Source organism: Robertmurraya dakarensis (genome assembly GCF_900156875.1).
GTDB lineage: Bacteria > Bacillota > Bacilli > Bacillales > Cytobacillaceae > Robertmurraya > Robertmurraya dakarensis.
In genome coordinates this window covers 1,570,495-1,618,398 of the sequence record NZ_LT707408.1, presented here as the reverse complement: position 1 = coordinate 1,618,398, position 47,904 = coordinate 1,570,495, and the positions used below count along the sequence as shown (strand labels likewise).

General features: G+C 38.6%; 40 protein-coding genes and 3 pseudogenes (1 of these 43 only partly in view). 6 read left to right on the top strand and 37 right to left on the bottom strand.

Features of this window, described 5'->3' with window-relative positions; genetic code table 11:
* Window positions 1-608: 608 nt before the first annotated feature.
* On the top strand, window positions 609-1,844 hold the full coding sequence (locus tag CZ487_RS08945) for an IS110 family RNA-guided transposase (RefSeq protein WP_077210804.1): 1,236 nt from the start codon (window positions 609-611) through the stop codon (window positions 1,842-1,844).
* Window positions 1,845-2,347: 503 nt separating this feature from the next.
* On the opposite strand, the gene CZ487_RS08940 is transcribed toward CZ487_RS08945, so the two are convergent.
* The 3 genes from CZ487_RS08940 to CZ487_RS08930 form a co-directional block, all read right to left on the bottom strand.
* Entirely contained in the window at window positions 2,348-3,427 is a 1,080-nt protein-coding gene (locus CZ487_RS08940; RefSeq protein WP_077211763.1) for a TRAP transporter substrate-binding protein, read from the bottom strand.
* A gap of 131 nt (window positions 3,428-3,558) precedes the next feature.
* Window positions 3,559-4,635, bottom strand: coding sequence for a TRAP transporter substrate-binding protein (locus CZ487_RS08935; protein WP_077211762.1), 1,077 nt, complete (start codon window positions 4,633-4,635; stop codon window positions 3,559-3,561).
* 270 nt (window positions 4,636-4,905) lie between these two features.
* Window positions 4,906-5,907: an LLM class flavin-dependent oxidoreductase gene (locus tag CZ487_RS08930; protein WP_077211761.1), complete on the bottom strand. Its 1,002-nt coding sequence runs from the start codon at window positions 5,905-5,907 to the stop codon at window positions 4,906-4,908.
* A 216-nt stretch (window positions 5,908-6,123) separates the two neighbouring features.
* On the opposite strand from CZ487_RS08930, the gene yppF reads away from it, so the two are divergent.
* Together yppF and CZ487_RS08920 are read left to right on the top strand one after the other, a co-directional pair.
* The gene (yppF, locus tag CZ487_RS08925) at window positions 6,124-6,351 is read left to right on the top strand and encodes a YppF family protein (RefSeq protein ID WP_077211760.1); all 228 of its coding nucleotides are present in this window, start codon (window positions 6,124-6,126) and stop codon (window positions 6,349-6,351) included.
* Window positions 6,352-6,632: 281 nt separating this feature from the next.
* Window positions 6,633-8,057, top strand: a complete 1,425-nt coding sequence (locus tag CZ487_RS08920; RefSeq protein ID WP_084783164.1) for a Na+/H+ antiporter NhaC family protein — start codon at window positions 6,633-6,635, stop codon at window positions 8,055-8,057.
* Window positions 8,058-8,139: 82 nt separating this feature from the next.
* On the opposite strand, the gene CZ487_RS08915 is transcribed toward CZ487_RS08920, so the two are convergent.
* The 16 genes from CZ487_RS08915 to CZ487_RS08840 all read right to left on the bottom strand — a co-directional run bounded on the left by CZ487_RS08915 (window position 8,140) and on the right by CZ487_RS08840 (window position 25,167).
* The gene (locus CZ487_RS08915; protein WP_272914193.1) at window positions 8,140-8,532 is read right to left on the bottom strand and encodes an acyl-CoA thioesterase; all 393 of its coding nucleotides are present in this window, start codon (window positions 8,530-8,532) and stop codon (window positions 8,140-8,142) included.
* A gap of 126 nt (window positions 8,533-8,658) precedes the next feature.
* Entirely contained in the window at window positions 8,659-9,849 is a 1,191-nt protein-coding gene (locus tag CZ487_RS08910; protein ID WP_077211758.1) for a thiolase family protein, read from the bottom strand.
* A 203-nt stretch (window positions 9,850-10,052) separates the two neighbouring features.
* On the bottom strand, window positions 10,053-11,159 hold the full coding sequence (locus CZ487_RS08905) for a 5-methyltetrahydropteroyltriglutamate--homocysteine S-methyltransferase (RefSeq protein ID WP_077211757.1): 1,107 nt from the start codon (window positions 11,157-11,159) through the stop codon (window positions 10,053-10,055).
* A 171-nt stretch (window positions 11,160-11,330) separates the two neighbouring features.
* Window positions 11,331-11,726 carry a secondary thiamine-phosphate synthase enzyme YjbQ gene (locus CZ487_RS08900; RefSeq protein ID WP_077211756.1) on the bottom strand — a complete coding sequence of 132 codons (396 nt, stop codon included), beginning with the start codon at window positions 11,724-11,726 and terminating at the stop codon, window positions 11,331-11,333.
* Between the two features lie 220 nt (window positions 11,727-11,946).
* Window positions 11,947-12,699, bottom strand: coding sequence for an SDR family NAD(P)-dependent oxidoreductase (locus tag CZ487_RS08895; RefSeq protein WP_077211755.1), 753 nt, complete (start codon window positions 12,697-12,699; stop codon window positions 11,947-11,949).
* A 75-nt stretch (window positions 12,700-12,774) separates the two neighbouring features.
* A complete protein-coding gene (locus tag CZ487_RS08890; RefSeq protein ID WP_077211754.1) occupies window positions 12,775-13,548 on the bottom strand; it encodes an SDR family oxidoreductase in 774 nt (257 codons plus the stop codon).
* Between the two features lie 155 nt (window positions 13,549-13,703).
* Window positions 13,704-15,701, bottom strand: coding sequence for an acetoacetate--CoA ligase (locus tag CZ487_RS08885; RefSeq protein WP_077211753.1), 1,998 nt, complete (start codon window positions 15,699-15,701; stop codon window positions 13,704-13,706).
* Between the two features lie 58 nt (window positions 15,702-15,759).
* Complete coding sequence (locus tag CZ487_RS08880) at window positions 15,760-16,785, bottom strand: tripartite tricarboxylate transporter substrate binding protein (RefSeq protein WP_077211752.1); 1,026 nt, start codon at window positions 16,783-16,785, stop codon at window positions 15,760-15,762.
* 288 nt (window positions 16,786-17,073) lie between these two features.
* Window positions 17,074-18,093, bottom strand: a complete 1,020-nt coding sequence (locus tag CZ487_RS08875) for a tripartite tricarboxylate transporter substrate binding protein (RefSeq protein WP_077211751.1) — start codon at window positions 18,091-18,093, stop codon at window positions 17,074-17,076.
* 359 nt (window positions 18,094-18,452) lie between these two features.
* Complete coding sequence (fabG, locus tag CZ487_RS08870; RefSeq protein ID WP_077211750.1) at window positions 18,453-19,217, bottom strand: 3-oxoacyl-ACP reductase FabG; 765 nt, start codon at window positions 19,215-19,217, stop codon at window positions 18,453-18,455.
* Between the two features lie 43 nt (window positions 19,218-19,260).
* Window positions 19,261-20,874, bottom strand: coding sequence for a long-chain-fatty-acid--CoA ligase (locus CZ487_RS08865; protein ID WP_077211914.1), 1,614 nt, complete (start codon window positions 20,872-20,874; stop codon window positions 19,261-19,263).
* A 115-nt stretch (window positions 20,875-20,989) separates the two neighbouring features.
* Window positions 20,990-22,165 (bottom strand): thiolase family protein, encoded by a 1,176-nt coding sequence (locus CZ487_RS08860; protein ID WP_077211749.1) that lies wholly within the window; start codon window positions 22,163-22,165, stop codon window positions 20,990-20,992.
* Window positions 22,166-22,210: 45 nt separating this feature from the next.
* Window positions 22,211-22,615 carry a MaoC/PaaZ C-terminal domain-containing protein gene (locus CZ487_RS08855; protein ID WP_077211748.1) on the bottom strand — a complete coding sequence of 135 codons (405 nt, stop codon included), beginning with the start codon at window positions 22,613-22,615 and terminating at the stop codon, window positions 22,211-22,213.
* Entirely contained in the window at window positions 22,612-23,061 is a 450-nt protein-coding gene (locus CZ487_RS08850; RefSeq protein WP_077211913.1) for a MaoC family dehydratase N-terminal domain-containing protein, read from the bottom strand. Before CZ487_RS08850 ends, CZ487_RS08855 begins: the two co-directional genes overlap by 4 nt.
* Window positions 23,062-23,138: 77 nt before the next feature.
* The gene (locus CZ487_RS08845; RefSeq protein WP_077211747.1) at window positions 23,139-24,683 is read right to left on the bottom strand and encodes a tripartite tricarboxylate transporter permease; all 1,545 of its coding nucleotides are present in this window, start codon (window positions 24,681-24,683) and stop codon (window positions 23,139-23,141) included.
* Window positions 24,684-24,717: 34 nt separating this feature from the next.
* A complete protein-coding gene (locus tag CZ487_RS08840; RefSeq protein ID WP_077211746.1) occupies window positions 24,718-25,167 on the bottom strand; it encodes a tripartite tricarboxylate transporter TctB family protein in 450 nt (149 codons plus the stop codon).
* A gap of 265 nt (window positions 25,168-25,432) precedes the next feature.
* Between CZ487_RS08840 and CZ487_RS27950 the strand changes: the two are divergent.
* Both CZ487_RS27950 and CZ487_RS08835 read left to right on the top strand, forming a co-directional pair.
* Window positions 25,433-25,579 (top strand): annotated as a pseudogene (locus tag CZ487_RS27950) (LysR family transcriptional regulator); the annotation flags it as partial.
* A 66-nt stretch (window positions 25,580-25,645) separates the two neighbouring features.
* Window positions 25,646-26,341 carry a LysR family substrate-binding domain-containing protein gene (locus tag CZ487_RS08835; protein ID WP_161949606.1) on the top strand — a complete coding sequence of 232 codons (696 nt, stop codon included), beginning with the start codon at window positions 25,646-25,648 and terminating at the stop codon, window positions 26,339-26,341.
* 97 nt (window positions 26,342-26,438) lie between these two features.
* Here the strand turns inward: CZ487_RS08835 and CZ487_RS08830 are convergent, their stop codons facing one another.
* The 14 genes and pseudogenes from CZ487_RS08830 to CZ487_RS08760 all read right to left on the bottom strand — a co-directional run bounded on the left by CZ487_RS08830 (window position 26,439) and on the right by CZ487_RS08760 (window position 41,396).
* The gene (locus CZ487_RS08830; protein WP_077211744.1) at window positions 26,439-28,190 is read right to left on the bottom strand and encodes an acetolactate synthase catalytic subunit; all 1,752 of its coding nucleotides are present in this window, start codon (window positions 28,188-28,190) and stop codon (window positions 26,439-26,441) included.
* A 95-nt stretch (window positions 28,191-28,285) separates the two neighbouring features.
* Window positions 28,286-29,719, bottom strand: coding sequence for an aldehyde dehydrogenase family protein (locus CZ487_RS08825; protein ID WP_337189735.1), 1,434 nt, complete (start codon window positions 29,717-29,719; stop codon window positions 28,286-28,288).
* A gap of 50 nt (window positions 29,720-29,769) precedes the next feature.
* Complete coding sequence (locus CZ487_RS08820; protein ID WP_084783160.1) at window positions 29,770-30,531, bottom strand: SDR family NAD(P)-dependent oxidoreductase; 762 nt, start codon at window positions 30,529-30,531, stop codon at window positions 29,770-29,772.
* A 70-nt stretch (window positions 30,532-30,601) separates the two neighbouring features.
* Window positions 30,602-31,651: a zinc-dependent alcohol dehydrogenase gene (locus CZ487_RS08815; protein WP_077211741.1), complete on the bottom strand. Its 1,050-nt coding sequence runs from the start codon at window positions 31,649-31,651 to the stop codon at window positions 30,602-30,604.
* Between the two features lie 255 nt (window positions 31,652-31,906).
* On the bottom strand, window positions 31,907-32,665 hold the full coding sequence (locus tag CZ487_RS08810; protein WP_077211740.1) for an IclR family transcriptional regulator: 759 nt from the start codon (window positions 32,663-32,665) through the stop codon (window positions 31,907-31,909).
* A 213-nt stretch (window positions 32,666-32,878) separates the two neighbouring features.
* Window positions 32,879-33,511, bottom strand: coding sequence for a histidine phosphatase family protein (locus CZ487_RS08805; protein WP_077211739.1), 633 nt, complete (start codon window positions 33,509-33,511; stop codon window positions 32,879-32,881).
* A gap of 201 nt (window positions 33,512-33,712) precedes the next feature.
* Window positions 33,713-34,348: a histidine phosphatase family protein gene (locus tag CZ487_RS08800; RefSeq protein ID WP_077211738.1), complete on the bottom strand. Its 636-nt coding sequence runs from the start codon at window positions 34,346-34,348 to the stop codon at window positions 33,713-33,715.
* A gap of 34 nt (window positions 34,349-34,382) precedes the next feature.
* Entirely contained in the window at window positions 34,383-35,327 is a 945-nt protein-coding gene (locus CZ487_RS08795) for a phosphotriesterase family protein (protein ID WP_077211737.1), read from the bottom strand.
* 223 nt (window positions 35,328-35,550) lie between these two features.
* Entirely contained in the window at window positions 35,551-36,495 is a 945-nt protein-coding gene (locus CZ487_RS08790; RefSeq protein ID WP_077211736.1) for a phosphotriesterase family protein, read from the bottom strand.
* A 331-nt stretch (window positions 36,496-36,826) separates the two neighbouring features.
* Window positions 36,827-37,999: a 3-hydroxyacyl-CoA dehydrogenase gene (locus tag CZ487_RS08785; protein WP_077211735.1), complete on the bottom strand. Its 1,173-nt coding sequence runs from the start codon at window positions 37,997-37,999 to the stop codon at window positions 36,827-36,829.
* A gap of 217 nt (window positions 38,000-38,216) precedes the next feature.
* Entirely contained in the window at window positions 38,217-38,483 is a 267-nt protein-coding gene (locus tag CZ487_RS08780; protein WP_077211734.1) for a 3-hydroxyacyl-CoA dehydrogenase family protein, read from the bottom strand.
* Between the two features lie 84 nt (window positions 38,484-38,567).
* Window positions 38,568-39,361 (bottom strand): annotated as a pseudogene (locus CZ487_RS08770) (3-hydroxyacyl-CoA dehydrogenase family protein); the annotation flags it as partial.
* A gap of 54 nt (window positions 39,362-39,415) precedes the next feature.
* Window positions 39,416-40,573 carry a CaiB/BaiF CoA transferase family protein gene (locus tag CZ487_RS08765; RefSeq protein ID WP_202617801.1) on the bottom strand — a complete coding sequence of 386 codons (1,158 nt, stop codon included), beginning with the start codon at window positions 40,571-40,573 and terminating at the stop codon, window positions 39,416-39,418.
* Between the two features lie 61 nt (window positions 40,574-40,634).
* Window positions 40,635-41,396 (bottom strand): SDR family NAD(P)-dependent oxidoreductase, encoded by a 762-nt coding sequence (locus tag CZ487_RS08760; protein ID WP_077211731.1) that lies wholly within the window; start codon window positions 41,394-41,396, stop codon window positions 40,635-40,637.
* A 271-nt stretch (window positions 41,397-41,667) separates the two neighbouring features.
* On the opposite strand from CZ487_RS08760, the gene CZ487_RS08755 reads away from it, so the two are divergent.
* Window positions 41,668-42,573: a LysR family transcriptional regulator gene (locus tag CZ487_RS08755; RefSeq protein WP_077211730.1), complete on the top strand. Its 906-nt coding sequence runs from the start codon at window positions 41,668-41,670 to the stop codon at window positions 42,571-42,573.
* 77 nt (window positions 42,574-42,650) lie between these two features.
* Here CZ487_RS08755 and CZ487_RS08750 read toward each other — a convergent pair whose 3' ends face one another.
* The 4 genes and pseudogenes from CZ487_RS08750 to CZ487_RS08735 form a co-directional block, all read right to left on the bottom strand.
* The gene (locus CZ487_RS08750) at window positions 42,651-42,839 is read right to left on the bottom strand and encodes a histidine kinase (RefSeq protein WP_237562822.1); all 189 of its coding nucleotides are present in this window, start codon (window positions 42,837-42,839) and stop codon (window positions 42,651-42,653) included.
* A 123-nt stretch (window positions 42,840-42,962) separates the two neighbouring features.
* Window positions 42,963-46,361, bottom strand: a complete 3,399-nt coding sequence (locus CZ487_RS08745; protein ID WP_077211728.1) for a hypothetical protein — start codon at window positions 46,359-46,361, stop codon at window positions 42,963-42,965.
* A 200-nt stretch (window positions 46,362-46,561) separates the two neighbouring features.
* Window positions 46,562-47,710 (bottom strand): annotated as a pseudogene (locus CZ487_RS08740) (glycosyltransferase family 4 protein); the annotation flags it as partial.
* Between the two features lie 7 nt (window positions 47,711-47,717).
* Window positions 47,718-47,904, bottom strand: partial view of a CotS family spore coat protein gene (locus tag CZ487_RS08735; protein WP_077211727.1) — the 3' portion only. It continues 893 nt past the right edge of the window; the window shows 187 of its 1,080 coding nt (coding positions 894-1,080); the start codon falls outside the window, past its right edge; the stop codon is at window positions 47,718-47,720.

Below are 47,904 nucleotides of genomic sequence, written 5' to 3'. Positions count from 1 at the left end.
TCCCCCTCGTATAGTACTAGTAAGAGCTCTTTCTAGAAGAATTTCCAGTTGATCCGGATCCTCTAAAATTCACTCTAGATTCCTATAGGTTATCAAGGTTAGCCTTTCGGCTTCCCCATCTTAAATATTTTAGTTTTACCCTTGTTTCACCCACCTGATGGGGAAGCCGAGGTAAAGTTCAAACTATCAATAATAGATTAATGTGTTGTTCTTATTTCGCAGGGGGATAGTTTCCCTACTGCTTCTTTGAAATGCCTTTAACTGAATATCGAGAAATGGCGGAGAATGGAGGAAGCTCCAGCGTTTTACTCCGTCATTTTTTTATAGCGTTCATAGACCTGCTCATGGGACAATGGAACCGACAGGATCGTATCAGGATATTGCTTCTCCCCCTTGCGGACACTTTGGTGTACTGCTTCATAAGCCTGCTACCCATGGTTCATTATTGAAGGTCTAACCACTGGTTGCGCCGCCGTAAAAGAAGTGAGTGTAGCGCTCATGATGGACTTCTTTTCTTTGAGTGCTGATGACGAGGAAGACATCGATGATTCCCGTGGGCACCCAGGTCTGAACGTTCTTGATTAACTTACATACTGGAGGTGATTGGTATGTCACAAATGCTTGTTGGTGTAGATGTAAGCTTGAAGTCCCATCATGTCCATTTCATGAAGGAGGACGGGTCCACACTCGCCGACTTTTCTGTTTCTAATGATCAAACCGGGGCCGAAACCCTGATCAAACGAATGCTAGAAACTGCGGAAAAAAGTCAGGCCAACCAATTGAAGATTGGGATGGAAGCCACTGATCTTTACAGTTGGCACCTTGCCCATTATCTACAAGACCAAATGAAAGGCTATGAACCTAAGTTTCAAGCCTCTATCTACGTACTAAATGCGAGAAAAGTCGCTCGTTTCAAAAAAGGGTATGATTCTCTTGTAAAAAACGATCGCATAGATGCCTGGGTCATCGCTGACCACTTGCGCTTTGGCCGACTGCCAGCCCAAATGAAAGATGCCATACAATATGAAGCTCTTCAGCGCTTAACGCGAACAAGGTTTCATTTTATGCGGGAGATTGCCCGAAATAAAACGTATTTCCTTAACCAGCTCTTTTTAAAGTTCAGTGGACTGAGACAGGATAATCCATTTTCAGATAAATTCGGAGCTACGAGTATGGCTGTCATGGAGGAACTAGAGCCCGAAACGATCGCTGAAATGAGCCTCGAGGAACTCGTCGAGTTCCTGCAAGATAAAGGAAAAAACCGATTTGAAAAGCCAGAGGAAATCGCAAAATACCTTCAAAAGTTGGCTAGATCATCTTACCGGCTGAATAAGGCTATGCAGGACCCCGTAAATATTTCGATGTCTGTTACTTTAAGTACCATTCAACATATCGAGTCACAGGTAAAGCGTCTGGATAAAGAAATTGCCAAGTTAATGAAAGGCATACCGCAAACCCTAACGTCTGTAAAAGGAATTGGAGACGTTTATGCGGCAGGGTTGATAGCTGAAATTAGCGATATAAAGCGATTTAAAGATCATCATGCCTTAGCGAAATATGCAGGTTTGGTATGGAACCAGAACCAATCAGGCGAATTCGAATCCCAGGAAACGGCTAGAATGAGGACAGGTAATAAATACCTGCGTTACTACCTTATTCAAGCTGCCGATAAGATCCGAAAGTACGACTCTGAATATAAAGCTTTTTACACAAAGAAGTACGATGAAGTTCCAAAACATAAACACAAACGCGCTCTCGTCTTAACCGCAAGAAAACTGGTACGATTGGTGTTTTCGCTACTACGCACCAATCAGTTGTACACACCACCCGAAAGGAGAGATTAAAACTTCTCATTCACACCCTTTCAAACACCCAGCTTCACACTTGAAAGTATTGGTAAAAAATTGAAAATAGTGTGAGGTTTATTAGGTATACTCTTTTTTAAACACTTTTCAATGAAAGACAATATTAATTTCCAATTCATTGAATTTTAGTGCTTGACATATTACCACTGGGCTTAAATAGATAATTTGAAATCTTTTACGTACTTCGCAATAATAAAAACCAGAAATTGATTGAATCCCTTCCAACACCTCCTCTTCTTTTCTTAATATTAAAAAGAAATATCGTTTTTTTACAATAATTAATTTACTATTCAAAATTTACTGAATATTTACTATAATAAAATATAACAAACGATTTCAACCTTGTCAACCAACTAGTAGTTTGTTATTTAATCTTTAAACCAATGTCTAGTAATTCTTTAATAATGCTCTCAAGTTGTGAGTAACATAAAAATACCCTGCTAAAGTAACAGGGCATCACAGCATGACCATACATATAAAAATTATTCTTTACTAGCTTCTAAAATTTCCATCATTTTCTTCGTTCGATCATTCGTTTCTGCGAAACCTTTCCAATAGGTTTCTTTGGCAATTTCTCTAAATTCATTATAATCTTCTTGGGACATTTCAACGATTTCCAAGCCAATCTCCTTAGCAAAATCTAAACCATCTTGTGAATATTCTTTTGAAGCTGGAATCGTTTGCTGCTCGATTTCTAATGCCACTTCCATCATAATGTCTTGCAAATCGCTTGGTAGATTATCCCAAGTTTTTTGGCTAATGGCTATAATCCCAATAGCTGGATCTACTTCCCCTGGAACGGTTACATATTTGATTACTTCACCGAGATTCATAGATTCCATCGCATAGTATGGAAAACTTACAGCATCAACAGTTCCACGCAATAATCCTTCATAATAATCAGCAAATGGAATACTAGCAGTTCCAGCCCCCATGCTCTTATAAAACTCCCCTTTTAGAGTACCAACTGCATTTACGACTAACCCTTTCATGTCCGCCGGTTTGGTAATCGGAGAATTAGACAGATAGCCAGAGGAAGAGGTATGATAATAATGCAATGGTTTAACCCCGTATTCGAGCAATGCTTCCTCATACAATGGCCCAAATTCTGTTTCGCGCATCAGATGATTTAACTGTTCTTCACCTTTCCAAGCATAAGGCAGTGATGACCAGTTACCTTCAGGAATTTTATCAGCCCACGCTGCCGGTGTACCAACATGCAAATCAATTGTTCCACGTGCCAGAGCGTCTAGAGATTCGGACTGTCCTGCCAGTTGGTTGCTATAATAAACTTCAATTTCAATCCGGCCATTTGTTTTCTCCTTCACCATATCAGCGAAACCCGATGTCGCGATTTCAGCTGGTGTTGGCGCCCCATCAGGTGATGGAGGATTTTGTGAATTCATTTTTAAATGATAAACTTTATCTTTGTCAGCTTTTTCCCCTTCAGGCTGTGATGTTCCGGTTGAAGTGGTGTCAGCACCGCCACATGCCGCTAAAAAAAGCGTAGTTACAGCAGCTAAGACCAGCAAACCTGTAAACCTCCAAATTGCCTTATACATCCATTATCCCCCTTGATAAATACGAGTTAAAAACCTAAGGTATGCTTGATCTTGTTAGCAGCATGCTGATATTAGATAGAAAATATAATGATGCTATATTAATAATAATCAGTTTTTTTGCTGAAAACTTATTATTTTTTACTAGCTTCCAATATTTCAATCATTTTCTTTGTTCGATCATTTGTTTCTGCAAAACCTTTCCAATAGGTTTTCTTGGCGGTATCTAAGAATTCGTTATAACCTTCATCAGTCATTTCAACAATTTCAACCCCAATTTCTTTGGCATATTCGAAGCCTCTTGCTGAATATTCTTGGGAAGCTTTAATCGTTCTCTCTTCGATATCCATAGCCGTCTCCCAAATTATTTCTTGAAGATCAGTTGGCAATTTATCCCATGTCGATTGACTAATGACGATTAAAGATAGGGAAGGATCAATCTCCCCCGGAACCGTAATATAATCAACGACTTCCCCGAGTTTCATGACCTCAAGCGCATAGTAGGGAAAACTAACCGCATCAAACGTTCCGCGAAGCAAACCTTCATAGTAGTCTGCAAATGGGACACTTGAAATACCAGCACCCATCTCTTTATAGAAATTCCCCTTCAATGTACCAACTGCGTTCACGACTAAACCTTTCATATCCGATGGATTAGTAATCGGGGTATTGGATAAATAGCCAGCGGAACCTGTATAGTGATAGTGCAATGGTTTTACCCCATAATTCAATAATGCTTCTTCATATAATTTCCCGAATTCTGTTTCACGAAGTAGATGACTGAGTTCTTCTTCACTTTTCCAAGCAAAAGGCAATGAAGCAAAATTTCCTTCAGGAATTTTATCAGACCATGCCGCTGGCGTGATGACCTGCAAGTCAATCGTTCCCCTGGCTAGTGCATCAAGCGACTCTGACTGTCCTGCCAATTGATTGCTGTAAAAAACTTCAATATCCACTCGACCGTTTGTTTTTTCCCGTACCTCGTCAGCAAAAATATCTGTAGCGATCGTAGATGGTGTTGGTGGTCCACCAGCTGCTGGAGGATTAATTGTGTTCATTCTGAGATGAAATACTTTTTCTGCGTCAGCCTCACTTTCATCTGTTGAAGCATTATCAGTGCCTCCACCACATGATGAAAGGACTAACAGAATGCTTACTAAAAAGAAATATAAAACTATTAATTTAGCCTTTTGATACGATTGGCTATTCACTCTTCTTCCCCCTTAAAACTCTAATATTTTACTCGGAAATGTTATCCGAAATTACCACCTCTCCACACTATTATACTAAATATTCCAAATTTACAGAATTTTTAGTATAATCAAAAATATATCAAACCACCTATGCTATTGTCAATATAATAAATAAAAGTAAAACTGCTGAATTTTAACTATAAACTAAGGCCGCTGCAGCCCTTTTCCAAGCATGCTCTTGCTTGTAAACAAAAAACCCCTGTCGTCTAGACAAGGGCTGGTATTATATTAATTTCCGTCGACTACTTCCTTTAATATTTCATACGAACGTTTTTGTTTTTCTTGATCGTATATATAAGAAACGGCCATGATCTCATCTACATTAAACTTCTCTTGAAAACTCGTCAGTTGTTGTCGGATTGAATCCTTGCCACCCATCAACGTTACACTTGTCATGGATTCCGCTACTTGCTCTTCTTGAAGATTCCAAATCCCATCCATCGTATCCACCGGCGGTTTTAAAAAGGACTGTGTACCTCTTACTACATTCAAGAAAAATTGCTGCATCGTCGTTGATTCTTTTCTTGCCTCTTCATCACTTTCAGCGGCAATTACATTTAAACACACTGTCATATAAGGAGAATCCAAATACTTAGAAGGCTTGAATCTGTTACGGTAAATAGAAATAGCTTGCTCCATATAAGTTGGCGCAAAATGAGATGCAAATACATAAGGCAAACCTAACTCCGCGGCTAAATAAGCAGAATCTGTTGATGATCCAAGGACATAAATTGGAATATTTGTACCAACACCCGGATATGCTTTAACATAGCTTTGTTGCTCTTCAGGCCCAAAATATGTTAGCAGCGCTTTTACGTCATCAGGAAATGTATAAACAGAATCATTTTTCGATCTTCTTAGTGCACTCGCTGTCATCATATCTGTGCCCGGTGCACGTCCAAGCCCTAAATCCAATCGATTAGGATAAATGGTCGCCATTGTTCCAAACTGCTCGGCAACCACCAATGGAGAATGGTTAGGCAGCATCACACCGCCAGATCCTACACGAATATGATTTGTATGTTCCAGCGTATGTTTAATTAATATAGAAGTAGCTGAACTAACAAGAGTCTTTGTATTATGATGTTCTGCAATCCAATAGCGTTTATAACCCAGTTTCTCAGTATATTGAGCTAAATCAACCATAGAGGCAATTGCTTCCTTCGCTCCTTGACCTTCGCGAATAGGAACTAGATTTAATACTGAAACTGGTATATTTATATTTGTCATTACATGTATCCTTTCTCTTAAAGATTCATTATCTATAGTAGCAATCGAAACACAGAAAATATATTTTTCTGCTTACGCTTTGCAAACCTATTATCTGTTTTTAAAAAAATGTAGAAACTTGTCGTAAATTTTATTTCTTTTTTTATTACTTCCACCATACATAACGTGTTATACTTCTTATGCAAGCGTTTTCAAATTTTAAAGTGGAGTGATTATATGTTGTTTGAAGAATTAATCCATCGTTTTCAATTGGAAAAAAATCAACCTCCTCTTCATGCCAATGAACTATTAGACTTCGTTCAAAAATGCTATATTCAGAGAAAAATTACTGTCGGTGAATATAAGAAACTTTACCAAGAACTCAACAAAAGAAACGCTGAAAAACCGCATTCCTATATTATGAAAATAGACCAGCCACACACTCGTATTAATATCCCTGGATGAACAACATGTAATCTTTTGACAGAGTGATAAAGGAGTTCTATCATTCTTAGACTCCTTTTTGGTTATTTTATTTTCTCCTATCCAGTCAACCTCAAATTTTTAATAACTCCTTTGTTTTGTGCTATTAAACAAGTCTTTTTACACTATAAGTACCAATTGTTGCAAAAGAATCGGCACCTCTTGCAATTTTCCTTTTCCATTAATATTAATCATTCTCTTGTGGCACTACTAAGATGATTAATAGTTGAAAGGAATAGTTGTTTTTGTAGGAGGAAAAGACTTTGGAACACACATGGCTATCTTTGCTGCCCTTTTTAATTGTTATTTCCATGTCGATTTGGCTGAAGAACATCCTGCCTGGGCTAGTCGTTGGACTGCTAGTTGGTTCTTTGATTGTTAAGGCCAGTATCATTGAAGGAACATATCAGTCTGTTGACTATATTGTCACAACCTTATCAGATGGAACAAATATTACTATCATTGGATTTCTTTATTTATTTGGCGGCCTAGTGGGAATGATGAACATCTCTGGGGGCATTAAAGGCTTCTCTGAGTGGGTAGGAACAAAAATTAAAACTGAACGCGGGCTGCTCGGACTCATTTGGTTGACTCTCCCTTTTACGTTTATGATGCCAATGTTCCGCATTATGATGATTGGACCTGTAGTGAAGTCATTGATTAAGAAAATGAACCTGTCAAAGCGTAAAGTCGGATTGACCATGGATATTTCCACAGAGTCTGTTATTGTCCTCTTACCCGTTGCCACCGCTTTTGTTGGTTTCATGGTCTCACTAGTTGAAGGCGGAATTCGGGAACTCAATTTAGATATGGCTCCCTATGAAGTTTTTTTGCTTAGTATTTTATTCAATTTCTTTGCGATCGTTATGCTGGTGATTGGCATTATACAAACTTTCTGGACCCCTAAAAAATCAAAAGCCAACATCAAAACAGAACAAGAAATAGAAGAAGAGGAGGAACATGAATTTCATCGAATTGGGATTAAAAGAGAATTATCCCTGGTTAAAGCTCAACCATGGAATCTAATAGTCCCTGTCTTTTTACTGCTGGGGCTCTCCTTATATTTATTATGGAAAGACGGAATGGAAAGAGGAGCGCAATCGGTCTTTGAAGCTTTTTCAACAGCTGATGCCACATTTGTCATGCTTTTAGCTGTTTTTATCACTCTTATTGCAGCGTTTATTTTTTACATAATCAGAAAGCAGCCATTAAACGAAATTCTTTTCCATTTCTATGATGGGGGCAATCAGATGATGGAAGCAATCAGCTTGCTCATCCTCATCTGGGCACTGACACTGTCAGCCGATGACCTTGGGTTCTCCACATTTATTAGTTCTACACTGGGAGCATTCTTGCCAGCTTTCTTAACCCCAGCTGTAATTTTCCTGCTTGGGTCAGTGGTTGGTTATTTTATCGGATCTTCATGGGGAACATGGGGACTATTCATGCCTTTAGGGATGACATTGGCGGTTTCCACCGGGGCATCTATTCCATTAACCGTCGGTGCTGTGTTTGCCAGCGGGGCTTTTGGAGCATTGACCTCGCCTCTGGGTGATACAACTATTACAACAGCAGCTATTCTCGACTTGCCGATTGTTGATTATGCCCGCTATAAGTTAAAGATCTCCTCAATCGGTGCCATCATCGCGACACTTATCTATCTTGCAAGTGGATATATATTAACTTAGGAAAAACCCCCGTAAATAAGGCTCCATTCTATTCTATAATGTCCAGTAGAAAAGAATGGAGTGGTTTTCTTCATATTGAGAATCAAGCTAAATACTGTTCTAAAATCTCACGAAGCGCATGCGGAATTTCCACAGATTGCTCTGTTTCAAAATTAAAGCAAACCATTACAGCACCGCCACTAGCAATGATCTCTCCTGTTTCTGCATTCTTAATATCACTTTCCAAAATAAAGCTTTTGGTGCCGATTTTGGTAATTTTAGTCGAAACCTTGAGATACTGTTTAGCATAGGCTTGTCTTAGGTAATTACAATGAGAGGAAGCCACTACAAAACGAAGATTCGGGTAAGCATCTCTTTTAATTTGTTCAATTTGAATGAAATCAAAAAATTTTGTACGTGCCTCCTCCAAGTAGATATAATAACTTACATTATTCACATGCCCTGCTGCATCTGTTTCGCTGAACCTAACATAAATATCAATTTCAGGAATCCTTTTTATAAGAAACGCCTCCTGCTCAAATGAACTTTTAAAAACAACCAGGTCCTCTTTATGGAGGACCTAATTAGAAAAACGTATCAACTTTTGGAAAGTGAGACTCTATTAAGCTAAGTTCTCTATTAAAATAGCCATTCCCTGACCGCCGCCTACACAAAGGGTAGCAATGCCATACTTTTGATTGCGTCTTTTTAGCTCGTGCATCAATGTTACTACAAGACGAGTACCTGTAGCTCCAACAGGGTGTCCAAGAGCAATAGCCCCCCCATTTACGTTCACTTTCTCTTGATCGATGCCAAGTTCTCTAACAACAGCAACTGCCTGGGAAGCGAATGCTTCGTTTAATTCGAACAAATCTATTTCATCAATCGTTTTGCCTGTACGTTCTAAAAGTTTTTGTACAGCAGGAACAGGACCAATTCCCATAATTTCTGGTGACACGCCTACTGCAGCCCAATCAACAACGCGCGCCATTGGAGTAAGGTTTAACTCATTCGCTTTCTGTGCAGTCATAACCAAAACAGCCGCTGCTCCGTCATTGCGTCCGCAAGCATTCCCTGCCGTTACTGTCCCATCTTTCTTAAAAACTGGCTTTAAAGCAGCCAATTTTTCTAATGTCGTATCAGGGCGCGGGAATTCATCCTGTTCAAACAATACTGACTTCTTTTTCATCTTAACTTCTATAGGTGTAATTTCCTCTTTAAACTTACCCTCTTTGATTGCTACATCTGCTTTTCTTTGACTTTCAACAGAAAAAACATCTTGATCTTCTCTAGAGATATTGTATTTTTCAGCCACATTTTCAGCCGTGATTCCCATTCCAAGATCTGAACCATAAATCTCCTTTGGCTGTTGACCAGCTTCTGTATTGGAATCAACAAGGTGAGGAGTACCGCCGCCAAAACGGGATTCTCTTAAATAAATCGGAGAAAGGCTCATGCTTTCTGCTCCGCCCGCCACTACGATTTCTGCTTGGTTGGATTGTATTTGCTGTACAGCAGATGCAATCGCTTGCATACCAGAGGCACAAAGGCGGTTGATCGTGAATGCAGGTCTGGAATCCGGAATACCTGCTCTTAATGCAGCAACTCTTGCAACGTTTGAAGATTCTGTTGATTGTCTAACTTCTCCCAAAATCACTTCGTCTACCTGTTCTGGACTGATATTTGCCCGGTTCATTACTTCCTTGATTACATGACTTGCCAAAAAACCGGAATTGATATCTTTTAAAGTTCCTCCATATCTAGCAATCGGGGTACGTGCCCCGCTGACAATTACTACGTCTTGATTGTTCATTTTACAATCCCCCATTTATTCTTAAAATTTATAATTTTCGACTTTATTAGTATTCGCTGTTCATCCAAGCACTTCCTTCACGAAATGTATATTCGCAATTTTCCGACATTATTATCCAACAAAAAATAACAAAGAAATTAACATAAAAACCAGCCTACACAGGATTTCGTCATCTAGTGTGGGCTGGCTTTTCTTCTTTTTATTTATTTCCAAACATTATTTGCAATCTCAACAACATGCCTTAATTTTGCCCATTGCTGTTCTTCTGTCAACAAGTTCCCTTCTTCTGTAGATGCAAATCCGCACTGCGGGCTCAAACAAAGCTGATTTAAATCAACATATTGGGACGCTTCTTCAATTCTTCGTTTAATGTCATCCGGATTTTCTAATTCTCCAAACTTAGAGGTAATTAAGCCTAGAACAATTTGCAAGTCAGGACGGTTGACGAATCGAAGAGGTTCGAACCCTCCAGCACGGTCACTATCATATTCTAAGAAGAATCCGTCAATATTTAATCCGCCAAATAAGATTTCTGCAACAGGTTCATACCCCCCAGAAGAAATCCACGTTGAACGGAAGTTTCCTCTGCAAATATGCATAGTAATTTTCATATCATCTGGACGGCCGCTGACCGCATCATTGATCGTTTTCAAATAAAGCTGACTAATTTGATCCGGGTTTAATCCTTTTTCCTTCATTGCCGCTCTTTGCTCATCCGAACAAAGGTATGCCCAAGAAGTGTCATCGAGCTGCAGGTAGCGGCAGCCTGCATCATAAAATGCTCTAATCGCCTTTTTATAGGTCTGACCAAGGTCATGAAAGAACTCGTCCTGATCGGGATAAACACTGCTATCAACTTCTCCTCTAAAATGAAGCATACTTGGGCTCGGGATTGTCATTTTAGCGCTGTGATTTCCTGCAATACTATGTAAAAACTTATAATCCTCGATCATCGGATGGTTATGAAAATTAAGCTTGCTATTCACCTTAATTCCACGTGATTTCGTTTGTTTTTGTTGAAATTGAATGCCGTTGTCTGCCTCATATGCTTCAACACCGATAAGATTTTCTAGAAAATCAAAATGCCACCAAGCGCGGCGAAATTCTCCGTCCGTAACAGCCTGCAATCCGACTTCTTTTTGCTTTTCAACAATCCGTTTAATCTCCTCATTTTCAACGGTCCGAAGTTGCTCCGCCGTAATCTCTCCTGCAGATCTTTGAATACGTGCTTTTTTAATCTCTTCAGATCTTAGCAAGCTTCCAACCTGATCTGCTCGAAATGGTGCTGCATATTTTTGTAGTTGTGACATTGAAGATCTCCTCTTTCCTAAAAGTTTCTAGTATAACGTAATAGAACTCAACACTATGATCTTATCATAGTTTATTAAACTTTTTGGAAGGTTCTAATATGTATGAATAATATCTTACAATAATTACTAAGGATTATGCAATTCCTTCTCTACGATTTTCCGCTATCGAGACTAGCATATTTTCACAAAGAAGGTGCGTGGTCGAGGTCCATCAAACTCACAAAAATAAATGCCCTGCCATGTTCCTAACAGTAACATGTTATCAGTAACAATCACATACTGAGATGCACCAACTGTACTTGCTTTCATATGTGCAGCAGTATTTCCTTCCATATGCCGGTCCTTTTCATCTTGCCATGGATACACTTCATCAAAACGTCGGATCATATCTCGTTTCACATCAGGGTCGGCATTCTCATTAATCGTAATCCCAGCCGTAGTATGCGGACAATAGACAACAACCGCTCCGTCTCTTATCCCCATATCTGTTACAAAACGCTGCACTTCATTCGTTACCTCAATCATTTCATCCCGCTTGTTAGTTTGGAGTGTAAATTTCTTTAACATATTTATATTCATCCTTTACTTTGTTAAATTTGTACGGTCGATCCCAACACCAGTATAGCTCTCATGACCATATTGATAAAATAATATAAAAATGTAAAGAGGCTGCTCAAAAAGTCGTTTTAAACGTCCTTTGAGTCAGCCTCTTTTACATTACAACGCTAAGCTAAAAGCGATACGAGGTTATTAGCAAGTGATCTTATACAAGTTTATGGTTTCGATTTTATTTCCCTAACAGTGTACCACCATCAACAACCATCGTGGTTCCTGTTATAAAAGATGCTTCATCTGATGCTAGAAATAGAATTGCATTTGCGACTTCTTCCGGTTGACCTATACGACGCAGTGCGTTGGCGGTAGACAATATAGGCCACTTATCTGCTTTTCTCCACCCAGATATAATAGCTGTATCTATAATACCTGGTGCAATGGCATTTACACGAATATTTTGTTTACCATATTCAAGAGCGGTACTTTTAGTAATCGCAATTACACCACTTTTAGCAGCTGTATAAGCTGCCACCAATTTCTGCCCTTTTATTCCAGCAACACTCGCAGTATTAATGACGGAACCTCCACCATTCTTAATCATTTCGGGTATCGCATACTTCATACCAAGAAACACACTGTCTAAGCAAACATCAACTACTTTATTCCATTCATCAATCGGTACATTGGAAATTTTGTTTTCTGTTTGGGAAACACCAGCATTATTTACCATTACATCTAATTTTCCATATAGTTGAACTGTTCTATTAACTAGCTGTTCAACTTCCTCGGGTTTTGTAACATCTGTATGTTGAAAGACAGCCGATTGGCCACTTTCTTTGATCATTCGAACTGTCTCTTCTCCTGTGCTTTCGTTCCAATCCGCAAGCATTAATTGAGCTCCTTCACTCGCAAATCGCAGTGCTGTCGCTCTTCCTATACCACTTCCTGCACCAGTTATAATCACTGTCTTGTTATCTAGTCTCATTCTCCCACCTCAATTTCTTTATTTTTTAAGATTTATAAGTTCATAAAGCTAAATTATGAACTTATTATTTCTTCTTTATAATGTACTGCCGCCATCTACACTTAATACCGTTCCGGTCACAAAATCACTTGCTCTTGTGGCTAAATATAGCGCAGCACCTCTTAACATATTTTCATCGCCAATTTTATTTAACGGAATTGTTTCCAGTACTTTATCTTCTTTTTGCTCTAAAGTACCTTTTGTCATCTTCGTTCTGAACATTCCCGGGGCAATGGCATTAACATAGATATTATGTCTCGCCCATTTCATGGCTAAATCCTTTGAAAAATGAATAACCGCAGCTTTGCTTGTCGTATACCCGATCGTGTTTGTCACTTCAGGCGGTCTAACTGTTAACCCTGCTGCTGATGCAATATTAATAATTTTTCCGTACTTTCGTTCAATCATATGCTTTCCAACTGCCTTACTCATTAGGAAAGTCCCTGTTACATTTACATTCATCACTTTATTCCATGCTTCAAGAGGCATTTCTTCCACTGGTGCACCCCAGGTAGCCCCGCTATTATTGACTAAAATATCAATTTTACCGAAGTCTTCTACTATTTGCGCAACAACCTCTTCTACCTGTAACTCACTAGTCACATCTAGCGCGTAACTTTTTGCTTTTATCCCATATTCACGCACAAGCATTTCAGCTACTTCGTCACAATTCCCCTTATTTCTTGAGCAGAGTGCAAGCTGGCAGCCCATTTCTGCATATACCTCAGCTATTTGTTGGCCAAGGCCCCGACCTCCACCCGTTATAATCGCAACTTTTCCAGTTAAATCAAATAATTCTATAACTTTCATCTTGCTTCACCTCTTTTTTTGTATATAAATGAAAAAATCTCTTTTACTTAATTTCTCCTGTTAATCTAGGTGAATTTTGCTTCTGCTTGAAATTGAATATTTCTGAATACCATAGTGTACATTAGCAAATTTTTTCAGCGGAGAATTTGTATGAATTAAAAAAGCTTTTCCTTATTTAACTCACTAAAATGATTTGCCAGTTCAATAAAAAAGGGAAGGGATTCTGGATTGTTCATGGAATCAGGGTTTATTGCCTTTTCCATTTCAAAGCCTAATAATAGTTTCCGAATCGGCACCTCCATTTTCTTCCCATTTAATGTTTTCGGGATTTGTGGTACTTCATATATTTCATCAGGCATAAACCTTGGCGAAATATTTACTTTTATTTGCTCCTTGATTTTTATTCTTAAATCATCTGTTAAGCAGTTGCCTTCTTTTAAAACAACAAATAACAATAAAGAAGCATTACGGCCCAAAACTTCTAAATCAATCACAAGACTTTCAAGTATTTCATCTAAGTCCTCGACCATACGATAAATGTCGCTCGTTCCCATTCGAACACCGGAACGATTAATGGTTGAATCTGAACGGCCATAAATGATACTGCTGCCTTTCTCATCGATTTTTATCCAATCCCCATGCTTCCACACGCCAGGGTACGTATCAAAATAACTACTAATATATCTTTTATTATCTTTATCGTTCCAGAAGTATAGTGGCATAGTTGGCATCGGTTTTGTGATAACAAGTTCACCGACTTCATTAATTAAAGAGATTCCATTTTCATCAAAAGCTTGAGCATTTACACCTAAGCATCTTCCTTGGATTTCACCTATTCTTACAGGCAAAATAGGAACTCCCCCCACAAAACCACTACACACATCTGTGCCTCCACTTGAGGAGGCCAGCCAAACGTCCTTTTTCACATTTTCATATACCCATAGAAATGCTTCTTCTGTTAATGGTGCACCAGTTGAATTGACAGATATTAATGAAGAAAGGTCATATTCATTTGGCTTGACTCTTTGTTTCATTGAATTGATTAAAAAAGGAGCGCTTGTTCCAAAATCCGTTATTCCGATGTCCTCAGCTAATTTCCACAGTACATTCATACTTGGATAGGACGGGCTTCCATCATAAAGAACAATCGATGACCCTGCAATTAGATTCCCTACTAGATTGTTCCACATCATCCATCCCGTTGTTGTAAACTGAAAGGTTATGTTTTCAGTTGTCAGCCCTTTTTGTATAACCATTGATTTAAGTTGATCAATGACAAGTCCGCCATGACTATGAACAATGGGTTTTGGCATTCCAGTCGTTCCAGATGAATAAACAATCCATAACGGATGATCAAAAGGTAGACTTTCATATGTAAGCTCAACTTTTGGCTCTAATAATTTACCCCAGAGGATAATGTTATCAAGTTTTTCATCTAGGCTCTCTTTTTCCATATAAGGAACGAGGATCGTTTGCTTTAGGGAGTCCCCTAATTCTTTTTGCAACTGGGAAACAACAGATGTTTTATCAAATGTTTTTCCGTTGTAATGATAGCCATCAACCGCAAACATCACAACAGGCTCAATTTGCTGAAATCGGTCAACAACACTCTTTGCACCAAAATCAGGCGAACAACTTGACCAAATGGCTCCAATACTTGCTGAAGCAAGAAATGCAATAACTGTTTCAGGAATATTTGGCATAAAGGAAGCGACGCGATCGCCTGGCCTAACACCCAAATCTCTTAAAGAATGGGCAACGGATGCTACACTCTCCTTAAGCTCCCTCCAACTAACCTCTCTTTTTTCTACTTTCTCTGATCGAAAAAATATTGCCGTTTTGTCCCCTTGATACTTAGAAAACATATTTTCTGTATAATTCAGTCTAGCTCCCTCAAACCACTTGGCACCTGGCATTCTTTCATCTGCTAGAACTCTATCAAACTTCCGCTGGGCTTTCACTCCACAAAAATCCCAAACAGACTCCCAAAAATCTTCTAATTCATCAACTGACCATTTCCATAAATCATTATAGCCACGAAAAGACAAACCCTTAGTTTCTTTTAACCAATTCATATATTTTGTTATATTAGCATTTTGTATAAATGCTTGAGAGGGTTCCCAAATTACTTCGCCTTGTCTGTTTAGCCTCACTGCAAATTCCCCTTTCTAAATTAAGGGACCCCTTGTTGAAGGTCCCTTTGTTTGCTATTTATTGCTTAGTTACCCTATCAACTACACTTCCAAATTCATCAGTCATACCTGCTAGATAATCCATAACCTCTTTTTGACTCATTTTCAGGATGGTAAAACTGTTTTTATCAGCAAATTCCTTAAGTCTTGGATCTTCGGCAGTCTTTTGAATAACTTCTTCCCATTTCGCAACGACATCCTCAGGTAGGCCGGCAGGTCCACCTATGCCAGCAACAGCATTAAGTACAAGGTTCTCGTATCCTAATTCTTTTAAAGTAGGAACACCCGGCAAGGCAGCAGATTCTTCCTCATTAAGTGTCGCCAATAAATTCAAATCTCCTGACTCCCATGGTCCAAGCATTGTTATTGGCGGATCAAGTGAAATATCGACATGACCTCCCAGTAAAGCAGCAGTAGATTCTCCGGCACCTTTAAAATTCACAATTTCCCAGTTCAACTTAAAATCTTCCGCTTTATTGATTAATTCTGCAAAGAGGCTGTTTGTAATTGCAGATGATGCCACAGTAACTTTGTTCGTTTTAGAGTACTCAATCAACTCTTCAAATGTTTGGAAAGGTGCATCCTTAGAAGCCCCAATCACATACTGATAACCTAGAATTGGTGCAACAAGAGTAAAATCATCTCCACTAAAATCCATTAATTTAAGATGGGGGTTAATTGCATATAAAGTTGTACCCATACCCATTGCCATTGTATAGCCATCTGGTTTGGCTTTCATGAGTGTTGAATACATCGTTAAGCCTCCGCCACCCGTTTCATTTTTGATAATAATTTTTTGACCTAAATGTTCCTCTGCTATTTCAGCAAACTGTCTTGTGAATAGGTCTGTTGATCCACCAGCACTAAAGGATAGCATTAATGTAACTGGCTTCTTCGGATAATCAGATGAGTCCCCTTCAGATTTGGAAGCACTTTCATTTTTTTCCGAATTACTTGTATTAGCAGTATTATTTCCTCCACATGCTGCCAAGAGAAGCAACAAACAAATCGCCAACAACGATATACTAGTTCTAATTTTTTTCAATAGAGTTCCTCCTTTAGTTATTATATTATTCAAAATATTTCAAATATAATTAAATATTAAAACATGTACAGTACAATATCTAATATGTATTAGTAATCATCTTAATACCTTTTAGGTATCATTTTAATTATTTATGCTAGATTACTAACTTCGGCAAAAATTATAATAAAAACAACCCAGGAAAAGGAATGGACTGCTCCAATTGAAATTTGAAACAGCCTTTAAAATGTTGTTCTGCTTAGTTCTCAGTTCTCCTAAACTAGTATTTTTATGTTCCTATCCTAATCTCTATTCAATTACTCGTTCTACAACACTGCCTAGCTGTTTACCTAATTCACCAAAGAACTCCACCGTTTCTTCTTCATTCATATTTGTTAAACGAAAGCCATTCTTTTTGGCAAACTCTTTAAGTGCAGGGTCTTCTAGTGTCTTAGCGATAGCCTCTTCCCATTTTGCCTTCACATCATCCGGAAGCCCTGCAGGTCCACCAAGCCCAATTGTAGAGGCAAGATTGAGTTCATATCCCATTTCTTTTAAAGTTGGTACATCTGAAAGGAGATCTGATCTTTCCTGATTAAGCTGTGCTAATATATTCATATCCCCTGACTCAGCAGGACCGAGATAACTGAGAGGCGGGTCAAGGACCATGTCGACATGTCCTCCAAGGATTGCTGCAGAAGCTTCTCCACTGCTTTTATAGTTAACAATATCCCAATTTAATTGGAAGTCCTCTGCCTGATTAATTGATTCAATAAATAGACTATTTACAAGGGCAGGTGAAGCAACAGCCACCTTATTATTTTTTGAGTATTCAATCATCTCTTCAAATGTTTGAAACGGAGCCTTTGAAGAAGCAGCTATGATATATTCATATTGCAGTATTGTAGATATGAGGGAAAAATCCTCTGGGGTATAATCCATTAGTTTCGTATATTGATTTGTTGCATACAAGCTTGTTCCTAAACATAGACACATTGAGTAACCATCTGGATTCGCTTTTGCAATCGTAGAATAAAGAGTTAGGCCACCTCCACCAGTTTCATTTTTTATGATAATTCTTTGTCCTAGATGCTTTTCAGCGATGTCGGCAAATTGTCTTGTAAACAGATCTGTTGTTCCTCCAGCACCAAACGGAATCATAAGCGTAACTGGCCTCTTTGGATAATCTGAAGCTTTCTTTTCTGAATTGGATACGCTTTCATTATTATCCGAAGCGTTAGTACTTGATGTATTATTGCCACCACAAGCTGCCAGGATAAGTAATAAACAAATAACCAACAAAGTAATTGCACTCTTACCTTTCTTCAAAGAATATCTCCTCCAGTTAATTTATTTTCTGAATACTCAGATTATATTTTAATATTAAAGTATGATTAAACAAATATCTAATACGTATTTAGCACTACCATAATACCTTATAGTATCAGTATAAAAAAACGTGTTTTATATTATCTAACTTAAAAAATATTAATGAGTGTAAGACAATACTAACCGATAGAATAAAAAGAAATACAAAAAAATTGGTTTCAATAAAAAATATTGAAACCGCCTTTAAAGGAGAAGAAATTGTGTTTTCATTGGTAATCTATACTAATAACAAGAACTATTTAAATAACTTTAGTTATCATCTACTCCCATTCGGTTATATTTATGATGAAGATCCCCTCCTAATTCTTTGGACCTCCTGCAACATAAATAACTTGGCCGCTCACAAATGAAGAACGTTCATCTGCGAAAAAAGCAACGGTATGAGCAATATCTTCCGGCTTTCCGCTTCTTTGAACAGGTATTGCATTAGCTCTTGCTTTAACAAATTCATCAAATGGAATGCCAACTCTTTCGGCTGTCGCTTTTGTCATTTCTGTCTCAATAAATCCTGGTGCTACTGCATTTGCTGTAATACCATACTTCCCTAATTCAATTGCAAGTGTTTTTGTGAGACCCTGTAGTCCTGCTTTTGCTGTTGAGTAATTAGCCTGCCCTCTATTCCCTAGCGCAGATGTTGAAGAAATATTGATGATTCTTCCATACTTATTTTTCACCATATATTGTTGCGCTGCACGCGCAGCGTAAAAAGCACCTTTTAGGTGGATATCCATTACAGTTAACCAATCTTCATCAGTCATCTTGAACAGCAAGTTATCACGAATAACTCCTGCATTATTTACAAGAATATCAACTGACCCAAATTTCTCAGCAACTTCTTGCATTGCCTGCTCTACTTGATCTTTTTCGGTAACACTTGCTACTTTTGCATAAACAGAAAACCCTTTTTCTTTTAATTCAGCTTCCGTTTCACGCAAAGCTTGTTCATTCACATCAATAATGGCAACCTTTGCACCTTCCATTGCAAAACGCTCCACAATTGCTTTTCCAATCCCTCTGCTTCCACCTGTTACAAATGCTGTTCTTCCATCAAACCTTTCAGTCATTCTTTTTCCTCCTAAACTAGTTAAATTAATTAGTAAACTATCCTTAACCTCGAGTGTTGGATTGAAACCCCTTATCTAGCTCTTCCTTAACAAGCAATCTTTTTAAAAGTTTTCCTACAGTATTTCTAGGCAAAGACTCGCGCAATTCTATCTCTTTCGGAATTTTATATCGGGTTAGTTTTGTTTTGCAGTACTCCCTAAGCTCTTCCGGATCAAGGGTTCTTCCATCCTTTGGAACAACATATGCCTTTACTATTTCTCCTTGTTCCTGATGGGGTATCCCTACTACTGCCGCTTCAAGAACAAGAGGATGTTCGTATAGAACTCCCTCTACTTCCTGTGGATAAATATTGAATCCACCTACAATGATCATTTCCTTCTTTCTGCCGACGATGTAAAAATAACCATCTTCATCCATCGTTGCGAGATCACCGGTATACAACCACCCATTTCGGAGAGCAGCTTTCGTTTCTTCTGCATTGTTCCAATATCCTTTCATGACCTGAGGTCCTTTTATTAATAATTCTCCAACAGTATTTGGTCCAAGCTCATTACCGCTTTCATCAACAATGATGCAATCCGTTCCAGGCATTGGTATACCAACACTTCCTGCCTTTCTAATCCCAAATGGAGGATTGCGGTGTGTTGAAGGGGACGACTCCGATAACCCGAAACCTTCCCCAATTACCGCTCCAGTTAACTCCTCAAACCGCCTTAGCACTTCGACAGGCAGCGGGGCTGAACCACAGGAACAAAATTTTAAACAGTTCAAACCATACTGTTCTACGTCCGGATGATTAACGAAGGCATTGTACATCTTCGGTACACCGGGAAAAAACGTTGGTTGATACTCCTTAACCTTTTCAAGTACGTAGTCAAGCTCAAATTTTTTGAACAGTAAAATTACTCCTCCGATATTAATCGGGAGATTCATTCCACTTGTCATCCCATAGACATGATACAACGGAGTAGCCGTAAGCGTCATTTCTTTGCCAATCTCCATTTTATCCCCATACATCACACGGCTCTGGACAACGTTTGCGACAAGATTATAATGGGTAAGCATTGCCCCTTTTGTTTTTCCTGTCGTCCCTCCTGTGTATTGAATTACCGCAATATCTTCATATACGTCAACCTCAACAGGGCTTTCGATCATTGTGGAGGATGTAAATAAATCTTCTAATCTTGTAAATTGATTTTCGCCGTCATTAGATTGGGAAATAAATATGTAATCAAATCGATATTGTTTGCACACTTCAAAAATGGTTTGTCTAGCTGATGAATCACCGACAATGTATGACATTTGTGAATCATTGGCGATATGAAGAAGTTCTCTTGGTGTGTACATCGGGTTAATTTGTACAACCGTCAACCCTAGTGCCTGTGCTGCATAATAGCTTAAACAATAGTGAGGATGATTCCCCAACATTAATCCGATACGATCACCTTTTTTAAATCCCATTTGCTTCCATGCACCAGCAAGTCTATCAACATCTTCCTTCAACTGGCTATATTTTATTTTCTCATCTTCAAAAATAATCGCCGTCTGATCCCCATATTTTTGGGCAGATTGGCTGAGAAAATAATAGAGTGATTTTTCCGGAATCTGAAGATGTTCATTGTTCTTATACTGTTTGGACCAAGGTCTCTTCTTCATATTATTCAAGGATTAGCCACCTCCTATATTGAAAAATGAAGGCTTAGGTCGCTAGCAACTCGTAATCTATCACCATACTACCTTGAGCCTTCTAATCATTTTTTAAATAATATTATTATTCAGATACCCGTTCAATAATGGCCGCGATTCCCTGTCCTCCGCCAATACAAGCTGTTATTAGCGCATATCTTCCATTTCTTCTTTTTAATTCATGGACAGCTTTCGTAAACAGAATCGCTCCAGTCGCACCGAGCGGATGACCGTGGGCAATCGCACCGCCGTTGACGTTAAGCTTTTCTGGGTCCATTTTAAGCTCGCGGTCACAGGCAATCACTTGTGATGCAAATGCTTCATTCAACTCAATAATGTCAATTTCATCTAATGATAGACCAGATTTCTCCAACACCTTTCTTGTAGCTGGAACAGGTCCGATGCCCATAATATTAGGATCTACTCCAGCTACTGCAGATTCGCGGATGATAGCTAATGGTGTTAATCCTAATTGCTCTGCTTTTTCCCTTGACATGATGACAAGTGCTGATGCGGCGTCATTTAAACCAGAACTGCTTCCTGCAGTAACGGTCCCGCCTTCGAGAAATGCTGGAGGAAGCTTCGTTAATGCTTCAATTGTCGTTTTCGGACGAGGATGCTCATCTACCTTAAATTCAATTGGCTCACCCTTTTTCACAGGGATTTGAATTGGTACGATTTGGTCATCAAAGCGCCCTTCTTCCATTGCTTGTGCCATTCTTTGCTGGCTTCTTAGTGCGAATTCATCCTGTTCCTGTCGGCTAATATCGTATTTTTTCACCAGATTCTCGGCAGTTATTCCCATTGGCGGATCACCGATTTCTTTCGGTGACAACTGGGACTTTCTAAACTTTGGAAGCGCAGGGCTGAAAGCTTTTTCCGCGCGATCCATTAAATAAGGAGCCCTACTCATACTTTCCACACCACCAGCAATATAAATGTCTCCGGCCCCAGAACGGATAGCCTGTGCAGCTAAAACAACTGCATTGATCCCTGATCCACATTGACGGTCAATCGTCAAACCCGGAATATCTGTAGAAAGGCCTGTTTGCAAAGCAGTCAGCCTTGCGATATTTCCTCCTCCGCTCAATACATTTCCCATGATGACATCTTCAACCATGTCAGCAGTAATATTGGCACGTTTCATTGCCTCTTTAATTACCTCAGCCCCAAAAACATGAGCTGGTACTGAAGCAAGCGCTCCACCTTGTCTTGCAATTGCCGTTCTAACAGCTGATACGATTACAGCATCTCTATTCATTTTCTCTTCACTCCTTAATAGTTTGATTTAGTTTTCCTCGTATATTTACGACAGAAGTTGAAAAGCCAATCGACCTTTAACAGCAAGTTTTTCATCTTGTTTAACTGCTGTAACATTAAATGTCAGTGTATTTTCTTGTTTTTCTACTAATGTTGCTTTTAATGTAATGACATCACCTAAAAAGATCATGCCTTGAAACCTTACAGAATAATCTTTAATGAATCCATTGACTAAATATTCGGATAATATTTTAGCTAAATTCCCCATCGTCCACATTCCATGAGCAATGATACCAGGAAGTCCTGCTTTTTCAGCTTCATCATCAATGGTATGGATAGGATTGTAATCCCCCGAAGCTCCTGCATATTTAATCAAGTCTAAACGTGAGACAGGACCAATTTGGATTTCATTAAGAGTTTCACCTATTTGTAGTTCAACTAACTGTTTCACTTTGACATCTCCTTCTTAACAGCTTCGCTGATAATGAGAACCTGTTCTGTTTCACAAACAAGCTCACCTTGTTCATCTTCCACACATCTTGATAATATGAGAAATCCCATATTCCCAAAGTTCCCCTTTTTTTCGAAATAATTTTTCACTTGCACATAACAATAAACGGTTTCTCCCACGTAAAGCGGGCGTCTATAATGATATTTTTGTTCGCCATGAATTAAACCTTTTGTTGGCATTCCTAAATTCGGTATTGCGCCGTAATCAAAAGTAACCGGAAAGGTGACAGGTGCAATATTTTTTTTGTGTGGTGATGCTAGCGCTGCTTCTTCGTCAAAATAATTTGGGGACGGATCCCCTATAGCTTCTGCAAATTTTTTTACCCAGCCTTTTTCAACTGTATTCTTAACTTTGGCTGATCGCTGTCCTATTTTCTCTCGGAACATTTCCTTCATCCTTTCTACCCTTCTGCTTCAAGCAATGTTCTCTTTAAAAACTCATTTGATGATAGAATTAAATCATTTTACGATACTGGTAAATCTAAATCATTTTTGTTATCAGACTTTAAGCTTTTACGAATAGCGTTTATGATAAGGAAAAATGATATTGCTAAAAATAGAAGTGAGATTGGTTTCGTAAAAAGCATCGTAATATTCCCGCCTGACAAAGATAATACCTGGCGAACGGATTCCTCTAATTTAGGTCCTAGAACAAATCCGATAATAATTCCAACAAGGGGAATTTTCACTTTATTTAATAAGTAGCCCATAATTCCAAATACAAAGACTAAAACAATATCAAATGCTGCCTGGCTATATCCATATGTACCTGCAACACATAATACAAGGATAATAGGCGCTAAAACCGTAGGTCTGATAAATGAAATTTTCCGATAAATAGTACTTCCGTACCAGTTGAGAATAAAGCAAATAATGGATGCCATTAACATACCAGCCATGATTCCATAGACAATTGACCCATTATGTTCAAGAATTTGCGGACCAGGGATGATCCCATGCATAATTAAAGCACCAAAAATCAGTGCGGCCTCTGCATCTCCTGGAATCCCTAGTGATAGAAGTGGAATAAGATTAGCACTTGCAACAGCACTATTTGCTCCTTCAGCTGCAGCAATACCTTCCTGTTCACCCTTTCCAAAGTTCTCCGGATTCTTAGCTTTTTTCCTCGCTTGGGTGTAACTAACAAAGCTAGCTGTGACAGGACCTAACCCTGGGAGTGCACCAATGGCTGTTCCAATCGCTGAAGAACGAAATAGAGTTCTTTTCATTCCAGATATTTCTTTTAACGTTATATTATCATTGCCCTTTGGAACATCAGAACCACTTGAATCATCTTCTAAATCAGTTGAATTTGATTTATTATGCCTTGATGTAAAATATTGTTCGATCGTTGTAAAAACCTCAGAAACAGCCAACAAACCAATAACTAAAGCAATAATGCTAATGCCGCCAGACAGTTCAAGAAATCCAAAATTCAACCGTGGAATTGCCGTTTCAGGATCTGCTCCAATCGTTGCAATCATCAGCCCAATAATTACTGATATGATCCCTTTCGCCATTGATCCGCCTGATACAGTAATAATTAATATTAAGGCAAATAAGACAAGGGAAGTATATTCCGCTGGACCAAATTTTAAAGCCAAAGATGCAATAGCCGCAGCACTAAATATCAGTACTAAATTCGCCATCATGTCACCAATTGTAGAAGCAACTAAAGCTGTTCTAATGGCTTTTCTTGGATACCCTTTTCTCTTTAAGCTATACCCATCCATTGCCGTTGCAGCAGCAGCGGGAGTACCGGGAGCATTAAACATTATTGCACTCACACTTCCCCCAAACAACCCGCCTTTGTACATGGCGGTAAGCATGACAATTCCTGCAATAGGATCGAGATAGAAAGTTACTGGTAATATTAACGCAATACCCATAGTTGCTGTTAATCCAGGTATTGCACCTAACAATGTTCCTGCGATGACACCTGCTGTGGTTAGTAGAATCGTTAAAGGAGTAAACATGGTAACGAAACCGTCAAATATTTGAGAGAACATCTAGAAAACACCACCTCTTTTTTTTATAGTAAATTTAAAATAATACGCCTGCCGGAAAATATAATGCAAGTACCTTCGTAAATAGTAAATAGATACAACTCGGCAATATAACGCTTAAAAGAATGGCGATTTTCCATCCCTCACCCAAAGATCGCATTAAAACTAGGATAAATAGGATAGACATTACAAAAAATCCAATATATTGAATTGATAAGGAATAAACGAAATAAATGAGTATGCTATAACCCACAAATTTGGAAACTTTTTTATTGAATTGATATTGTTCAGATTGTTTTTTTACGAAGATCCTAATAAGGCTAATTACACCGACAAGCAACAAAGCAACCGAATAGATGTAAGGAAATAATCTCGGTTGTCCACTTTGAATTCCCGTAGGAATAATCAAGAAAATCATTAGCACACTCAAAATAGTTATAAATCCATAAACATAAACTTCCTTAACAACAAAGTTACTTTTCTCCATTAACACCCTCCTATTATTCATATTTATCAGCTTAATTATCTGATAAGTTGTAAATGGTAAATAACAATAAGCTATTTTATATCACCTCCATTACCACTGGATTAGATAATTCAAATAAATAACGGAAATGATAGGGCTTTCATTTTCTGAATTTATTAAAAATTCTTAATATATTATATATACTAGAATATTAAGAGAAAATAGTCTAATATCAAAATATACATATTTTAATACCTTTAAAGTCTTAACATAATAGAAAAACACTATTATAAAGGGGGCATTAACTATAGAACTACGTCATTTAAAATACTTTGTTGCCGTCGCTGAGGAATTAAATTTTGGCAGGGCAGCTTCTCGTTTAAATATTTCTCAGCCTCCGCTAAGCAGGCAAATAAAACAGTTAGAGGATGAAATAGGAACCGAACTTTTTTTTCGTACTAAACAAACCGTACAGTTAACCGATGCAGGAAAGGTTTTTTTGGATCATTCATATAAGATTTTAAATAGGATTGATAAAGCATGCAAAGATTCCCTTAAAGCAGCAGAAGGAAGACGTGGAACTATCTTAATTAGCTATGCAAGCGGGGTAAACGTTGTGTTAATGAGAATTTTACTTTTATTTCGAGAAAAGTTCCCTGACGTTGAAATTATATTTAAGCAATCATTGTCAGTTGATATCATTGAAGATTTACAAGAAGGAAGAATTCATATTGGAGTACTGCCGCCTTTTGAAAATAAATTAATACACTTTCAAACTATCAGCATTTCGCCTAATGGCGTTATTTTGCCATTGACACATTCACTCGCAGGAGATACGACTCCACTTAAAGTTAAAGAACTAGAAGATGAACCTTTTGTTGTATCTTCTCGGACCTCATTGTTTTTTGACCATATTCAGTACATATGTAATCAGTCTAGTTTTTCTCCAAAAATTGTACAGGAGGTACTAGGATTACCTACGATTATATCTTGTGTCGCTTCAGGCATGGGAGTTTCTATTGTCTCAAAGTTAACCATGCAACAACACCCCAATCCAAAGATCGTGTTTAGAGAGTTGAGACCTATTACAGAACTTAAGACTGCCTTAGCTTGGAGGAAAGATGAAAAATCACCATCTGTTCATAATTTTCTATCCTTCGCCAAGGAATATCTAGATAAAAACAATCTCCCATAAAAAAAGGATGCTCCATTTAAATGGAATCATCCTTTTCTCACCCTTGTTATTGTTAAATTCCGAACTCTCTTACGCCACCGAACAGACATATACTTTCTTAAACATTTTCGAGGACGCTCATGAACGGAAGCGGCGGTATGCATCGAGGGTCTGTAACTAAATCTATTACAACAGGCCCATCTGCTGCAAAGGCTTCTTTTAAAGCTGATTCAATTTCCTGTGGTGATTCAACTCTGATTCCTTTAACCCCACATGCTTCCGCTACTTTTGCATGATTTACAGCCGTTAAATCAGTAGCGTTTGTGCTTCTTCCCCACTGAGCTTCTTCAGCTAACTTTTGATAAGCTAAAATTTCATTATTTATTACGGCGATCACAACATTTATTCCTTCTCTCTTACATGTCTCCAGCTCGCTCCACACATGGCCAAATCCTCCATCGCCAGCAAGACAAAAGACTTTGTTCCCTGGTTTAGCAATTTTTGCCCCCATTGCCATAGGCAGCCCCCATCCAAGCCCAGCTATTCCTCTTGGGAAAATAAATTTCCGATTGCCCTTTGCTTTAATATAATTTGAAAGCCAGATGGATGAAAAGCTTGCATCAGCGACTATAATATGATCCTCTACTAACTGCTTATCAAGTTCAGCTAGAAATCTTTCAATCTTAACTGGTGACTCGTTTGAAGTCTTAACATTTACAGCTTCCTCCAGATGAGAAACTCTTGCTTTTGCAATAATTTCTTCAATAATTGGACGATTTTCTATACGTTTTTGCAAATCATTTCTTAAGAGAGAATTTTTTAAAGCTGCTAAAGTTAGTTTGGCATCGCCTGCCAATCTTAATGCCTCATAGTTTCTCCCTATTTCCATTGAATCAATATCGATATGAATATAGGCTGCATCTTTTGGCAGCAAGGTCCAAGAGTCAGTACCATTCTGATTTGTCCGATTTCCAACTAATAGAATAACATCCGCATCCTGAACCATTGGTTTTAAGAATTTAGTTGCTCCTCTGTTCCCCATGTAATACCCGATCGGCCCAAGTGTTAATGGGTGATCCTCTCCGACGGACCCTTTGCCCATTGTCGTTGTAGCGACAGGAATTGAACATTCCTCTTGAATTTGGCGTAGTTCATTGCTTGCACCTGATGAGATTACTCCTCCCCCTGCATAAATAAGCGGACGCTTTGCATTGGCTAATAGTTTTGCAGCTTCTTCAATTTTCACGGGATCGGCAACCGTTCTATCCAATGGATATTCCCCAAGACTGGCTGCTCTATCCGATTTAATTGGATATTTTTTTGTATCAAATGTTAAATCTTTAGGACAAAGCAATACAGCAGGTCCCGGTCTACCGCTTGCTGCAGCTGTAAATGCCATATCAACATAATCTTCAATTCTATCCTCAGACGGGATCTTTTTAACCCATTTAGCAACACCAGAAAATAACTGAACTTGATCCATTTCTTGAAATGCATTTCTTTCCTCATTTGTCCTTGCGATTTCATCAACAAGCGCGACTACTGGATGAGAAGCTTTTAAACACTCAGCTAACCCCGGTACTAACAATGTTGCCGCAGGCCCATTTTGTGCTGCTACCACAGGTACTGTGCCAGCACACATTCCATAACCTTGTGCCATATAGGAACCGGAATTTTCCTGTCTAAATCCAACTTGCCTAATACCAAGGTCCATAGCTGCTAACATAATCGTATGAGGGTTGCTTTGCCCAAAAATAACCTTCACACCATTTCTCTTAAGAGCCATGGCAATTCTTTGAGCATTAGTTGCTTCTAAATTCTCATTCACTGCTTCATTTATCGCAGAATTTGTTTCAGTAACATTACTCATTATTCGATCTCCTCTTTCCTATTAATATAGTTAAACTCTAAATCATCTTTTTATAAAGCAAATTAATTAGGAAACCCCTCTAAAAACTAGTAAACTTAATTTCGATTAAAGATAATTAACTTTAACTCTGTCATTTCTTCAACCGCATATTTAATTCCTTCACGGCCCATACCGCTTTCTTTAACGCCGCCATATGGCATGTTATCAACACGGAATGTCGGGATATCGTTGATTAGCACACCACCTACATGAAGTTTCTCAGCAGCATTAAGCGCAGTGTGAATATCATTTGTATAAATACCTGCTTGGAGACCGAACCGTGAATCGTTAACCATATTAATAGCCTGCTCCATAGTAGTAAATTTTTCAATGGTTACAATAGGTGCAAAAACCTCTTGGCATGAAACTTTGAGGGATGGATTAACATCGACAAGCACTGTTGGTTGTAGAACGCGCCCATCCACCGAGCCGCCAACCGCAATTTTTGCTCCACCGTTCTGAGCTTCCTCTATCCAAGCTAATACACGGTCAGTTTCCCTAGTATTAATTAAGGCTGATACATCCGTTGAAGGATCAAGCGGATCACCTAGTTTTAGTTTCTTTGTTTCATGGAGGAATTTTTCAATAAAGGAATCATACAAATTTTCATGTACATAGATACGCTGTAGGGATATACATACTTGACCTTGATATGAGAAGGCTCCGCTTACACACCGCCCGATCATTTTATTAATATCTATCCCATTGTCAACAATGACAGCAGAGTTAGAGCCTAGTTCAAGTGTAACTCGTTTCAACCCCGCCTTATTTCGAATACCAATCCCTACAGGTGGACTTCCAGTAAAAGTAATCAAATTTATACGTTCATCTAAGGTAATTCTTTCTCCTACCACACTGCCACTGCCAGTCACAATGTTTAATGCACCATCAGGCAATCCTGCTTCTAACAGCAATTCTCCGATAAAGAAAGCTGACAATGGTGTTTGCGACGCTGGTTTTAGCACAATCGTATTGCCTGTTGCAATCGCAGGACCAATTTTATGTGCTACAAGATTCATAGGAAAGTTAAATGGGGTAATAGCACCAATTATCCCAAGAGGTTCACGGAGTGTAAAAGCAACTCTACCCTCTCCACCTGGGGCAGCATCCAATGGAACAGTCTCGCCATTTATCCGTTTTGCTTCTTCGGCTGCAAACTTGTAAGTTTGAATAGTTCGGCTAACTTCAACTCGCGCGGTAGTGATAGGCTTAGCTGCTTCAAGAGCAATAATCTCTGCTGCTTGTTCTGCCTTTTCTGTTAATAACACAACCAACTTTTCTAAAATTCCAGCACGCTGATGGGCAGGCATCTTTGCCATTATTTCTTTGGCCTGTTCTGCTGCCTTAACAGCCATGTTGACATCCTCCGATGAAGCGATAGGAATTTCTGCAATGACTTTTCCCGAGTATGGTGAAATAAGATTTGTATATTCTTCTGTTTCAATCCAATTACCATCAATAAGCAGTTTTTTCTTAACTCTATTATTAATCAAAAAAATCCACCTCCTAGAAAAAATATAAAGTCATGAAATTTTCGTGATTACGCTATAAATGTACCGCCATTTACATCAACTACTGTTCCAGTAATAAAGCTTGAATAATCTGATGCAAGGAATAAAATTGTTTTCGCTACCTCTTCAGGGGTACCCAGCCGCCCTAATGGTGTTTTCGCGATCACTCGCTCGTTTACTTCTTTTGCTACGTCCCGAATCATCGGCGTGTCAATTCTTCCGGGTGCAACTGCATTTGCATAAATCCCATGTTCACCTAGCTCCCCAGCAAGTTGTCGTGTCAATGCAATGATGCCCGCTTTGCTCACTGAATAATGTGCCGCCGTTATCGAACTAAATGTCCGGCCAGCTTGTGATGCAATATTTACGATATGTCCTTTGCCAGCTTCCTTCATCATCCTGGCGGCTACTTGGCTGCAATAAAATGCGCCATTTAAATTAATATTTAATACCTTTAGCCACTCATCACTAGATAATTGTTCGATTGGAACTCTGCCATTTGGTCCTTTTGGAGAAATCCCTGCACCATTTACAAGGATGTCTAACCTGCCAAACTTTTCTCTAATCTGTTTCCCTGCTTGTTCAACTGCAGATTGATCGGATACATCGAGTTGCAGCGGTAATACCTCTACTCCCTTTTCTTTAAGTACAGATGCTAGATCATTAACTTTTTCAAAATCTAGATCCGTGATTACAAGATGACTACCTGCATTTGCTAATTGGTGACATGTTGCTTGGCCAATTCCACCTGCAGCACCTGTAATCCAGCTAACTGAATTATGTAAGTTCATAATAACCTCCTATTTTTAAGTTTTGGTGAAGGGATTATATTTAGATTATTCCGAAAACTTTGTTGGTAATTCATTTTTTATGGGCTCCTAAAGTTGATGTTGGAGATAGCAAAATTTTCGGTCCGCCATTTTGGAGACATTCTTCAAACCCTTTATCAAAATCTTTAAAAGGCAGATGTTTTTTTATGATTAAAAGTGCTTTAGATTGAACCTTTTCCATTAAATTTATGGCAATATCCCAATCCTCTTTTAACGCCCCAATACTTCCTGTTACTCTTAGCTCTTTATAAGCTATGTTCATAAAAGAAACAGTTACAGGCTTTGAAGCCGTTCCGATTTGAACGAATTGTCCATTTGGACGCAATACATTTATACCAAGATTAACCGCATTAGCATTTCCGGAACACTCTAAAACAATGTCGATTGTTATTTTTTCACGTTGAAGCAGGTCCGGTAAGTCACTAGAAAGAGCAGTGATATCGACACCCATTTGCTCAGCAATCTTCAAACGGTCCGTATCGGCAGTTGTTCCGCATACAATCACTGTTGCCCCAAACTGTTTAGCTACGAGGGAGGTAAGTAGACCGATTGCTCCTGGACCAGTTACAAGGATTGTATCTGTCGGCTTTATGTCAGCTTTATAAACACCGCTGACTGCTACTGATAGTGGTTCAATCATAGCTGCGGCATCATCTGAAATACTATCTGGAAGAAGAAAAATTTGATCTTCATTCAATTTCACGTATTCAGAAAATACACCATCACAATTAAATCCCATCCGCTTTCTGTTTTTACAAAGTTTTAATTGCCCCCGTTCACAGTACCGGCATTGTTCGCAGCCCCCATATCCTGGAGTGGCGACGATACGGTCTCCGATAGCAGCTTTTGTTACCTTGTCTCCAACCTCAATAACTTCACCCATAAATTCATGACCTAGAACAAACGGTAGTACATGTTCATCGACGGGATAATTCCCAGTGTACAATTTTAAATCCGTCCCACAAATTCCAGCACGCCTTACCCTTACTAATACCTGACCTTCTTCAATTTTAGGTATTTTGATATCTCTCAACACTGCTTTTGTTTTGCCTTCAATATTTTCGAGAAGTATACTCTCCACTAAATTTCACTCCCTTTCAATACCATTACTAGAACTCAGAAAAACCCTTGATTTATGTTCCGTAATCCGGAATGCAATTACGTAATACGTTATATAAAAATCATACAATCATTATTATACAACTGTCAATTAAACTATATGAATTTTCAGAAAATAATACATAACTTATACTCTATTAAAAATACTATTCGGCGTTAATACAAAATAAAACAGCACTTTGTCTGAATTCTAAAGTGCTGTACTTGTAGTATCTATTCAACCCTGCCACCCAAGTTCTCTTGAAAACTTATACCCTGCTTCTCTTATGACTTCGATTATTTTGGGCACCCGATCTTTATTAAATCTTATTTCAATACCCCCTACGCTGAGTGATCCAACCACTTTACCTTCATGATTAAAGATTGGAACTCCGATTGCTGATGTATTAAGGTTAGTCTCATTGCTGCTAAATGAATATCCTGCTGTACGAATATTTTCTAACCTTTCTTTTAATTCCTTCCTTTCTTCATCATTCAAATTAAAGGAATCAATAATTTGATTTTGATCATCCATGTGTATATAAGCCAGAATTGCAAGAGGACCTCCTCCAATATTAAGCGGTAACACATCCCCAATATTTGTCGTAGCATCTTGAATATAGTAACTTCCCTTGACAGCATCAATACAATACGCCTTATTATTACGAACAATAAATAGGTATGAATTATCCTCAAGAGTGTTGGATATCTCCTGTAAATACTTCCTTGCCCTCTCGGGTAGATCAATTGTGTTAATTACCGTACTTCCAATCGTAAACAGCTCAATCCCTAAACGATAATAAGGGGCTTGCCCGATATAAACTTTTTCCAAAAATCCAATACTTGTAAGTGTAGTACAAAATCTCATTGCAGTAGTTTTCGTAAAACCTGTTTTTTGATGAATTTCTTGAAGAGTTAACATGGGCTCTTTTTTATTAAAAAGCTTTAAGATGATAGCAGCTTTCTGCACTGACTGGATAACTGATTTATCGCTCACTACGTTGTTAATCCCTCCTTTTCCTATAAGCTACACAATCTTCAAGTATAACTATTATTCTATCTATTTTATTGATGATGTGAAAAGAATAAAAGTATGTATCTTTCTACATTACTCCTAAAACCCATGGGATATATATGATCTACCTAATACTAAAAATTGCAGGGTGAACCCAATGGTTTCACCCTGCAGATTTACCAGTATAGCAATCCATCAATTCGTCACATTCACTTTCGGTACAAAAATCTTATCATGCTGATAGTCGCCATCAATTTCATTAATGGCAATCACACATGCATTTTCAAATGGTTTTTGTTTATTTTCATTATCGATAGGATATTGCATAATAAAGGTTAAAAACGCATGAATAAAAGCAGAATGAGTAACAAGCAAGACATCCTCATAACGCTGTTGTTGCTCAATTCGCTGAAGAGCCGTACTATAAAACATCGCCGCGCGCAGATAGACATCTGCCATCGATTCACCGTTAGGATAGCGGTAATAAAATTTACCAGCTGCTTTATATTCTCTTTTCAATTCTGGAGTTCGATTATTAATATTAAGAAGATTCCCCAGTTCCCACTCGCGCAGCAGTGGATTTTGATAAAACGGAACATTCTCTGGCAGTACAGAACGTATCGCCTCTGCTGTTTGCATTGTGCGGTTGTATGGGGAACTATACAAAACCGTTTTGTCACTTACCTTGGATTTTAGAAATTCAGCTGCTGCCTTTGCTTGCTTATGCCCTAACTCAGTTAAATTATGTGCTGAATCGTGAATATGTTCCATTAACGTATAATCCACATTATGTTCTGATTCTCCATGACGAATAAGATAAATAGTCAAATATTCCACCCCTTAAGTTGGCTTTTTATATTGAAGGGCCCTTCGATGAAATGTAAGAGAGCCTATATAAAAATAACAATCTATACTTTACTTTACCAAGATTATTATCATGGGTAAAGTGAAAGGTATTAATAGTCAGAATTATCAAATTAATAAATAATCCCTATCAGCAGGATAGGGAAATCTTTTTTTAAAAAAAATCTATTTAATAGACGGAACAAAGATCTTCTGATACCCATAAGTACCATCGTCTTTCTCATGTAATTGAAGAACAGAAGCATTCTCAATCGATTCCAGCAGCGTAAAGTTCTCAACCTGCTGTTCCGGCAGCTGCATTAAAACAGTCATGAATAGGTGCATAAACCCAGCATGAGAAACAATAACAATATCCTCATAACGCTGCTGATTTAGTATTCGTTGTAGAACAGCATTTGCAAAAACATTGCCCCTCAAATATACATCCGCCAACGACTCACCATTTCGAAAACGAAAATAAAAACGTCCTGCGGCTTTATATTCTTTTTTTACCTCTGGCGGACGATCATTTACATCATAAAGATTTCCTAACTCCCACTCCCTTAGAAGTGGATTTTCATAGAGCGGAACCTCATGCGGCAATGCTTCACGTATCGCCTGAGCCGTTTGCAAGGCACGCTTGTAAGGAGAGCTGTAAAAAACAGTGTTCTCATTTAGTTTATTTTTTAAGAACTGTGCTGTCTCTTTCGCTTGCTCCTGACCGATTTCCGTTAAATTGTGCTGTGAATCATGGGCCTCTTTCATAACAGACGAATCAACATTATGCCAAGCTTCCCCATGACGTACTAGATATATAGTCAAAATTCCACACTCCAATTATTATCTTTTCTTGACGTTATTTCCCTGCAAACCAGCGCTGAACATTCTCATACATCATTGTATGGATATGCTCGTCTGATACACCAGCTCTCTTCAATTGAGGGATGACTTCATCAACTACAAATGTCATCGTCCAATCTGGATTTGACGCTTTTTTAACCTCTGGCGGGAACCAGTCGATCGTACAGCAGCTATCCTGCGAAAGGAACATCCGATCTGCGTAACCCCTTCTGACTAATTCAATAACAGTAGCATTTCTGTCTTCAGTGGAAAGCCGCGTCTTAATTCCATATCGGTCCATTCCAATATAGGCACCTCTGTCAAGAACCCTTAGAATATATTCAATATCAGTTGTATCACCGCAATGTCCTATCAAGACGTTTTCCAGATTAACTCCTTCTTCCTCTAAAATATCCAACTGCATCAGACCGGTTCCGCTTGCAGGATGAGAATGTGTCATAATGGGTACGCCCGTGCGCAAGTGGGCTCTTGCCACTCCGCGAATCACCTTTTCCACATCCTTCTGCATTCCTTGACGATCGGTTGCACATTTTAGAAAACCAGCTTTAATGGATGTATTCTGTACACCAACCTCGATATCTTGAACAAATTGATCTGCCATATAATCGATATCACGATTTTGAAAATGAGGGGCAATATAATGATAAGTATAAATTCCAGTCGCTGCGATCACCTGAACACCCGTCTCACGCGAAATTCTTTCCATAAACAGAACATCTCGCCCTAACCCCATTACGGTAGGGTCGCAAACGGTATTAACTCCTCTAGCCTTAACCTCATTTAATTGGGAAATAGCTTCACTTGTTTCAAATTCTTCATCATAAAGCCGTGGAAATTGCACAGCCACCTCTTCTGAACGTGAACGAAGATGTTCATGAATTAAAGTACATCCAAGCTCCGAACTATCGATCTTGCCGGTTACGGTATTAATTTCAGTCATTACTGATCGGCTCCTTTCAAGGTTAGGTTTTTACAAACTATTTAACTATTAGACAGAAAATTATGTAAATCATCCTTATAAAATGTCCTATCTAATATTAATCATAGTACAAAATTAAATATCTGAAAATACTTAATTTTTAAATAATAATAAATTAAAAAAGAAACTGCCAAAGCAGTTAAAATATCACTCTATTCCTTTATTGCCAATATCCTCTATTAATCTATCTGCCTATTAACCATCTTTTAGGATTTTCGACCATCATAGTCTCAATTTGTTTTTCTGTTACTCCATCCTTTTTTAATTCTGGAATAATTTCATCGATTACATAGGTCATGGACCATTTAGGGAGGTGTTTTTTAATGAACTCCTGATCAAACCAATCAATTGTACAGCAATAATCTTGAGATAGAAACATTTGCTCGGCATATCCTCTTTTTGCTAGCTCAATGACTGCAGCATTTCTCTTTTCTGCTCCCATTACTTTACTGGCACCGTACCGGTCCATTCCGATAAAAGCACCTCTATCTAGTACTTTTAAAAGATATTCAAGATTATCAGTATCACCGCAATGTCCTATCAAAATATGTTTTGGATCTACTCCTTCATCTTGAAGAATGTCCAGCTGCTGCAGCCCTGTACCACTCGCGGGATGTGAATGCGTCATGATCGGAACTCCTGTTTTATGATGAGCACGTGCAACTGCTCGAATCACCTTTTCAACATCTGGAGTAATCCCCTGTGCATCTGTTGCACATTTTAGGAAACCCGCTTTAATTGAGGTGCCTTGCACGCCAACCTCAATGTCCCTCACAAATACGTCTGCCATATAATCAATGTCCCGGTATTGAAAATGCGGGGCTACATAATGATACGTATAAATTCCCGTTGCTGCTATGATCTGAATCCCCGTTTCAAGCGCCACCTTTTCCATAAAACGAATATCTCTTCCCGCTTCCATAACAGTTGGGTCACAAATCGTCTTTACACCACGCTCCATCACAGCATTAATCTGCTTAACAGCCTGCCCGTATTCGTATTCCTCATCAAAGAGATGTGGAAACTGCACAGCCACTGACTCTGAACGAACACGGAGATGCTCATGTATTAACGTATACCCCAGCTCTGAACTTTGAATTTGTCCTGTAACCGAATTGATTGCAGCCATAATCTTACCTCCTATTTTTAGTTTAGAACTAACCACGTTGTTTTTTATATGAATTTACTTTATGTCAGTAGTCTTTTGTTTTATCCTATATATGCTTATCCACTTTTCGTCCTGTTTAGAACATTCCCTTGATGCTTCTTTATACCATCAGGGACATAACCACCGATTTCTTATCATTACATCTTTAATTTGACCGGGATTATAATATGTTGATTGTTAAAAGCAGGAAGGCCTTATAGTAGGCCCGACGTCCTTCTCAGGTCAAAAGTGACAGGGAAAATTTGACCGTCCTTCGCCTGATTCAGATACCTAAATTTGAATGCTTACCTCATTACTTTCCAATTCCCACTAACCATTGTTCATCATCATAATATTCAGACAACATTTTCGCTGGCTTTAAGATCTCTTTTCCATATCGATCTGACAAGAATTCTAGACGCTGAACGATCTCTTTCAACTCAAAATTCTGAACAGCTTCAAAAGGACCCTTCTCATCTCCTGTTAGTCTAAAGGCCAGATCAATGTCGTGTACGTTCGATACCCCTTCTTCTAATAGCTTTACAGCTTCGTTGAATTTAATAAAGTCCATATCCTCGATTTTCACTTTATCTGTACGTTTACTAAGATCGATGGTTGGCCGTCCGTTTGACCAATCGTAAAACCCTTTTCCTGTTTTCTTACCATACTCTTTTAAACGGACTTTCTCTTTCAGCTTTTCATATGGCTCATAGTCTGGGTGAAGTACTCCTTTGCGATATTCGGAAGCATCATGGATAACATCCAATCCAATATGATCACAAAGTTCAAAATTACCAATTGGTTTTCCATGATAACGGATAAGCGCATCAATTTCTTCCGGTTGTGCAACACCCTTATCAACTACTGCACCGAGGTAGATGCGGGAAGGTCCGTTTACCCTGTTAATAATGAAGCTAGGACTGTCCTTTTCGACTCTGACAGGCGTTTTATGCATTTTTACACATAAATCGTAAGCCGTTTGCATCACTTCACTGCTTGTATCTTTTCCTTTGATGACTTCTACTAATGGAATGACCACGACTGGATTGAAAAAATGAAGCCCTACCACTCTCTCTTTGTGATGTAAAAATTGTGAAATCTGAGAAATAAGCATGCTAGATGTATTTGTCGCAAGAATTGTTTCTTTAGAAGTTAATTCCTCCAGCTTTTGAAATAACTTCTGTTTTATTTCCAACACCTCAGGGACCGCCTCAAACACAAATTGTGCTTTCGTAACAGCTTCTTCGAAATCTAAAGTAGGATGCAGGTTTTTCTTAGCCATTGCAACTGTTTCATCACTAATTTTCCCACCTGATAACATCCTTACTAGACTCTTCTCAATATTCGCGACGCCCCTTTGCAAATTCTCCTCGGTGGTATCCGTTAAGTAAACGTTAAGCCCCCCAAGCAGCGCTGTCTCAGCAATACCATGACCCATGTCCCCTGCTCCAATAACAGCAACGTCCTTAATATTTCCAACTCTCATAGTAACCCTCCTCGAATTGCAGTCATAAATCTTAACTTCTTCTTGAAAAATAAGGCTATGTCATGAAGATCTTTGTTAAATTCTCGGTATAATTTGACCTTGAAAGGAAAATACAACCTACAGAGTAACAATGATCTTGATGAACATAACCAAAAAAATACAGGATAGTAATCTATTTTATTAATGAAACAGTAAATATAATAGAAATTATTTGTTTTTAAGAACTCTCCTCCAACAATAAGCTAGTTGGTCTTAGGATTTCTTTGCCAAGCTTTTCTGAGAGATACTCGAGCCGGTTAATGACCTCGTTAAGCTCATATCGCTGCGCAACTTGAAATGGCCCTTCCGGTTCACCGTTTGCTAACGTCATGGCTAGATTAATGTCCTTAACATTAGATACTCCCTCTTCTACCAATTTTGCCGCTTCATTAAATTTCACAAACTCAATGTCATCGATTGTGATTGCCGTTGTCCTTTTATTCACATCAACAACCGGCCGGCCATTTGACCAATCATAAAAGCCCTTTCCTGTCTTCTTGCCTAATTGCTTTAACTGTACTTTTTCAACAAGACTTCGATACGGTTCGTATTCAGGGTGAAGCGCCTTCTTACGGTATTGAAGGGAATCATAGACGACATCTAAGCCGCATAATCTGACAGTTCAAAGTGGCCGATTGGTTTTCCGTGATATCTCATCATGGCATCGATTTCTTCCGGCTCGGCCATCCCCTTGTCTACCACCGCACCTAAGAAAACACGAAGCACCCCATTCACTCGATTGACAATGAAACTAGGACTCTCTTTCTCGATTCGGATAGGAACCTTACTCATTTTGACGCACATATCGCAGGCACCTTGCATCGTTTCTTCAGACGTATACCGACCCTTAATGACTTCAACAACTTCCATAATAACAACATGGTTAAAAAAATGAGTCCCGACAATCCGATCCTTATAGTGCGCAAACTTCGCTACATCCGTAATCACCATATTGGACGTATTGGTCGCAAGGATTGTATCCTTAGAAGTCCACTCATCCAATTGCTTAAACAAATTCTGTTTAATCGACAACACTTCTGGGACCGCTTCATAAACAAATTGAGCGTGTGTTGCAGCTTCCTTGAGATCTAACGTGGATAGCAAATTGTTCCGGCTCGATGCAATTTTTTCCTGGCTGATTTTCCCCTGCTTCTCCAACTTCTCTAAACTGGCGTGAATCTTTTCTATTCCCCGCTGCAATTGATCTCGATTTATATCAGTTAAGATCACCTTGTATCCCGCAAGCAGCGCACATTCTGCAATACCATGCCCCATATCGCCAGCGCCTACCACGGTTATTGTATTGATATCATCAATCTTCATAAGGACCTCCTAGAAAAATTAATCTATCACTCCTATTCTATGAAAGCTTACAACTTACAGTATCCCATCTTTCTTCCATGCTTCAATTTCCTCCGCGGAATAGCCTAGCTCTGTCAAAATATCTTGATTATCTTCTCCTAGATTAGGAGCACTTTTTTTAACTTCACCAGGCGTCTTTGATAGCTTGATAGGAAATCCAAGATACTTTTCACCATCTTTTTCAATGACCATATTACGAGCCTTTACCTGCGGATCCTGAACAACCTCATCAATATTTAAGATTGGTGAAACACAAGCATCTTTTCCTTCAAAAATAGCATTCCATTCTTCTAGCGTTTTCTTCTTAATGATGGCCGCAATCTCAGCTTTCATCTGCATCTGCACTTCAAAAGGAGCATTTAATTTTTCGATTAGATGCTTAGCCTCAATTTCTGTGCAGAACACCTTCCAAAACTTCTCTTCCAATGCTCCAACCGATAAATAGCGTCCGTCAGCTGTTTCATAAGCGTAATAACAAGCTTTTCCACCGCCCAATCTTAATTTCCCTTTTTCTAGTACCTTATTATTAACAAAATAATCTGGGTACATGGATTGCATCCAAGACATGACTCCGTCTCTCATCGCAATATCCACAAACTGCCCTTCCCCTGTTAGATTCCTTGCCTGAAGCGCAATGAGAATGCCAATCGTGGCCATTTGTGAACCGCCTCCAATATCGGCAATTTGGATAGCTGAAAGTACTGGAGGCCCCTCGATATGACCTTGCAAACCTAGTAAACCGGCATAGCTCTGGTAGTTGATATCATGTCCTGGCATTTGCGAATATGGACCATCTTGACCGTACCCTGTAATGGCACAATAAATGATTCCAGGGTTTATTTTTTTCAAATCTTCATAGCCCAGTCCTAGTCGATCCATTACCCCAGGACGAAATGATTCTAGTACAATATCTGAAGTCTCTACTAATTTCCTAAATACTTCCTTGCCTTTTTCGGTCTTCAGATTTAGGGTGACACTCTTTTTATTCCGATTAAGAGAATGGAATACAGCACTGTTCTCCCCAACTTTTGTATCATTCCATCTAACATAGTCACCTAGATTTGGTTCTTCGATTTTAATAACTTCTGCACCGAAATCTGAAAAAAACATCGAACAATATGGACCAGGTAAAAGACGGCTTAAATCTAAAATACGTAACGAACTTAAAGGCATAATCATTTCCTCCGTTTTAAAAGTTTTATCGTTGATTTACAGGCAGTGAAATTCGTACTGTTTATTCGACGGATTTTCCGCCGTCTACAATAAATGTTTGACCCGTAATATAATTGGAAACATCTGAAGCTAAGAAAAGTGCCATTGCTGAAATATCTGATGGCTGCCCAAGTCTTCTTAACGGAATCATTTTCAGCATCCGGTCTAAAACTTTTGGATCAGCAAGATCATCTTTGTTAATGTCAGTTGCGATTAGGCCTGGTGCAATGGAATTCACCAAAATATTGTAGCGCGCCCATTCATTCGAGAAAGTTCTAGTCAAGTGCATAACCGCTGCCTTACTAGCTCCATAAGCAGCAATATTCCGGTAGGCACGAGATCCCCCAATCGAAGAAATATTGATGATCTTTCCGCTTTTTTGAGGAATCATCACCTTGGCAGCTTGCTGGCTGCAAAAATATAAAGCTTTCAGATTAATATTGTAGATGAAGTCCCATTCCTCCTCAGTTGCTTCTAATACAGGATTTGTTGCATTGGCCCCTGCATTATTAACTAAAATATCCAGCTTGCCGAACTCATCTATTGTTGTTTTCAGCATGGATTGAATATCCCTCATCTTGGTGACATCAGCTGAGAGGGCAATCGCTCTTCGGTTCATTTGAGTTACTTCATGTGCGACTTCTTCACATGCTTCTTTATTTCGGCTGACAACGACTACATCTGCTCCGTTCTTTGCATAATCTCTTGCCATTTGCGCACCTAAACCTCTGCTTCCCCCAGTGATTAGTGCGACTTTCCCCGTTAAATCAAGAACATTTTCCATTATGTAACCCTCCTAGATTTTTAAAATGACAGTTTAATCATCTTATCCAATATTTCTTATGTCCCCGGAAATAAAACGCTTACAAAATACATTTAAGAAGCAATTCTACTCAAGATAAGTTACTAAATTTCTAAATTTTTTAATAATTTAAATAATATTGTATATTTACTCTATAATCCTGTAAAATAAGTATCAGTTACGGGGAGGTAAGTAAAAGTTTCTTTAATGTAATTCCGTCTTACTTACGAACCATAGAATTCGGGGGTAAATAATGAACATTGAGCAGTTGCACTATATCATTGAGGTCGCTAAAACAAATTCGATGTCCCTTGCTGCACAAAATCTCTTTGTTTCACGTCCGGCCATCAGCCAGGCGATTAATAGTTTAGAAGAAGAATTGCAGATTAAGATCTTTGATAGAACGCGAACTGGAGTCTTTCTTACGAAGGAAGGAACAAGGATTGTTGAAAGAGCTCAAGATGTCATTTTGAAGATACAATTATTAAAAGAAGAAGCGAGTATTCAAGCCTTAAATAAAAGAAAAGAGTTGAAGCTCGCCATCTGTCCAAGCTTATTTTCCATCACATCTGAACTCTTGCTTCGTTATAAGCAGGTTCATCCTGATATCAATATCGAAATAACAGAAAGAGGATCATGGGCGGTTGTTAAGGAAGTGAAAGAAAAAAACGTGGACATGGGTTTTACCGCGATAGCTGATACTACCATGAAGAATAACGAAGACGAGCTTGATTTTGATATATTAGCAGATGGCAATATGTGTGTTGCTGTTCAACAAAACTCTACTTTAGCAGGGAAAAAGTTTGTTACTCCTATAGATTTGAAGAACCAGTCTATTGTTATTTATCAAAGTGATTCATTGAAATCTTTATTTGACGATCTCAAGAAAAAGTATGGTTCTATCAATATACTCTTTATTTCTAATAATATGGAACTAATCAAAAAAGCAGTTGGAAAAGGGGTCGCCATCACGATATTCCCGGATTTGTCTTTAAAGTCTGATCCTCTTGTTTTAAGCGGTGAAATTCTGTTAATTCCTTTAGTTGAACAAAGGCTGGAGAATCTATTTTATACATCGGCCTGGTCGAAGAATAAGCATTTGCCTGCTGAAGCGAAGCACTTTTTACAATTTTTCAAAACTAATTTTAAAAGGAGCTAATGAAGAAAAAAGACTGCTGAGAACCCTCGACAGTCTTTCGCTACTGCTTGATTACCATTAAACTAATACAGTCTGCTTTATCTCTTCCCTTCATTCTCCGGAAAAAGAAAATACGAAATCACACCTGAAAAAATAGCTGCCCCTATTGCAATCATAAGCCTAATACTAGGCTCTATTTCTGAATAACCCCCGTTTAGCATCCAAATCGCGACAACTAAAACAATGATCGTGATCGGAATGACAAACATAAACCTCTTTGTTTTCAATGTAGGAACATCCTCTCTGCTCATTAAACTTACTTATGCAATGCTTTATAGTTTATTATACAAAAAAAGAAAGCCTAGAGTCGGCTTTCAGACAAGTTCTTATCATTTTCTAACCAGTTCTAATTAATTCCACTTTTTAAGCGCAGCAATAATTTTACTTCTTACCTTCCCTAATAATGTTACTTCTCCTTTACCGACTTTCAATTTATGATACTCATTATAGCTGGCAACGATGATTAAAAGAGATCCAGCAATGAGCAGGTAAGCCCACCAAGGGAGATTACCCCAAAATGGCCGGGTTTGCAGTAATACATTCAGTAACAATACCCCTGATCCAATAAAGAAATAAGCTTTTATTTTGAAAAATACACCAGCAAGGATCGATACCAATGAAAGCGTCCCAAGAATGATTGCATCATAAACTGTCGAACTCTCTAAACCATCCATTACGAGCATGATCGATACAATTGTAAGGATCGCCCACTGCAGCCGGCTGGTTATCCATCCATATTTCCCCTTTAAGCAAAAGCGAAGATAAATTCCGAGCGCTACAAACGGAAGGACAAGCATTTCTGTTTCAAGCAGTGATGGAATACTAACTTCTTCTAATAATGTGTAATACGGCTGAAGTAAATACCCTCCTGCCAAAAAGGTCGGGATCCAACGGGAAGAATCATGAACTCTCTTTCTTTGCAGCCAGAAAACCAGGACAATAAACAAGCCAGGAAGAAGTTTCATCCAAAGAACAGGCTGCTCCAAAGCATACATGGTAATAAAAAAGATAACCGAAGAAATACTGTAAAAATCAAGATATCTCTTTATAAAACTATGATCTTCTCCATATAGCTGTTTATAAACCACTTTTCCAGTTATTAAAAGTGACAATCCAAATCCTGCTAGCAGGAGATGTTCTAGCAACACACCTAGCTCATGATAAATCATAAATTGCAAACATCCAAAGTACATAAACAATATCGGAACAACCGCGATTATGTCCCATTTCGCCCTATGAATGAATATCATGACACCAATACAATAAAGAATCGTCAACATAAATGAAATGGTTCCATAAGGATATACCGTTAAGAACGCGATCACGCCAACGAGTGAGAATGGAACGAAGTAAAAGGCCGTTCGTTTTTTATAATCTTCATTCACCAAGAACCAAAAAACGGCAATGGCTAGACTTGTGAATAAATACGGATATTCTCCGTCAGTGAACTTCAGCAAATGGAACCCCGTGGCAAACGCCAAAAATACAGTAGTAAAGGTACTATAAAGAAAAAGCTTCTTTTTCCATTCTGATGTCGCTGCATTTGTGCTGAAAGCATAAACCAAGATCCCAACAAGAAATGTCCAGGCAGATTCCTCACCATTCAGCACCAACGTAAACAGCAGAGAAAACGGCATGTAAGCATGTCCTGTTATGGCAAAAGCAGTAAACATCTTTCGATCCCTTTTTTGAAAATAAAGTGCACTTGCAAGCAGCAATACTGCAGCCAAAATCCACTGGAACAGCTCAAAATATTGTACGTCACGAACTAGTAAATGGATGGAGTACAATAGAGTAAAATAGGCAATCAAAGCTGCACTGCTGATCAGGTAAGGCACCCATTTCATTTTTGTATAGTGATAGAGCTTCGCATACATCACTATTGCTCCAGATGCAATCAAAGGTCTCACGACTTCATCATTGATTGGGAAAACAAAAGAATAAAATAGTCCAATACTATAAAAAACTTGCGAAACATATAGACTATTTCGTTTGATAGCAGAGTCTTTTACTTGTAACATTCCCACTAACAGGACAACGCTCCCGAAAATGAAATGAACGGGAATTCCCAATTCATATTCATAGAAGTAAGAAACTCTTCGGACTTCTTCTCCGAATGCTGCAAATGCAAAGCCAACCGCTACAGGAAAAATCCATTGACCGGCTAGTTTGAGTAGTTCTCGATCCTCCACTTTCAAGGTGATCATGGCACAGACACCAATCAGAAGCAGCATAATGCCAAGCTCCCACCATGCCAAGATCACAATTGCTGACATAGACGTAAGCAGCATATATACCCAGCCTATATCCCTTGAGCTTTTTCGGATAACATAAAACGCTGGCCATTTCTTGACAGCTCCAAATACAAATAAAAGAAATCCGATCATAAAAACCAAGAGAATCGCTGACTTGATAATCAGCCATTTATCCAGCAGGAGAACTCCTTCAAAAAGTCCTGCAGAAAGAAAGATTGGAGTTAGGTAAATGAACAACAGTCTTTTTGTTGTATTGCTTAAATAAAGGAAGTTACCAGCAATAATAAAATAGGCTAGTAACAGGACAATGGAAGGATCCCCCAGTTTTAAAATCAACCCCTCCAAGCTGATATAAAGAAAAGCTAATCCTGATATAACGCCACTAGTTGCTGTAAAGATTTTCTTCCAAGGATATTGGTCATCAAGATATTTTGGAAACAGTAAGAACATAAAAGCAATTGAAGCATAAAGGATCGGACCAAGGTTATCCAGCACCGAAAATTCTACTAATTGATAAACTCCGTATACGACCATGGCAGTAAAAACGAAGTGGAACTCCTTTTTACCCGTCACATACACCATGGATAAGTATATAGCAGCTGTTAATAGTAAATTAAAACCGAAATAAATATGCGACTCAAAGAAAATCAGCATCAATAATGTTGCCAGTATTAAATTACATTGCACAAATACATGAAATTCTTTCGAAAATAACTGAAAACTCTGCTTTTCTTTTAATCGACGAAAGGCAACAATTAATAATGAGTTATAGACCATCATTCCAAGGTAAAAAAAGTCGATTCCTGCTTGGAAAGATGCCAATAAAAACCCTATACATAGCGTAAGTGATAAATAAGAAAACCATACAAATAACCGGGATGATTGTCTTCTAGCCAAATAGATATAGACCGGCAAAACGACTATGCTGCTAAAAACACCGAATAAGTAACGGCCTTCTCCAAAAACCGAAAAATACGTACCCAGTAATTGAAACCAGCCAATTGACAAAAGAAAGATCGGCAAAAACAAACTTCCGAGTATGGTAAAAGCAAAAGCTGTTTTTTCAATCCGTAATAATCGCCCTGATACAACAGCCATTCCATAAAATAACAAAGAGATTAGAGCAATTGAACCTGCCTTCATCCAATTTGTCATAATTACCCAATTACTTGTTGCTACAAACAATCCGCCAAACAGCAAGAGGATTACTCCTAGGTTCAAAAGCCACGTAATATTTCTTTCCCTTATTTGTTCAGGCGATCGTTTTTTTGGCTCCTTAACTTTTTTCTGTGCTACAGGTTTAATGATCTCCGGCTCCTCAATAATCGTGCTATTGATGAATTTATCTTCTTTTGCATGTTGGTCACGATAGAATTTCTCATGGGCTTTTACGACATGCTCATACGTTTTGAAGGAGATATAGTTCCCCTCTCTGAGCAAGTAAAGCTCATTTTCCACAATGGATTTTCTTTCTTCCCTCGTTAATGAGTCCAAGTTAAAAGCACCCCTTATATTGGAATGTTCATCTAATTTAGGTGTAATTTTACACTATTTGAACAAATTTTCAATATTAACAGGAAGATTTTTCTTAAATTTGGTAATTTAGACTCATTCATAAGAAATACGCCTCTAAATTAGAGACGTATTTGATTTAAACTCCTCTTAAGCGATTTGCTTGTGCCTAATAACTATCTGGTGCTTGCTCTTCTTCCCCATACACGGAGAACTTCATTCCCCACTCTTTCCCAATTATATTTAGTAACAGCAAGAGATCTTCCTCTTTCACCCATTTTTTTCATCTGATTTTTGTCCGATAGTATTGCTGCAACCTTTTCTTCAAAGCAATTTGGATCTTCCGGATTTTCAACAACCAGGCCATTCCCGCCTGCTTCGATCACTTCCGGATTCCCCCCCCTTGCTGTTGTAACGATTGGAAGCCCTGCTGCCATTGCTTCGTAATGAACTCTGGCTAGAGGTTCTTGCCAGATTGAAGTACAGACAAACAAATCAGCAGCCGCAAACCAATTTTGGATATTATTTGGTTCAACAAATCCGGTTGTAACAACGGGTATATCTAGTTTTTTTGCCAATGCCCTCACATAAGCAACGTAGTCCGTTACAATATCCTGACTAAACCAATTGCTTCCAACTATCACCAAAGCGAGATCTTTATGCTTTTTTGAAAGAGCTGGTATAGCTCGTACTAAACGGTCGACTCCTTTGTTTTGTGAGACTCTGCCAGCGAACAAGATTACTGTCTTGTTCTCCAAACCATGTTCCTTTCGAATTTGATTGCGGATTTTCTGCATTTTAGGATCATTGCCAGGTAAGAACCGGCCCGAGTCCACTCCAGAATAGATCGTCGTCAGTTTACCGGCTGATTCCTGAGGATAAAGTCCTCTAATGACATCGCCAACATAATTGCTAACGGTTACAATGTTGGTAACCTCATTCAATGCTGCCTTCGCTTCCTCAGGGGGAATCTTTTCTGGATTAAACATATCATTGTGCATGCTAAGCGTGATTCTTGACCGAGGTGCGGCATTTCGAACAGGCAGAACTAGTAGAGGACGATTAAATATGTGGATAAGATCAAATTGATTCGAAGCAACATACCGGGAGACACCATCTCGATAGATTTCAAAAATTTTTCCAGGAATACGTACATAGTTAACCCCTTCTATGACTTCTTGATCTGGCAGTGATGGATCGCTGATTCCTAATACGGTAATTTGATGGGACTTACCTACATATGGAAGTACACCAGAAATATAGGTTTGAATTGCCCCCCCCAGCACTGGCGGTACGGGCAGTTTCTCTGTACATATCATTAAAACCTTCATGCTTTCATCACTTCCAATCATCCTTTATTTCTTCAAGAACAGGCCACTTTGTTTGATCGGTATCCACAATCGTTTGAATCATCGAAGATGTCACATCATCTAAAAATATCTCAGGCTCATAGACTACTTCCTTAATATTTTTGTAGAATTCATTCGGCATAGCTAAATCAATCATTAATAAATCATATAACTCT

Bases quoted from the DNA above. Each gene is read 5' to 3' on its own strand.
- CZ487_RS08945 (WP_077210804.1), top strand. From the start codon at position 609: ATGTCACAAATGCTTGTTGGTGTAGATGTAAGCTTGAAGTCCCATCAT.
- CZ487_RS08940 (WP_077211763.1), bottom strand. From the start codon at position 3,427: ATGTATAAGGCAATTTGGAGGTTTACAGGTTTGCTGGTCTTAGCTGCT.
- CZ487_RS08930 (WP_077211761.1), bottom strand. From the start codon at position 5,907: ATGACAAATATAAATATACCAGTTTCAGTATTAAATCTAGTTCCTATT.
- yppF (WP_077211760.1), top strand. From the start codon at position 6,124: ATGTTGTTTGAAGAATTAATCCATCGTTTTCAATTGGAAAAAAATCAA.
- CZ487_RS08910 (WP_077211758.1), bottom strand. From the start codon at position 9,849: ATGAACAATCAAGACGTAGTAATTGTCAGCGGGGCACGTACCCCGATT.
- CZ487_RS08905 (WP_077211757.1), bottom strand. From the start codon at position 11,159: ATGTCACAACTACAAAAATATGCAGCACCATTTCGAGCAGATCAGGTT.
- CZ487_RS08900 (WP_077211756.1), bottom strand. From the start codon at position 11,726: ATGTTAAAGAAATTTACACTCCAAACTAACAAGCGGGATGAAATGATT.
- CZ487_RS08895 (WP_077211755.1), bottom strand. From the start codon at position 12,699: ATGAGACTAGATAACAAGACAGTGATTATAACTGGTGCAGGAAGTGGT.
- CZ487_RS08890 (WP_077211754.1), bottom strand. From the start codon at position 13,548: ATGAAAGTTATAGAATTATTTGATTTAACTGGAAAAGTTGCGATTATA.
- fabG (WP_077211750.1), bottom strand. From the start codon at position 19,217: ATGACTGAAAGGTTTGATGGAAGAACAGCATTTGTAACAGGTGGAAGC.
- CZ487_RS08865 (WP_077211914.1), bottom strand. From the start codon at position 20,874: ATGAAGAAGAGACCTTGGTCCAAACAGTATAAGAACAATGAACATCTT.
- CZ487_RS08860 (WP_077211749.1), bottom strand. From the start codon at position 22,165: ATGAATAGAGATGCTGTAATCGTATCAGCTGTTAGAACGGCAATTGCA.
- CZ487_RS08850 (WP_077211913.1), bottom strand. From the start codon at position 23,061: ATGTTCCGAGAGAAAATAGGACAGCGATCAGCCAAAGTTAAGAATACA.
- CZ487_RS08845 (WP_077211747.1), bottom strand. From the start codon at position 24,683: ATGTTCTCTCAAATATTTGACGGTTTCGTTACCATGTTTACTCCTTTA.
- CZ487_RS08840 (WP_077211746.1), bottom strand. From the start codon at position 25,167: ATGGAGAAAAGTAACTTTGTTGTTAAGGAAGTTTATGTTTATGGATTT.
- CZ487_RS08830 (WP_077211744.1), bottom strand. From the start codon at position 28,190: ATGAGTAATGTTACTGAAACAAATTCTGCGATAAATGAAGCAGTGAAT.
- CZ487_RS08820 (WP_084783160.1), bottom strand. From the start codon at position 30,531: ATGAACTTACATAATTCAGTTAGCTGGATTACAGGTGCTGCAGGTGGA.
- CZ487_RS08795 (WP_077211737.1), bottom strand. From the start codon at position 35,327: ATGACTGAAATTAATACCGTAACCGGCAAGATCGATAGTTCGGAGCTT.
- CZ487_RS08790 (WP_077211736.1), bottom strand. From the start codon at position 36,495: ATGGCTGCAATCAATTCGGTTACAGGACAAATTCAAAGTTCAGAGCTG.
- CZ487_RS08785 (WP_077211735.1), bottom strand. From the start codon at position 37,999: ATGAGAGTTGGAAATATTAAGGACGTTGCTGTTATTGGAGCAGGGGAC.
- CZ487_RS08765 (WP_202617801.1), bottom strand. From the start codon at position 40,573: ATGCCTTTAAGTTCGTTACGTATTTTAGATTTAAGCCGTCTTTTACCT.
- CZ487_RS08760 (WP_077211731.1), bottom strand. From the start codon at position 41,396: ATGGAAAATGTTCTTGATTTAACGGGGAAAGTCGCACTAATCACTGGG.
- CZ487_RS08755 (WP_077211730.1), top strand. From the start codon at position 41,668: ATGAACATTGAGCAGTTGCACTATATCATTGAGGTCGCTAAAACAAAT.